This window comes from Thalassobaculum sp. (assembly GCF_040219615.1).
GTDB lineage: Bacteria > Pseudomonadota > Alphaproteobacteria > Thalassobaculales > Thalassobaculaceae > Thalassobaculum_A.
Genome location: NZ_JAVJSE010000041.1, coordinates 111,206 through 165,733 on the forward strand (window position 1 = coordinate 111,206; position 54,528 = coordinate 165,733).

Here is a 54,528-nt window from a genome sequence, read left to right on the forward strand (position 1 = left end):
CCCGCCCTGGTCGGTGCCGCCGCGCTGGGAGCGGCCGCTGTCGCCGCCGATGGGGCTTGCCACCGGGATCCTCACCGGCATGACCGGGTCGTTCGTGATCCCCGCGGTGCCCTATCTGCAGGCCCTCGGCCTGCCGCGCGACCGCCTGGTGCAGGCCATGGGCATGACCTTCCTGGTCGCGACCGTCTCGCTCGGCGTCGGACTCGGCGGCCACGGGCTGCTTCCGGGTAGCCTGGCATTGCTGTCGGCCGTTGCGGTGCTGCCGGCGCTGCTCGGCATGGAGATGGGGCGCCGGTTGCGCGGCCGTCTGTCGGAACGCCGCTTCCGGCAGGCGCTGTTCACGGCGCTGCTGCTGCTCGGCCTGTGGATCCTGGCGAAGCCCTGGATATGAGCGGCGCGAGGCGCTAGCCTCCGCCGCCATGGACGCATCGACCCCGCCTGCCGCCCCCCGGATCCCGCTGCCCGTCGAGCCCGCGAACGCGGTCGAGGAGGCGGTGTCCCAGCGTCGCTCGGTGCGCGCCTTCCTGGACACCCCGGTGCCGCGGGAAACCATCGAGCGGATCCTGGCGCTGGCGGCACGGGCGCCGTCCGGCACCAACATGCAGCCCTGGAAGGTGCATGTGCTGACCGGGGCGGCCCGCGACCGGCTGTGCGACGCCGTGGTCGCCGCCTTCGACGGGCCCGAGAAGCACGACAACGAATGGGCCTACTATCCCAAGGAGTTCCGCGAGCCGTATTTGGCGCGCCGCCGCAAGGTCGGCTGGGACCTGTACGGGCTGCTCGGCATCGCCCGCGGCGAGGCGGAACGCATGCACGCCCAGCACGGCCGCAACTTCCGGTTCTTCGACGCGTCGGTCGGGATGATCTTCACGATCGACCGGCACCTGGAGATCGGCTCCTGGCTGGACTACGGCATGTTCCTGCAGAACGTCATGATCCTGGCCCGCAGCCATGGCCTGGAGACCTGTCCGCAGGCCGCCTTCGCCGCCTACCACAAGGTGATCCGCGCCGAGTTGGCCCTCGACGACGAGCAGGTGGTGGTCGGCGGCCTTTCGCTCGGATACGCCGACTGGTCGGCGGTAGAGAACACCCTGGTCACCGAGCGCGTCCCGCTCGAGGACTTCGTGACGTTCCGGGAGTAGGGCCCGGCGTCTACATCAGTCCGGGTCGTTGCGCGCCAGGTCCTTCGCCAGCCGTTCCGCCGCCGCCTGCAGCGGTTCCAGCAGCGTCGCGACCGCGCGTTCCGGGGTCAGGGCGTTCAGCAGGTACAGGGTGTTCATGGCGGCGTAGACCCGGCCGTCGCGCATGATCGGCACGCCGATGCTGGAGATCATGTCGTCGTATTCCCGCGACGCGTAGCTCGGCGACATCTCGGCATAGCCGCGCTCGCGGATTCCGGCGAATGCCCGCTCCGCCTCGGCCGGGTTGCGGGCCAGGTCGTTCCATGGCGCCGGGTCGTCGGCCATGCGGGCCAGGAACGCCTCGCGCTCGGCCGTCCCGCAATGCGCCATGTAGGACAGCCCGAGGCTGGTGCCGAGCACCGGCGCCCGGTAGCCGGGCCGGCGGTTCAGGAACATCGGCCCGGGCTCGCGCGAGGTCTCCACCACCAGCATGGAATCGTGGTCGAACAGGGCCACGTCCGACGGCCAGCCGACCGTCGTGCGGAACGCCGCCAGCGCCGGCGCGACGATGGTCCCGACCGCCCGGTGGCGATCGTAGCCGGCGCTGAGCTGCAGGGTCTTGCCGGTGACCTGCCAGCTGCGGCGGTCGTCGTCGCGCACCACGAAGCCGGCATGCTCCAGGGTCTCCAGCATCCGCAGGATCGTGGACTTGTCGAAGCCGGTGAGGCGGTGGATCTCGGCCAGCGACGCGCGGCTGCCGAGCCGGCTGGTCGCCGCCAGCACCTCGAGGCCGCGCAGGGTGGCGGTGACCGGGCGATAGCTGGGCATGCGCGCACCGTGCCGTTGCCAGACAGGGTGGCTCTACGATATTTCAACAGATGAGAAAAGCTTTCATTTACTTGGATCGGTGCGGCGCTAAGGTGCGGGCGCATTCCGGCTCGGGAGGAGACCACCGTGGATTTCAGGCTGACCGACGACCAGCAGCGCCTGCGCGACACCGCGCGCGCCTTCGCGACCGGCGAGATGACCGAGGTCGCCAAGCGGTTGGAGGCCGAGGACGAGGCGCTGCCGAAGGAGTGGATCCAGCGCTACGCCGAAATGGGCTTCCTCGGCATCAACGTCGCCGAGCAGTATGGCGGGCTGGGCCTCGGCAACCTTGAGGCGCTGATCGTGCTCGAGGAGTTCGCCAAGGTGTCGCCGGCGGTGGCGTTCCCGATCTTCGAGAGCGCCGTCGGCCCGGTGCGGGCGGTCGAGCACTTCGCCGGGTCGGCGCTGGCGAAGCGGGTAGTCCCGCAGGTCTGTTCCGGCGACCTGGTGTGCGCCGTCGCGATGTCGGAGCCGGACGCCGGCACCGCGCTGACCGACCTGAAGACCAAGGCGGTCGAGGACGGCGACCACTTCGTCCTGAACGGCCAGAAGCGCTGGTGCTCGGGCGGCGGCCATGCCGACGCCTATGTGGTCTACACCAAGCTGTCGGACGCGCCGGGCGCAAAGGGCATCGGCGCGCTGTACGTAGAGAAGGGCATGGCCGGCGTGTCGTTCGGCGAGCGCGAGCGGCTGATGGGGTTCCGCGGTATCCCGTCGGCCGACATCTTCTTCGACGACGTGCGGGTCCCGAAGGACAACCTGATCGTCCCGGCCGGCGGCTTCCGCCAGCTGATGGAGGCGTTCGACCTGGAGCGCTGCGGCAACGCCACCATGTGCCTGGCGATCGCCCAGGCCGCCCTCGACCAGGCGCTGGCCTATGTCCAGGAGCGCAAGGCGTTCGGCAAGGCGCTGGTCGAGTTCCAGGCGGTGCAGATGAAGCTGGCCGAGATGGCGATGCGGGTCGAGGCCTCGCGGCTGCTGATCTGGCGGGCCGCCAAGAACGCCGAGGACGGCCTGCCGAGCGTTCTCGACAGCTCGCTCGCCAAGTGCTTCGCTAATGAGATGGTGCGCGACGTCGCCGGGGCCGGGCTGCAGGTGATGGGCGCCTACGGCTACGCGAAGGAGTACGGCATGGAGCAGAAACTTCGCGACGCCTGGGGCTGGGGCATCGCCGGCGGCGCCATCGACATCCAGAAGACCAACATCGCGGCGGCGCTGGTCGGCCGGCGCTTCGACCAGCGGCGGTGACCGGGAGCGCGTCCATGTTCCTGCCGCTGTCCGGGCTGCGGGTGATCGACATCACGTCGATCATCTACGGGCCCTATGCCACCCAGATCCTGGGCGACCTGGGCGCCGACGTGATCAAGGTCGAGCCACCCGAAGGCGACGCCACCCGGGTGCTCGGCCCGGCCCGCAACCCGGGCATGGCGGCGGTCTATCTCGGCTCCAACCGGAACAAGCGCAGCCTGGTGCTGGACCTGAAGAAGCCGGCTGCCAAGGAGGCGTTGTGGCGGCTGGTCGACGGCGCCGACGCCCTGGTCCACAACATGCGGCCGCAGAAGATGGCGGCGTTCGGCTTCGACCCGGACGCCGTGATGGCGCGCAACCCGAAGATCGTCTACGGCGGGCTGCACGGCTACCGAGAGGACGGACCCTATGCCGGGCGGCCGGCCTATGACGACGTGATCCAGGGCGAGTCCGGCTTCGCCGGCACCTTCACCGCCCGCGACGGCGCGCCGGTCCTGGCCCCGACCATCGTCGCCGACAAGAGCGCGGCGCTGCTGGCCAGCACCGGGCTGGTGGCGGCGCTGTTCCAGAAGTTCCGCACCGGCAAGGGCGTCTACGTCGAGATCTCGATGTTCGAGAGCATGGTCGGCTACACCCTGGTCGAGCACCAGTCCGGCGCCACCTTCTCGCCGCCCGAGGGGCCGATGGGCTACGCCCGCGCGCTGTCGCGGCAGCGCCGACCGCACGCCACCAGCGACGGCTTCATCTGCATGCTGCCCTACACCGACAAGCAGTGGGGCCGGTTCTGGGAGATGGTCGGGACGCCGGAGCGCTCGGCTGAACCGCGCTTCGAGAGCATCGCCGCCCGGTCGCGCAACATCGACGAGCTGTACGCCATCGCCGGCGCCGAGGTGATCAAGCGGACCACCGCGGAATGGCTCGACGCGCTGCGCGCCGCCGAGATCCCCTGCGGCCCGGTGAATACCCTGGAGGCCCTGCGCGACGACCCGCAGCTCCGGGCCATCGGGTTCTTCCGGCCGTTCCAGCACCCCAGCGAGGGCGCGCTGGAGATCCCGGACAGCGCGTTCCGCTTCGACCGCCAGTCGCTGCCGGTGCGGCACCACCAGCCGCGGCTCGGCGAGCAGAGCCGCGAGGTGCTGCGCGAGGCCGGGCTGAGCGAGGCCGAGATCGACGCGGCGTTGTAGGATCCAGGAAGAGACCTTCGGGAGAGAACGCATGAGCAAGGGACGCATCGCCGTCGTGACCGGTGGCGCCAGCGGGATCGGGCAGGCGACCGCCGAGAAGCTGGCGGCCGCCGGCGAGGTAGTGGTGATCGCCGACCGCAACGCCGAGGCCGCGGAGAAGGTGGCCGAGGACCTGCGGCGGACCGGTGCTGTCGCCCACGCCCGCGTCGTCGACGTGGCCGACGACAAGGCGGTCGAGGACCTGTTCGACGACGTCGAGCACGCGATCGGGCCGGTCGGCGCGGTGGTGCACTCCGCCGGCATCCTGCAGAACGCGGTGACCACCGAGCGCATGGACCGGGCCGAGGCCGACCGGGTGATGGACGTGAACTACCGCGGCACCTGGTCGGTCAACGTTGCCGCCGCCCGCCGCATGAAGGCGCGGCAGGCCGGCGCCATCGTCAATCTCGCCTCGATCAACAGCTTCGCGGTGATGCCGATCCCGGCCTACAACATCTCCAAGGTGGCGGTCCGGCACCTGACCGAGATCCTGGCCTGCGAGTACGGCATCCACGGCATCCGGGTGAACGCGGTGGCGCCGACCTACACCATCACCCCGGCGATCCAGGCGCGCATCGACAGCGGCCACCGCGACCCCGAGAAGATCAAGGATTCCGGGGCGCTCAAGATGCTGGTGTACCCGCGCCACATCGCCGACGGCATCGTCTTCCTGCTGTCCGACCAGGCCGCCGCGATCACCGGCGTCACGCTTCCGATCGACGCCGGCTGGACCGTCGCCCAGGCCTACAACGGCTATCCGGCGGCGATCGAGGGCTTCGGGCAGTAGGCGGCATCTCCCGGCGGCGAACGGTGTCGCCACGTCCCGGGCGGTTGCCGCGCCGGTCGCCGGGGCGCAGAATTCGGACGATCTTCGGGAGGATCCTGCCATGACCGACCTGCTGCCGAGCGTCGACGCCCTGGCCGCCCGGATTCCGGACGGTGCCAAGGTTGCGGTGCCGCCGGACTACACGCCCGGCGCCAACGCGCTGTGGCGCGCCGCGATCCGGCGTGGCGTGCGCGGCCTGCATCTGGTCGGCGTGCCGGTGTTCGGCTACCAGGGCGACCTGCTGATCGGCGCCGGCTGCGTGGCGGCCGCCGAGACCTCGGCGGTAACCCTCGGCGAGCACGGCCTGGCGCCGCGCTTCACCGCCGCCGTGAAGGCCGGGAGCATCAGGGTGCTCGACGCCACCTGCCCGGCGGTCCATGCCGGGCTGCAGGCGGCCGAGCGCGGCGCCCCGTTCAGCACCATGCGCGGCCTGATCGGCTCCGACATCCTGGCCCGTCGCGCCGACTGGAAGGTCATCGACAACCCGTTCGGCGAGAACGACCCGGTGGTCGCGATCCCGGCGCTGGCGCCCGACTTCGCGGTGTTCCACGCCCGCAAGGCCGACCGCCATGGCAACGTCTGGATCGGCGTGCGGCGCGAATGCATGCTGATGGCGCATGCCGCGCGCGACACCTTGGTGACGGTCGAGGAGATCGTCGACGGCGACCTGATCGCCGACGAGACCACGGCCGCCGGAACCATCCCGGCGCTGTACGTCACGGCGATGGCCGAGGCCAAGCAGGGGGCCTGGCCGCAGGCGGTGCCGGGCCACTACGGCGCCGACGACGATCATCTCGCGCATTACGCCGAGCTGGCGCGCACCGAGGAGGGGTTCCAGCGCTACCTCGCCGAGGTCGTACTCGGCCGGGAGGCGGCGGAATGACGGACGTCCGGCCCGAGGAGATCCTGATCGGGGCGATCGCCGGGATGCTGGCGGGGCTGCGCCATGTCGCGGTCGGCGCCTCGTCGCCGGTGCCGGGGGCGGCGGCGCTGCTCGCCAGTGCCAAGGGCGGCGGCGCGCCGCGTGTGTCGGTGCTGGGCTCGCGCGACAACAACTTCTTCACCGACGGCGGCAAGGAGCTGTTCGACTGCGCCGGGCAGGGGCGGATCGACGCGTTCTTCCTGAGCGGCGCCCAGATCGACGGCAGGGCCAACATCAACCTGGTGTCGATCGGCGACCCGGACCGCCCGAAGGCGCGGTTCCCTGGCTCTTTCGGCTCGGGTTATCTGTACTACGTGGTGCCGCGGGTGATCCTGTTCCGCCTCGAGCACACCGCGCGGACCCTGGTCGAGAAGGTCGACTTCGTGTCGGCGCCCGGCACCTCGGAGCCCAACGTCCATCGCCCGGGCGGCCCCTACAAGCTGATCACCGACCGCTGCCTGTTCGGCTTCGACAAGGCGCGCGCCCGCTTCACCCTGGAGAGCGTGCATCCCGGCCACAGCGTCGGGGAGATCGCCGAGAACACCGGCTTCGACTACGACGTGCCGGCCTCGGTGCCGGAGACCCCGGTGCCGGACGCCGCGACACTGGCGCTGATCCGCGGCCCCGTGGCCGAGCAGATCGCCGAGATCTACCCGGCCTTCGCGGAGCGGGTGTTCGGCGTCGCCAGGGCCGCATGACCTATCGGATCGCGTCGCGCTTGCCCGGCCCGGCCGCAGGCGCCACGATCCGCGTTCCGTAAGCCGTTCCTGCCTGCCAATCCACTCGGAGGACACCGTGGCCGACGCCACAGCATCCGGCGGCGCGCTCGCCGGTCTCAAGGTCATCGACTGCACCCGCGTGCTGGGCGGGCCGTACTGCACCCAGCTCCTGGGCGACCACGGGGCCGACATCGTGAAGATCGAGCCGCCGCAGGGCGACGAGGTGCGCGACTGGGGTCCGCCCTTCGACGACGGCGGCGACGCCAGCTACTTCCTGGGCGTCAACCGCAACAAGCGCTCGCTCGGCCTGGACCTCTCGACCGACAAGGGCAAGGAGGTGCTGCTGCGGCTGCTCGACGGCGCCGACGTGCTGATCGAGAACTACAAGCCGGGCTCGATGGAGCGCTGGGGGCTGGGCTACGAGGCGGTGCTGCGCGAGCGCTTCCCGAAGCTCGTCCACTGCCGGATCTCCGGCTTCGGCGAGGACGGGCCGTATGGTGGCTTTCCCGGCTACGACGGGATCATCCAGGCGATGGTCGGGCATTTCTCGGTGAACGGCGCGCCGGACGGCGGGCCGACCCGGCTGGGCCTCGCCATGGTCGACATCGGCACCGGCCTGTTCGCCTGCAACGCCATCATGATGGCGCTGTACGAGCGCCAGAAATCCGGCATCGGCCAGTATATCGACATGACCCTCTACGACTGCGGCTTGGCGCTGATGCACCCGCATGTCGCCAACTACTACCTGTCCGGCAAGGTGCCGAAGCAGACCGGCAACCAGCACCCGAACATCAGCCCCTACGACCTGTTCCCGACCAGGACCGTCGACGTGTTCGTCGCCGGCGGCAACGACCGGGCATTTCAGCGGCTGTGCAAGGAACTCGGCAAGCCCGAGCTGGGCGACGACCCGCGCTTCAGGTCGAACGGCGACCGGCTGACCAACCGCGACGAGCTGCGGGCCGAGCTCGAGGTGCTGCTGGCCGACGTCGACGGCAACGAGCTGACCGACCGGCTGCTGGCGGCCGGCCTGCCGATCGGGCCGGTGCGCAACACCGAGGAGGTGATGACGCACCCGCACACCATCCACCGGGAGATGGCGGTCGAGAAGGACGGCTACCGGTCCTGGGGCATCCCGATCAAGTTCCGGCGCACCCCGGGCTCGATCAAGAGCCGGCCGCCGCGCTTCGCCGAGCACGGCCGCAAGATCCTGGCCGAGCACGGTTTCTCGCCGGAGGAGATCGCCGGCCTGGCCGCCGAGGGTGTGGTGGTAGAGAAGCGTAGAAAGTAGCGTTAACAATAAAATATGGGGTTTCTTTAACCTCGATAGGGAGGCAGGTATGCCGAAGATCGCGATCCTGGACGACTATGCGAAGTCCGCGCTGGACATGGCCGACTGGGGCAGCCTGGCGGGGTTCCAGCCGGTTTCGTTCGACGACAACCTGGTCGAGCACGACGCCCTGGTCGACCGGCTCAAGGACTTCGAGGTGGTGTGCGCCATGCGCGAGCGCACGCCGTTCCCGGCGGCGGTGTTCGAGCGTCTGCCGAAGCTGAAGCTGTTCATCACCAGCGGCATGCGGAACAAGTCGGTCGACTTCGCGGCGGCCCGACGGCAGGGCGTGGTGTGCTGCGGCACCGAGACCTCCGGAACCAGCACCACGGAGCACACCTGGGCGCTGATCCTGGCGACCGCCCGGCACGTGCCGCACGACCACATGGTGATGCGCCAGGGCGGCTGGCAGACCCGCATGGCCTTCGACCTGGCCGGCAAGACCCTGGGCTGCGTCGGCCTCGGCCGGCTCGGCTCGGCGGTCGCGAAGATCGGCGCCAGCGCCTTCGGCATGAAGGTTATCGCCTGGAGCCAGAACCTGACCGCCGAGCGCTGCGCCGAGGTCGGGGCCGAACTGGTGTCCAAGGAGGAGCTGTTCGCGCGCTCCGACGTGGTGACCATCCACCTGCTGCTCTCGGACCGCACCACCGGCCTGGTCGGCGCCGGCGACCTGGCGCGGATGAAGCCTGGCGCGATCCTGGTCAACACCTCGCGCGGGCCGATCGTCGACGAGGCTGCGCTGCTGGAGACCCTGCGGGCCCGGCGGATCCGCGCCGCGGCCATCGACGTGTTCTCCAAGGAGCCGCTGCCGGCCGACGACCCGGTCCGCAGCCTCGACAACGTCGTCCTGACCCCGCACATCGGCTACGCCACCGAGGACACCTTCCGGCTGTTCTACGGCCAGATGGTCGAGGACATCGCGGCCTGGGCGAATGGCAGCCCGGTTCGTACAATCGACGGCTGAATAATCGCAACGCCGACCCGGAACCGGGCGGACAGTCGACCACGGGAGGCGACGATGGCTGAGCGCGTACTGGTGACCGGGGGCGCCCGCTCGATCGGGCGCGGCATCGTCGCCCGGCTGCTGCACGAGGAATACGAGGTGACGATCCTCGACCGCGAGGCCCCGGAGCCGTCGACCACCGCGCACTGGATCCAGGTCGACCTGATGGACGGCGAGGCGACCGACGCGGCGGTCCGCGAGGCGCTGGCCGACGGCCCGATCACCCGGGTGGTTCACAATGTCGGCCATGTCCGGCCGAACCAGGTGGACGAGACCCGGCTGGCGGATTTCGACGACGTCATGACCCTGAACGTCAAGACCGTGATCCGCATCACCCAGGCGCTGCTGCCCGGGATGCGGGCGGCGCATTCCGGGCGGGTCGTCGCGATCTCCTCGCGGGCGGCTCTCGGCAAGGAACTGCGATCCAGCTACGCGGCGTCCAAGGCGGCGCTGCACGGGCTGATGAAGACCTGGGCACTGGAACTGGCGCGCGACGGCATCACCGCCAACGCGGTCGCCCCCGGCAGCATCGAGACGCCGCTGTGGCACGCCGCCAACCCGTCGCAGGACCCGCGGACCCAGAAGATCCTGGAGTCGATCCCGGTCGGGCGGCTCGGGCAGCCCGAGGACATCGCCAATGCGGTGGCATTTTTTCTGGACCGCCGCTCGGGCTTCGTGACCGGGCAGGTTCTCTATGTCTGCGGCGGCCTGACGGTCGGCAGCGCCCGGGCATAGGCGGTCGCTATCGCTGTGATTGAAACTTTGGACTCATTCTAAAAGGCGCTTTCTGCCACCATATCGATCGTGCCCGGGATGGCACCCGGCAGTTGTCGATGGAGGCAGCCATGAATCTGCGCCCGAAGACTACCGCTTCCCCGAAGTCCCGCGAGGGCGAGGTCGTTCTGGACGCCGCGGACGGCCCGCGGGCGCCGTCGGGCACCCGCGGCTGGCAGGCTGTGGCCGCGCCGGACGGCTCGACGACCCTGTGGCGACGGCGTGGCCGGGTGGCGCGGGCACGCCTCGACCGGCTCGCCAATACATAGGCTGTCGTTATCGATCGCATAGAACGATCGGCATTCCTTTGACCGATCGGCTGTGCGACCAACGACAGGCCCGATCCCAGGCGCCGGCATCGGCCGCCTGCACGGACCCCAGTTCACTTGATCGCAACGGGAGGAAGACATGGACGGAAACGATCCTCGCAACGCCGGAAAATGCCCGGTGATGCATGCGCCCAACGTATCGGCGTGGGCGACCAACCGCGACTGGTGGCCGAACCAGCTGAACGTCAGGCTGCTGCGGCAGAACTCCCCGAAGTCGGATCCGATGGGCAAGGGCTTCAACTACGCCGAGGCGTTCAAGAAGCTCGACTATGCCGCCCTGAAGAAGGACCTCACCGCGCTGATGACGGAGTCGCAGGAGTGGTGGCCGGCCGACTACGGTCACTACGGCGGCCTGTTCATCCGCATGGCATGGCACGCGGCGGGAACCTACCGCACGGGCGACGGGCGCGGCGGTGCCGGCACCGGCCAGCAGCGCTACGCGCCGTTGAACAGCTGGCCCGACAACGGCAACCTGGACAAGGCGCGGCGGCTGCTCTGGCCGGTCAAGCAGAAGTACGGCAACAAGATCTCCTGGGCCGATCTCTACGTGCTGGCCGGCAACGTCGCGCTGGAGTCGATGGGCTTCAAGACCTTCGGGTTCGGCGGCGGCCGGGCCGACGTCTGGGAGCCGGAAGAGGACGTGTACTGGGGCGGCGAGAAGGAGTGGCTGGCGACCAGCGACAAGGCCGACAGCCGCTACTCCGGCGAACGTGATCTCGAGAACCCGCTTGCCGCCGTGCAGATGGGGCTGATCTACGTCAACCCCGAGGGCCCCGACGGCAAGCCGGATCCTCTGGCCTCGGCCAGGGATATCCGCGAGACCTTCGCGCGGATGGCCATGAACGACGAGGAGACCGTGGCGCTGACTGCCGGCGGCCACACCTTCGGCAAGGCCCATGGGGCCGGTCCGGCCTCGCATGTCGGCCCGGAGCCGGAGGGCGCGCCGATCGAGGCCCAGGGCTTCGGCTGGCTCAGCAGCTACAAGTCGGGCAAGCTCGACGACGCGATCACCAGCGGCATCGAGGGGGCGTGGACGCCGAACCCCACGAAGTGGGACAACGGCTACTTCGACATGCTGTTCGGCTACGAATGGGAGCTGGTGAAGAGCCCCGCCGGCGCCTGGCAGTGGCATCCGAAGGACGTCGACGAGGCGCACATGGCCCCGTCGGCCGGTGACCCCTCGAAGAAGGTCACCACCATGATGACCACCGCCGACATGGCGATGCGCATGGACCCGGCCTACGAGAAGATCTCGCGACGCTTCCATGCCAATCCGGACGAGTTCTCCGACGCCTTCGCCCGCGCCTGGTTCAAGCTGACCCACCGCGACATGGGGCCGGTCGCCCGCTACCTCGGCCCGGAGGTCCCGTCCGAGGAGCTGATCTGGCAGGATCCCGTGCCGGCGGTCGACCACAAGCTGGTCGACGCGAACGACGTCAAGAAGCTCAAGGCCGATATCCTGGCCTCGGGCCTGTCGGTAGCCGAGTTGGTCTCGACCGCCTGGTGCTCGGCCTCGACCTTCCGCGGCTCCGACATGCGGGGTGGCGCCAACGGCGCGCGTATCCGCCTGGCCCCGCAGAAGGACTGGGAGTCGAGCGAGCCCGAGCAGCTCCAGAAGGTGCTCGGCGTGCTCGACGGCATCCGGAAGTCGTTCAACGGCGCCCAGTCCGGCGGCAAGAAGGTCTCGCTCGCCGACCTGATCGTCCTGGCCGGCTCCGCCGGCATCGAGAAGGCCGCGACGGCCGCCGGGCACAGCGTGGAGGTTCCTTTCGCGCCCGGCCGCACCGACGCGACCCAGGAGCAGACCGACGTCGAGGCCTTCGGCGTGCTCGAGCCGATCGCCGATGCCTTCCGCAACTACGCGAAGGGCCAGTACACGGTGTCGCCCGAGGAACTGATGGTCGACAAGTCCCAGCTGCTGGGGCTGACCGCGCCCGAAATGACCGTACTGCTCGGCGGCATGCGGGCGCTGAACGCCAACTTCCAACGGTCGCAGGACGGGGTGTTCACCGACCGTCCGGAAAGCCTGACCAACGACTTCTTCGTCAATCTGCTCGACATGGGCACGGAGTGGTCGCCGGCACCGGGAAGCGAGGGCGTGTACCAGGGTCGCGACCGCAAGACCGGCGACGTCAAGTGGACCGGTACCCGCGTCGACCTGATCTTCGGCTCGAACTCGGAACTCCGGGCCCTGGCCGAGGTCTACGCCGCGGCCGACGCGAAGGACAAGTTCGTTGCCGACTTCGTGGCGGCCTGGACCAAGGTGATGAACGCCGACCGATTCGATCTCGCCTGAACGTCGGATCCTGAGACTGTCGCGAAGGGCCGCCCATCCGGGCGGCCCTTCGTCGTTCGGGCGCGTTGACAACCGGTGCGCGGCGATATTGAATTCAGAATTCCACAGGAGAGGCCTTTTGGAACTTCGCGCCCTCGACTCCCGGCCCGTGCTGATCGACCAGGTATACGAACGGCTGGTCGACGCGATCTCGGTCGGCTCGCTGCCGCCCGGTCATCGGTTGCGGCAGGAGCATCTGGCGGCGGATCTGGGCGTGTCGCGTCAGCCGGTAAGCCACGCACTGGCCATGCTGAAGAATGCCGGCCTCGCTGTCGAGCGCGGTGTGCGCGGCCTGGTGGTCGCCCCCGTCGATCCGGAGCGTCTGAACCAGCTGTTCCAGGTCCGTGCGGCGCTCGACGGCCTCGCCGCCGGGCTGGCGGCCGGACGGGTCGCCGCCGACCCGAGCCTGGACACCGCCGAGCTGCGGACCTGCATCGAGCATGGCCTGAGGGCCGAACTGGAGCGCGACATCGCCACCGCGGTCGACTGGGACATGCGGTTCCATAGCGCGGTCAACGCGCTGTCGGGCAACCCCGTGCTGTCGGAGGTCACGGAAGCCCAGCGGCCGCAGATCCGCCGGGTGATGGTGGTCATCAAGTTCGACCCGGCGATCGCCGAGCGGATCTGGCAGGAACATGCGGCGATCGCCGACGCGATCTGCCGCGGCGACTCCGAACGGGCCGGGATCCTGGCCCGCGACCATGCCTTGAAGGCGGGCGAAGAGACCCGCCAACGGCTCATCGACCAGGCGCGCGCGAACGCCGCCAAGGTCAAGCGAGGGACGAAACGCGATGAAACTCGATCAAAGCCAGCTCGAACGGTTTCATAAGGAAGGCTATCTCTTCCTGCCGAACACCTTCACCGCCGACGAGGTCGCGGTGCTGCGCCGGCGCGCCGATGCGATCTTCAGGATGGACCGCGAGGAGGTCTGGCGCGAGACCAGCGGCGTCGCCCGCACGGCGTTCGCCGCCCATACCTACGACGACGGCTTCCGCAGGCTGGGCGCGCATCCGCGGCTGGTCGAGCCGGTCATGCAGCTGCTGGACGGCCCGGTCTACATGCACCAGTTCAAGATCAACGCCAAGGCGGCGTTCGACGGCGAGGTCTGGCAGTGGCACCAGGACTTCGGCACCTGGCACCGCGACGACGAGATGCCGGAGCCGCGCGCCATGAACATCGCGCTGTTCCTGGACGAGGTCTCGGCGGTCAACGGCCCGCTGATGTTCATTCCCGGCAGCCATTCCGCCGGCACGCTGGCCGCCGGCCACGACCTGGAAAGCACCAGCTATCCGCTGTGGACCCTGTCGCGCGATGAGGTCACCCGGCTGGCGAACGAGGGCGGCTGCGTGGCGCCGACCGGAGCGCCCGGGTCGGTCATCATGTTCCACGGCAACCTGGTGCATGCCAGCCCGCCGAACATCAGCCCGTTCCCGCGCACGATCGTCTATCTGAGCCTGTGCCACGTGGACAACCACATCCGCGCCTTCAAGCGCAAGGAGTGGATCGCCCACCGCGACTTCACGCCGATCGAGCCGCTGCCGGACGACTGCCTGGCCGAACTCGCCGCCAAGGAACGCCAGGCCGCCTGAGCCGGGTACGGAGGAAGACATGAACCTGTCCCGCATGCTCGCCAAGCGGGCCGAGGACGGCAATCCGGTCCGGGTCGGGATCATCGGGGCCGGCAAGTTCGGCGCCATGTACCTGTCCCAGGCCCGGCTGACCAAGGGCACCCACATCCTCGGCATTGCCGACCTGGACGTCGCCCGGGCCAGGGACCAGCTGCGCCACATCGGCTGGGAGGCCGAGCGTTATGCCGCCACCGGTTTCGACGACGCCCGCCGGAACGGCAGCACCTTCGTCACCGACAATGCCGAGGCGCTGATCCGGGCCGACGGACTGGAGGTGCTGATCGACGCCACCGGCGACCCGGCGGTCGGCATCAAGCACTGCCTGCTGGCGATCGAGAACGGCCGCCACGTGGTGATGGTCAACGTCGAGGCCGACGTGGTGGCGGGGCCGCTGCTGGCCGCCGAGGCCGAGGCCGCCGGCGTGGTCTACTCCATGGCCTGGGGCGACCAGCCGGCGCTGATCAGCGAGCATGTCGACTGGGCGCGTTCGGTCGGCTTCAAGGTGGTGTGCGCCGGCAAGGGCACGCGCTACCTGCCGCGCTACCACCAGTCGACGCCGGACACGGTGTGGGAGAATTTCGGCTTCGACCTGGAGATGGTGAAGCGCGGCCGGATGAACCCGAAGATGTTCAACAGTTTCATCGACGGCACCAAGTCCGGCATCGAGATGGCGGCGGTCTGCAACGCCACCGGCCTGCGGCCGCAGGCCGACGGCCTGCACTTCCCGCCGTCGTCGCGGCTCGAACTGGCCGAGGTCTGCAAGCCGCGGTCGGCGGGCGGCCAGGTCGACTTCGCGGGCACCACCGAGGTGGTGTCGTCGCTGTACCGCGACGGCTCGGAGGTCCCGGTGCACCTGCAGTTCGGCACCTATGTGGTGATCGAGGCCGAGACCGACTACGCGACCTACTGTTTCGAGGAGTACCGGATGCTCCACGACAGCTCGTACCGCTACGCCGCCCTGTATCGCCCGACCCACATGATCGGGCTGGAACTCGGCGTGTCGGTGGCGTCGGCGGCGCTGCGCAACGAGCCGACCGGCAGCCCGATCGGGTTCTTCGCGGACGTGGTGGCGACCGCCAAGCGCGACCTGAAGGCCGGCGAGATGCTGGACGGCGAGGGCGGCTACTGCGTGTGGGGCCGGCAGACCCCGGCCGACACCTCGCTGCAGAACGGCTACCTGCCGCTCGGCCTGGCCCACAACGTCAAGCTGCTGCGCGACATCAGGCAGGGCGAGCCGCTGGCCTGGGCCGACGTGGTGGTCGACGAGACCAGCCAGGCGGTCAGGGTCCGGCGCGCGATGGAGGCCCGCTTCGCCCGCCCGAACGCGCGGGCGGCGGAGTAGGGGCAGGCGCGTGGCTCCGTGGGTTCCGGATCTGCCGCGCCGAGGCGGCGCGCCCGTCCGGAATGACGAAGTTGGAGAACATGCAGACCATACCCCGTCATTCCGGACCGGATCGCCGCAGGCGAGACGGAGCCGGAACCCACCCACCGTCTTGATGCTAAAGGATGTGCAGCACCGCCTCCGGCGGGCGGCCGAGGGCGACCCGGTCGCCGTTCACGACGATCGGCCGCTCGATCAGGATCGGGTGCTCGACCATCGCCATGACCAGTTCGCCGCGGGTGAGCGCCGGATCGTCCAGGTTCAGTTCCTTGAACGGCGCCTCCTTTCGGCGCATCAGGTCGCGCGGTTGCATGCCCATGGCGCGCAGCAGCCCGTCGAGCACGACCGCCGACGGCGGGTGCTTCAGGTATTCGACGATCTCCGGGTCGAGCCCGCGGTCGCGCAGCAGCTGCAGGGTCTGGCGCGATTTCGAGCAGCGCGGGTTGTGGTAGATGCGGAGGGTCATCGGTGGCGCTCCCGGCAACGGTTTCGGTCAATCTAGCAAGGCCGGCGCCGCCGGCCTATGGTCGGCTCGCCATGACCGAGGTCATTCCCATCCAGACCGACCGGCTGGTCCTGCGCGCCTGGCGCGACGAGGACCGGGCCCCGTTCGCAGCGCTGAATGCCGACCCGGAAGTGATGCGCTACTTCCCGAAGCCGCTTAGCCGTGCGGAGAGCGACGACCTGGTCGACCGGATCGCCGCGCGGATGTCGGAGAACGGCTGGGGCTGGTACGCGGTCGAGGTCAAGGGCGGGCCGGCCTGCATCGGCATGGTCGGCCTGAACGTGCCGCATTACCCGGTCCCGGGCGGCCCCAGCGTGGAGGTCGGATGGCGGCTATCGCGCGAGAGTTGGGGCAAGGGCTATGCCACCGAGGCGGCGGCGGGCTGCCTCGACTACGGGTTCGGCCGGCTCGGCCTGCCGGAGATCGTCGCCTTCACCGCGGTCGCCAATACCCCGTCGCGCGCCGTGATGGAACGGCTCGGCATGGTCCGGGACCCGGATGCCGACTTCGACCACCCGCTGCTGGCGGAAGGCCATCCGCTGCGCCGGCACGTGCTGTACCGGCAGACGGCCGAGCGCTGGGCGGGACTCAGCGCCCGGTGAACTTCGCCGGCCGCTTCTCCAGGAAGGCGTTCACGCCCTCGCCGTAGTCCTGCGAGAACCCGCATTCGCGCTGCAGGTCGCGCTCCATGGCGAGCTGCGTGTTCAGGTCGTTGCCGAGGGCCGAGCGCATCAGCCGGCGGGTGCCGACCACCGCCTTCGGCGGCAGCGCTGCCAGCCGCTCGGCCAGGGCCAGGCTGGCTGCCGGCAGCTCGGCGAATTCCACCACCTGCCAGGCCACGCCCCAGGCCTGCAGCTTCTCGGCGTCGATCGGCTCCATGGTCAGGGCGGCGGCCAGCGCGCGGCCCTCGCCGATCAGGCGCGGCAGGTGGTGGGTGACGCCGGCGTCCGGCACCAGGCCGATGCGCGCGAACGAGATCACCATCGAGGCCGAGCGGGCCGCCACCATGACGTCGCCGGCCAGCGCCAGGCCGGCCCCGGCGCCGGCCGCCACGCCGTTCAGGGCGGTAACGATCGGCATCGGCAGGTCGCGCAGCCGGCGGACCAGCGCGTTGTAGCTCTTCTCCAGGCCGGCGCCGAGATCGCGCACCGGCCGGCCGTCCTTCGGCGGCGTGCGCGCCGACAGGTCCTGGCCGGAGCAGAACGCGCGGTCGCCGGTCCCGGTCAGGATCAGACCGCGGGCGCCGTCGTCGCGCTCCAGGGCGGCCAGGGCCTCGCGCAGCTCGGCATGCACCTGGTCGTTGACGGCGTTGCGCTTCTCCGGCCGGTCGAGCGCGATCCGGGTGATCGCGCCGATCCGCTCGACGGTGATGGTCTCGTAGCTCATGGCTGCCTCGGGTTCGGTTACCGGTCGAGCGTAGCCCGCCGGAAGTTCAGACGCACGAAGGTGACGCCGGGGGTCGCCTGGTCGGCGTCGTGGGTGCTGCGGGCGATCTCCTCGAAGCCGTGACGTGCCATCTCGGCGCTGACCCGGTCCGGATCGCAGTCGTGCATCGGCCGGTCGGCCGGTGACGGGCCCTGGCGCAACGCCATCGACACCGCGGCACCGGGGGCGGCCAGTTCTCCCAGCGCGGCACAGGCGCGGTCGCGATCGGCCGGCGGCACGTGCATCCAGACCGCGTTCACCAGGATGAAGGCGAAGCGCTCATCGCGGGCCCGCACCGCCGCCAGATCCGGCAGCCGGTCGTCGACCCACTCCACCGGTGCGTCCGGGAACAGCCGGGCCGCCTCGGCCCGCATCCCGGCGGACGGCTCGACCGCCACGACCCGGTAGCCGCGCTCGGCCAGGCCGGCCGCATGCACGCCACTGCCGGCCCCGACGTCGAGCACCGGGCCGGGCGGCGCCGGCAGGATGTCGGCATGCCGCCTTATGAATCGCTCGGCCCCGAGGCTGGCATAGCGGGGCGCCAGCACCGCGGCGGCGCGGTCGTAGTCGGCGATCGCATCCTCGACGGTCGGCCCGCTCATGCGTCGATCCCTTCGGTCCATGTTGCTTCCGAGCCACGGTGGCAGCGTGCTACGAATTCCGGCATGAGGGGAGCCTAGCCGAAGTGGCGTCGATGCCCATTACCGAAGCGGACCTCGCGCATGTCGAGGACGACCGGTTCCGCCGGTTGGCGGCCTACTGGCTGGCGGCGCGCGACGGTGCCCTGCTGCCGACGGTCGAGGCGATCGATCCGAGCCGGTTTGCCAACCTGCTGGAGCAGGTCTGGCTGTGCGCGGTCGAGGACAATCCGCGCGCGTTCCGCTATCGAATCGCCGGCGACCACATCCGTGCCGCCTATTCGGGCCCTCTGGTCGGCCGTACCCTGGCCGAGATCACCGAGGCGGCCGTCATCGACCGGGTGATGGCGTATTTCAACCGGGTGGCCGACCTGCCGGCGATCGCCCACATCGTCGGCCGGATCTACACCGAGGACACCCGCCCGGCGCGCGGCGAGCGGCTTATGCTGCCGTTCGCCGACTCGCAGACCGGCCGCGTCACCAGGATCCTCGGGGCCACCGTGCATTCCTGGGAGTCGCGCGGCATCGGGCCGGGCGAGGTGCCGATCCGCCAGGTGCGGACCTTCACCCCGGTCGACGGTTCCCCGGCCTGGTGCGAAAGCTGGCTGTAGCGCGGCCTCGGCGGTTCGTGACCGGGACGCGTCGGGGCGGCGGGTGGATTCCGGAGCCGGACGCTCACGCGTCCCCTCCGGAATGACGGAAGGAAGGAGAACCGGGCCGATCACCCCACTCTTCGTCATCCCGGAGAGTCCCGGACTTGATCCGGGGCGGCTCCGGGAGCCACGAAGCGACGGGCGCTCCGGAGTCCCGACACACGCCCAGACCGCCTACCGTGTCTTGCGCCATTCCTCGTAGCGGGCCCTGGTCTCGGCATCCGGGGGATAGGTGCCGCGCAGCGGCTTGCCGGCCCGCACCTCGCCGATGATGAACTCCTCGAGGATCTCCTGCTCGAAGGCGTCCTGTGCCACCTCGTCGGCCAGGTGGCGGGGGATCACCACCACCCCCTCCAGGTCTCCGACCATGATGTCGCCCGGATAGACCGCGACCCCGCCGCAGGCGACCGGCTGGTTCAGGGTCTCGACGGCGTGGTGCTTGATCAGGTTGGTCGGCGCCGACGGCGCGCCGATATAGGCCGGGATCTCGAAGTCGCCGATCTCCGGCGAGTCCCGAAGGCCGCCGTCGGTGACGATTCCGGCGGCGCCGCGCTGCATCAGCCGGGTGACCAGGATCGAGCCGGCGGAGGCCGCGCTGGCGTCGCCGCGGCAGTCCATCACCAGCACGTGGCCTTCCGGGCAGGTCTCGATCGCCTTGCGCTGCGGGTGGTCGTAGTCCTGGAACACGTCGAGGGTGTCGATGTCCTCGCGCGCCGGGATGTAGCGAAGCGTGAAGGCCGGGCCGACCATCGAGCGGTCGTGCGCGGCGGTCAGCCGGCTGACGCTTTGCAGGAACACGTTGCGCAGGCCGCGTTTGAACAGCTGGGTCGTCAGGGTGGCGGTGCTGACCGAGGCGAGCTTCTCGCGGGTCTCGGTCGAGAGGGGTTCGGTCATGACGGCGGTTCGCTCCCGGCTTGCATCGGTGTTTTGGTTGTATGATGACTCGATCCGAGCATGAGGATGGGCAGGATACAAGCGCCAACGGGTCCCGGGAGGACAACTAGATGGATTACCGCACGCTGGGTCGTTCCGGCCTGAAGGTCTCGCCGCTCTGCCTCGGCGCCATGATGTTCGGCGGGCCGACCTCGGAGGCCGACAGCCGGGAGATCGTCGCCGCCGCCCGCGACGTCGGGCTCAACTTCATCGACACCGCCGACGCCTACAATGGCGGCGAATCCGAGCGGGTGGTCGGCCGCGCCATCGCCCCGGAGCGCGACCGCTGGGTGCTGGCCACCAAGCTCGCCAACAAGCTCGGCGACGACCCGAATTCCGGCGGCCTGTCGCGGCGCTGGGTGCAGATGGCCTGCGACGCCAGCCTGCAGCGGCTCGGCACCGACGTCATCGACATCTACTACCTTCACAAGGAGGACCACTCGACGGCGCTGCCGGAGACCGTCATGGCCCTTGGCGACCTGATGAGGGCCGGCAAGATCCGGTACTTCGGGGTGTCGAACTACCGGTCCTGGCGGGTCGCGGAGATCTGCAACATCTGCGACCGGCTGGGCATCGACCGGCCGATCGTCAGCCAGCCCTACTACAACGCCATGAACCGGATGCCGGAGGTCGAGCACCTGCCGGCTTGCGGCTACTACGGTCTCGGCGTGGTGCCCTACAGTCCGCTGGCACGTGGCATCCTGACCGGGAAATACGCGCCGAACGTGGCCCCGGAGGAGGGCAGCCGGGCGGCCCGCCAGGACAAGCGCATGATGCAGACCGAATGGCGGCACGAGAGCCTGGTAATCGCCCGGACGATCAAGGAGCACGCCGAGGCCAAGGGCGCGACGCCGATCGACCTGGCGGTGCAGTGGGTGCTGAACAACCGCCTGGTCACCGCCAGCATCGTCGGGCCGCGCACGATGGAGCAGTGGCAGAGCTATGCCAGGGCGCTGGACTACGGCTTCACCGCCGAGGACGAGGCGCTGATCGATGGCCTGGTGGTGACCGGCCATCCCTCGACGCCCGGCTACAACGATCCGCAGTATCCGATCGAGGGGCGCAGGCCGCGAATCGGTGGATAGCACTGCGATCCGGCGGGCCGGCGCCGACGACGTGCCGGCGATGGTGCGGATCCGGGCGGCGGTCCGCGAGAACGTGCTGAGCGACCCTGCCAGGGTGCCGGCGGAGGCCTATCACGGCTTCATCGACCACGCCGGCATCTGGCTGTGGGAGGAGGCGGGGCGGGTCCTGGGCTTCACCGCCGCCGATCCGGCCGACGGCACGGTGTGGGCGTTGTTCGTCGACCCGGAAGCCGAGGGGCGGGGGATCGGCCGGGCGCTGCTGCCGCGGGCCCTGGACGACCTGCGCGCCGCCGGCTGGGAGCGCGCCCGGCTGACGACGCAGCCGGGATCGCGGGCCGAGCGGTTCTACCGCCTCGGCGGCTGGAAGGACGCCGGCACGGCGCCGAACGGCGACCTGGTCCTCGAGAAGCTGCTATGACCGGGCGCGGATGCGGAATCGGCGCTCACAACGAGGGAGCACGGATGCCGTTTCAGATCCACGTCGGACCGAACATCAGGAAGTCGCCCTATTTCGACGCCACGGTGGCGGACGGCGTCCGGTCGTTCTCGGTCTACAACCACATGTACATCCCGGGGAATTTCGGTGACCCGGAGGGCGAGTACCGCCGGCTGCTGAACGGGGTCGCCATGTGGGACGTCGGCGCCCAGCGGCAGGTCGAGATCGCCGGCCCGGACGCCGAGGTGCTGGTTCGCTACCTGACTACGCGCGACCTGTCGAGGACCCGGGCCGGTCAGGGCCGGTATGTGCCGATCTGCAACCACGACGGCATCCTGATCAATGACCCGGTGTTGCTGAAGCTGTCGCCGACCCGGTACTGGCTGTCGATCGCGGACAGCGACATCGCGCTGTGGGCCGAGGGCATCGCCCGCGAGCGCGGCCTGGACCTACGGGTGTTCGAGCCTGACGTCTCGCCGATGGCGATCCAAGGGCCGAAGGCCCGGGACCTGGCGCGTGATTTGTTCGGCGACTGGATTCTGGACCTCAAGCATTTCTGGTTCCGGGAGGTCGAATTCGACGGCATCCCGCTGGTGGTCGCACGGTCCGGCTGGTCGAAGCAGGGCGGGTTCGAGCTGTACCTGATGGACGGAACCCGCGGCAGCGAGTTGTGGGGCCGGGTCAAGCGGGCGGGCAGGGCATACGGCATCGGCCCCGGCGCCCCCAACGACCAGGAACGGCTGGAGAGCGGCCTGCTGTCCTACGGTGCGGATGCCCGATACCAGCAGTTTCCCGCCAACCCGTTCGAGCTGGGCCTCGGCGCCATGGTGAATCTCGACCGACCGGACGAGTTCGTCGGCCGGGCCGCCCTGCGGCAGATCCTGGAGCGGGGCGTCAGGCGCCGCCGGGTCGGACTGTTCATCGACGGCGAGCCGGTGGCGTCGAACGGCCATCCGCTCGACCTGACCCTGGCGGGCGAGGCGGTCGGAGTGGTCTGCGAGGTCGGCTTTTCGCCGCGCCTCCGTCGGAGCATCGCGATAGCGCTTCTGGACAACGCCGTCGGCGACGACGAGGCCGGCCTCTCGGTCGATCTCGGACATGACCGGCGGCGCGCGTCGGTCGCCAGGCTGCCGTTCGCCTGACGGTCGGCAGCCGCGGGATTCAGCGCTCCCAGACGACCGTGCCGCCCAGGATCGTCGCGTCGACCTGGATCTCGCGGATCTCCTGCGGCGGGACCGTGAAGTAGTCCCGGTCCAACACCGCCACGTCGGCCAGCTTGCCGACCTCGAGCGAGCCCTTGAGGTGCTCCTCGCGGCCGGAATGGGCGCCGAGCCAGGTGTAGGCCCTGAGCGCCTCGGTGGCGGTGATCGTCTGGCTGGCGTCGAGATCTCCGCCGGTGTCGGACCTGCGGTTCACCATCGACCACAGGGCCAGGAACGGGTTGGCCTGGCAGACCATGGCGTCGGAATGGCCGGGTGCGGGGATGCCGGCGTCGATCAGCGAGCGGTGCGGCCACATCCGGGCCATCGCCGCCTGGCCGCGGTTCGCGGCATAGGCGTCGCCCAGGTCGTACATGAAGCCCGTGGCCGAGCTGTCGATCGCCCCGATCCGCTTCAACCTGGCTTCGATCTCAGGTGTCACGTAGCAGCAGTGCTCGACCCGCATCCGGTGGTCGTCGACCGGATGCTGCGCCAGACAGTGCTCGATCGCGTCCAGCGCGAAGTCGATGCCGCGGTCGCCGACCCCCTCGATCATCACCTGCAGTCCAGCCTCGTGCGCGGCCAGGGCGCGGGCCTTCAGGTCCTCCAGCTCGTACAGCAGCACGCCGGTGTTCGGCTCCGGCTCGCCTTCGACCTGCCGGCCGACATAGGGCTCGTAGTAGGCGGCGGTGCGCCCGGAGGTCGAGCAGTCCGGGCACCATTCGACGCCGATCACCCGCACCATGTCGTCGCCGAAGCCGGAGCGGATGCCGGCCCTGACATGGGCCTCGACCAGCCCGTCCTCGCGGCCCGAGACGATGATGCCGACCCGCATGCCGAGCCGGCCCTGGTCCTTCAGCATCTGGTATGCCCGGATGGCGTTCGAGGAGGTCAGGGAGTTGTAGACCGAGGTGATGCCGAAGGCGGTCCACTCGGCGAACACCCGCTCCAGGCCGTCGGCGATGCGGTCCGCGGTGTCGCCGGCGTGGATCCGCTCCAGGAACAGATGCGCCGCGGTCTCGCGCACCACGCCGGTCAGCCGGCCGGTCGACGGGTGCCTGTCGAAGGCGCCGAACTCCGGCGGCGGCGTGCGCTCGTCGATCCCAAGTTCCGCGAACGCCCGGCTGTTGGCGAGTCCGATATGGCCGTCGGTGCGAAGGATGAACAACGGCCGACCGCCGGCGGCGGCGTCCATCTCCTCCATCGTCGGATAGCCGCCGGACTTGTTCTCGTTCAGCCGGTAGGCGGCGATCCAGTCGTCGGGCCCCCGGCTCCCGGCCACCTGGGCGATGCGGGCCAAGAGCGCCTCGCGGCTCTGGATGCGGTCCGGGCTGACCAACTCCCAGGATGACAGCCGGGCGGCGTAGGAGTCCGGGTGGCAGTGGCTGTCGACGATGCCGGGGATGGCGGTCCGGCCGGCCAGGTCGATCACCCGGGTTCCGGGGCCGGCGAGGTCCGCCACGTCGCCGTCGGAGCCGAGCGCCACGATCTTTCCGTCACGGGCGGCAAGGGCGGTGACGAAGCGGTCCAGGCCGTTGCCGACGGCGATCTTGCCCGACTTCAGGATCAGGTCGGCGGTCAGGGCAGGCATCGGGGAGGCTCCGGGCGGGAAGACGGGCACACAGCGTGGCACAGCCTTCCCGGCGAAGTCTCGCGGTCAGTCGTCTCAGGCGCTCTCGGCGGCCGCGCGCTTGGCCATGCGCTTGCGCTCGTGCGGGTCCAGGTAGCGCTTGCGCAGGCGAACCGACTTCGGCGTCACCTCGACCAGCTCGTCGTCCTCGATATACGGGATCGCCTTCTCCAGGGTCATCCGAATGGGCGGCGTCAGGACCACGTTCTCGTCCTTGCCGGCAGCCCGGAAGTTGGTGAGCTGCTTGGCCTTCAGGGGGTTGACGTCGAGGTCGTTGCCCTTGTTGTGCTCGCCCAGGATCATGCCGGAGTAGACCTTGTCGCCCGGCCCGACCATCAGCGGCCCGCGATCCTCGAGGTTGATCAGCGCGTAGGCCTGGGCCTCGCCCTGCTCGGTCGAGATCAGCACGCCGACGCGGCGGCCGGGAATCGTGCCCTTGTACGGCGCATAGGCGTGGAACACCCGGTTCATGATGCCGGTGCCGCGGGTCGCGGTCAGGAACTCGCCGTGATAGCCGATCAGGCCGCGCGCCGGTGCATGGAACACCAGGCGGGTCTTGCCGGCACCGGCGGGCTTCATCTCCAGCAGATCGCCCTTGCGCTGGGTGATCGCCTCGATCACCGCGCCTGTGTAGTCGTCGTCGACGTCGACCACGACCTCGTCGATCGGCTCCTGGCGCTGGCCGGTCTCGGGATCGGAGCGCATCAGCACCCGCGGCCGGCTGATCGACATCTCGAAGCCTTCGCGCCGCATCTGCTCGATCAGCACCGCGAGCTGCAGCTCGCCGCGGCCGGCCACCTCGTAGGCGTCCTTGTCGTCGGTCTCACGCACCCGGACGGCGACGTTGCCCTCGGCCTCGCGGAACAGCCGGTCGTGGATCATGCGCGAAGTGACCTTGTCGCCCTCGCGGCCGGCCAGCGGGCTGTCGTTCACCGAGAAGGTGACGGCGATGGTCGAGGGGTCGATCGGCGACGACGCGATCGCGTCCAGGGCTTCCGGCGCGCACAGAGTATCGGCGACCGTGGCATCGGAGAAGCCGGCGATCGCGACGATGTCGCCGGCATGCGCCTCTTCGAGCGGAGTCCGCTCCAGGCCGCGATAGGCCAGCAGCTTCGAGACGCGACCGCGCTCGATCTCCTTGCCATCTCGATTCAGGGCCTTGAGGTTGGTGCCGGGTTTGATCGACCCGCTCATGATCCGCCCGGTCAGCAGGCGGCCGAGATACGGGTCGGCCTCCAGCGTGGTCGCCAGCATGCGGAACGGCTTGTTCTCCTCGACCGTCGGCGGCGGCACATGCGCCACGATGCGCTCGAACAACACCGCCATATCGGTGCCGGTCGCGTCGGGGGTTTCCGACGCCCAGCCCTGCTTGGCGGACGCGAAGATGGTCGGAAAGTCGAGCTGCCGATCGTCGGCGCCGAGGGCCCCGAACAGGTCGAACACCTCGTTCTGGACCTCGTAGGCGCGCTGCTCGGGCTTGTCGACCTTGTTGATCACGACGATCGGGCGCAGTCCGAGCGCCAGCGCCTTGCCGAGCACGAACTTGGTCTGCGGCATCGGGCCTTCAGATGCGTCGACCAGCAGGAGGGCCCCGTCGACCATCGACAGGATGCGCTCGACCTCGCCGCCGAAATCAGCGTGGCCGGGGGTGTCGACGATGTTGATCCGCGTGTCCTTCCACTGCACCGAGGTGCACTTGGCGAGGATGGTGATCCCGCGCTCGCGCTCGATGTCGTTGGAATCCATCGCGCGTTCCGCCACCTGCTGGTTGGCGCGGAAGGTGCCGGACTGGCGGAGGAGGACGTCGACCAGGGTGGTCTTGCCATGGTCGACGTGCGCGATGATCGCGACGTTGCGCAGCTGCATCTAAGTTTCCGATCGGGAAATTCGCGCGGAATGTACTCACGTTTTGCTGCATTGCAAGATCCGTCCTGCGCAAGAGCTTCGGATCCGGTCGATTTTCGGTGCTAAAGTTCAAGTATCGGAAGGAACGGCACCACTTTCTCGGGAGCGAAGCATGTTGCGTGCGGCTTGGTTCGCCTCGGCTTTCTTGCTGGCGTCGCTGCCGGCCCAAGCCCGCGACACGCTGACGATCGGACTGAACGACCGCGGAGCCTACCCCTACGTGGCCGGCGAGGGGGCCGCGATCGCCGAGCCGCCGGGCCTGGCGATCGACCTCATGCGGGCGGTCGGCGAGCGTCTGCGGATCGACCTCCGGTTCGTGCGGATGCCGGGGTTGCGTGTGCTCTCGGAACTGCAGGACGGCGACCTCGATGCCGCATTGCTGTACTCGCACTCGACCGATCGCGAGGCGTTCGGTGCCTATCCGATGCGCGACGGCCGGCCGGATCCGGCGCGCCGGATCGCGACACTGTCCTATGTGCTGTACCGCCCGGTGGGCAGCAGGCTGGAGTGGACCGGCGAGCGCTTCCTGAACCTGGACGGCCGCATCGGGGCGAACCTGAACTACTCGATCGTCGAGGACCTGCGGAATCTGGGGGCGCCGGTCGTGGAGGTGCGCTCGACCGCGGACAGTTTTCGAATGCTGCTTGCCGGCCGTATCGCCGGTGTCGCCGACCATGCCGTGGTGGCGGACGCCTACCTGGCCGCGGCCGGCCTGACCGGAATCGAAAAGGCGCGGCCACCGCTGCGGGAGAAGGCCTACTACCTGATGCTGAGCCGGCAGTATGCGGCGGCGCATGCCGAGCGCGCCGCGGCGATCTGGGAGGCGATCGGGGAACTGCGCGACCCGACCACCGACCGGTTGCTGCCGCGCTACCTCGGTCCGCCCTGACCGGGCCCCGTGCGATCCGGCCGCCGGTTCAGTCCTTGACCACCAGCGGGCGGGGGAAGTCGCACAGGCACTCGGCGCCGGACTCGGTGATCAGGAAGCATTCCGAGATCTCGATCCCGCAGTCGTCCAGCATCAGGCCGGGGATCATGTGGAACGCCATGTTGGCCTGGATGACGGTCCGGTCGCCGGCCCGCAGGCTCATGGTGTGCTCGCCCCAGTCCGGCGGGTAGTTGAGGCCGACCGAATAGCCGATCCGGCTGTCCTTGACGAAGCCGGACTTCGCGAGCTCGCGGCGCCAGGCCTGCTCGACCTCCTCGCAGGTCGCACCCGGCCTGGCCGCCTCCAGCGCCGCGGCGATGCCGTCGCAGATCACGCTGCTGGCGTCGGCCAGCTTCTGCGGCGGCTTGCCGAGCGATACCGTGCGGGCCATCGGGCAGTGGTAGCGCCGCCGGGTGCCGGCCAGTTCCAGGATGGTCGCCTCGCCGGTCCTGAACGGCTCGTCCGACCAGGTCAGGTGCGGGGTCGATGCGCCGACGCCGGTCGGCAGCATCGGCACGATTGCCGGATAGTCGCCGCCGACGCCGCCGGCACCGCGGATCTGGGCGTCGTAGATGGCGGCGACCGCGTCGCACTGCCGGGTGCCAGGGCTGACGTGCTCGATGCCGACCGCCATCGACTTCTCGACGATACGGGCGGCCTGGCGCATGTAGGCGATCTCGGCCGGCGACTTGATGCTGCGGCACCAGTTGACCAGGTTGTTGGCGTTCGCCGCCCGGCAGTTCGGCAGCGCCTTCTTCAGGTGCTCGTAGGCCATCGGCGAGAAGTAGTAGCTGTCCATCTCCAGGCCGAGCGCACCCCTGGCGATGCCGCGCCGGCCCATCTCCTCGGCCACCCAGTCCATCGGGTGGCGGTCCGGCTGCTGCACGTAGTGGTCCGGGTAGCCCAGGATGTTGCAATGGTCGAGATAGGTGGTGACCTTGCCGGCGTTGGCGTCCATGCCGCGCACGATCAGCACCGGCTCGGTCAGCGACTGGGCGACGAGCAGGCATTGCGGGGTGTAGAACGACCAGCCGTCATAGCCGGTCAGCCAGCACATGTTGGCCGGCTCGGTAACCACCAGCACGTCGATGCCGGCAGCCGCCATCCGGGCCTTGGCGGCGGCGACCCGTGCCTCGTACTCGGACTTCTCGAAAGCGGGCCCGGTCATCGGATCAGGCCAGTCCGAGGTCGGGCAGCGGCACCACCGACACGCCGGCGGCCTCCAGCCCGCGGCGGACGGCGGTGGCGACCTCGACCGCCGTCGGGCCGTCGCCGTGCACGCAGATGCTGTGGACGCCGGCCGGGATCCGCTTGCCGCTGGTCGACACCACCTCCTGGTCCTCGACCATGCGCAGCACCCGCTCGACCGCCTCTGCCGGGTCGTGGACCATGGCGTTCGGCAGCCGCCGCGGCGTCAGCTCGCCGTCGTCGGTGTAGGTGCGGTCGGCGAACACCTCGGAGGCGTAGGTCATGCCGGCCTTCTCGGCGGCCTTCAGCAGCTCCGAGCCGGTCGGGACCAGCAGGATCAGCGAGGGATCGACCGCCTTGGTGCCGCGCACGACCGCCGCCGCCAGCTCGGGATCGACCGCCGCCATGTTGCCGAGCGCGCCGTGGGTCTTCATGTGGGTGACCTTCATGCCGTTGGCGGCGGCGATGCCCTGCAGCGCGCCGATCTGGTAGATCACCATGCGCTCGACGTCGCCGGCCGGCATCGGGATCGCCCGCCGGCCGAAGCCCCACAGGTCGTTGAAGCCGGGATGCGCGCCGATCGACACGCCCTTGGCCTTGGCCTGCTTGCAGACCCGGTCCATCACGTTCGGATCGCCGGCGTGGAAGCCGCAGGCGACGTTGGCCGAGGTGACGATGTCGAGCAGGGCGGTGTCGTTGCCGATGTCGTAGGCACCGAAGCCCTCCGCCATGTCCGCGTTCAGATTGACCTTGCGTGCCATGCGTTGCTCAGCCTAGGGATCGTGGAGCCGGTGCCGCGTCGCGACCGGACAAGTTAACACCCAACCCCCGGCCCAGGTCCATGACCGAGGATACCGCAGACACCGATCGGCCCCCGCGCTTCCTGTCGGCCGGCGACACCGCCCTGGTGGTCGAGTTCGGCGAGACCGTCGATCCGGCCCTGAACCGCCGGGTGATGCGGCTCGGCGAGGCCGCCCGTCGGGCCGGGGTCGCCGGCGTGGTCGACCTGGTCCCGACCTTCCGGTCGCTGATGGTGCACTACGACCCGACCGCGACCACCCGGCACGCGCTGGAGGAGACCCTTCGGGGCCTGCTCGGCGAGGCCGGCACGGCGAGCGCCGCCGGCCGGGTCTGGGAGTTCCCGACGCTGTACGGCGGCGAGGCCGGCCCCGACCTCGAGGACGTGGCGAAGCGGACGGGTCTGACCCCCGAGCGGGTGGTCGAGCTGCACGCCGGCACCGAGTACGAGGCCTACATGATGGGCTTCATGCCGGGCCTCGCCTATCTCGGCATCATCCCGCCGGAGCTGGAGCTGCCGCGCCGCAGCGAGCCGCGGGTCCGGGTGCCGTCCGGATCGGTCGCGATCGCCACCAACCTGACCAACGTCTACTCGCTGGAATCGCCGGGCGGCTGGCACCTGCTGGGGCGCACGCCGGTGGCGCTGTTCGACCTGCACCGCGACCCGCCGGTGCTGCTGCAGGCCGGCGACAAGGTGCGGTTCAAGCCGGTCGACCGGGCCGCCTACGACGACCTGAAGCGCCGGGTCGACGCCGGCGACACCGGCTTCGCCCCGATCCAGGGGCCGGTCCAGGGGGAGGCCGGGCGATGAGCGGGCTGCGGATCGTCTCGGCCGGCTTCGCGCCGACCCTGCAGGATTTCGGGCGCCCGCATGTCCAGCATCTGGGGGTGCCGCCGGCCGGCGCCCTCGACCCGGTGGCCCTGCGGATCGCCAACGCCCTGGTCGGCAACCCGCCGGACAGCGCGGCGATCGAGCTCCGGGTGATGGGCCCGACCCTCGAGATCGCGGCCGAGGCGACGCGCGTGGCCCTGGTCGGCACCGGCGCGCCGGTCGAGATCGTCGGCGACCGCAAGGTCGAGGCGCCGTCGCACCAGTCGATCCGCCTGACCCGCGGGCGGCGGCTGCGCATCGGCAGCCTGGCCGACACCGGTGTCGCCTATCTGGCGGTCGAGGGCGGCTTCGCGCTCGACCCGGTCTACGACAGCCTGTCGACCTACACCAGAGCCCGGATCGGCGGGCTGGACGGCCGGGCGCTGCGCGACGGCGACCTGCTGCCGCTGCGTGTCGACGAGGCGGGAGAACGCGCCGAGCGGCGCTGCGCCGACCGTTCCTGGGCGCGCGAGGCCGGACCGGCACGGGTGATGCTGGGCCCGCAGGACGACTATTTCACCGCCGACAGCATCGCCGCATTCTTCGATACCGAGTACCGCATCACCCGCGAGGCCGACCGCATGGGCATGCGGCTCGACGGCCCGGCGCTGACCCACGCGCGCGGCCACGACATCGTGTCCGACGGCATCGCCACCGGCGCCATCCAGGTGCCCGGCAACGGCCGCCCGATCGTGCTGCTGGCCGACCACCAGACCACCGGCGGCTATCCGAAGCTCGGCACCGTGATCTCGGCCGACGTGCCGCGGCTCGGCCGGCTGCGGCCGGGCGATGCCCTGCGGTTCGCCCGGGTCGAGGTCGAGGAGGCGGAGGCGGCGCGGCGGGCGCTGGAGGAGCGGATCGCGCGGGTGGTCGACCGGTTCGTCCCGGCCGAGCCCTGGCTCGACGAGGACGCGCTGTACCGCCGAAACCTGGTCAGCGGCCTGGCCGAGCCGGACTGACCCTTCGTGGCCCGGCGCCGACCGGGCCTCAACCCCCCGGGTCGTCATTCCGGCCGTAGCGACGAAGTCGCGAAGAGCCGGAACCTACCGGCCGCTTCGGCTTTGCCGTGGCGACTGCGGCGGCGGGTGGGTTCCGGATGCATGCCGCCTGCGGCGACCCGCTCCGGAATGACGGCAAGGAGGCATGACGGCCGTGTGGAAACGTCGTTGCCGCTTTCGACTTGAGGCGCCTCGCTTCAATGGAGCCGCGAAGGGCGTGCCTACGCCGCGACGTAGCGCCAGGCGCCGTCGTCGCCGAGATGCCGGATCACCCGCCCCTGGTCGATCAGCAGGTTCAGGTGGGCGAGCGACTCGCCGACCGCGAAGCGGACCTGGTGGGCGTCCATCTTGCGCTGGAACATGGCGTTCATGACGTCGATCGCGGTCGACGGCACGGCGCAGACCTGGGCCGCCAGGTCGAGCCGCTTGTCGTGGTGCTCGGACAGGTCGACGGCGCGCGGCTTCACGCCGCGGTAGGGCCGATCGTGCGACGGCAGGATCAGGGTGTCGTCGGCGATCGGGTCCAGCGAGTCGAGGAACCGCAGATAGTCCTGCAGCGGGTTGCCGTCCGGCTCGTTCCACCACACCGAGATGTTCGGCGAGATTCGCGGCAGCAGGAAGTCGCCGCCGATCATCAGCTCGGCCTCCGGGCAGTACAGGCAGGCATGCTCCGGCGAGTGGCCGGAGGCGATCACCACGACCCAGCGGCGGCCGCCGATCTCCAGCACCGTGTCCGGCGCCAGCCGGTTGAAGGTCAGCGGGATCGGCCCGACCATCCGGCGGTAGGAGTTGCCGAGCTTGCGCATGTCGGCGACGTCGCCGTCGCCGAGGCCGGCGCGCTTGTAGAAGGCGACGATGCCGTCCAGCAGTTCCTCGGTGTCGTCCAGGCGGATGGCGCGCGCCGACAGCCACTCGGAGCGGGTCATCCAGAGCTGCGCCGGGGTGCGCTCCAGCAGCCAGCTGCATCCGCCCATGTGGTCGGGATGGTAGTGGGTGACGATGATCTGGGTGATCGGCCGGCCGTCGAGATGGTTCTCCAGGACCCTGGTCCAGAGCTCCTGGGTGACGGTGTCGCCAAGCCCGCAGTCGACCAGGACCCAGCCGTCGCCGTCGTCGATCAGGAACAGGTTCACATGGTTCAGGGCGAAGGGCAGGGGCATCCGCACCCAGCGCACGCCGTCAGCCACCTCGATGGCCGTTCCCGGCTCCGGCAGCACGTCTCCGAGGACGTAGTCGATCTGGTTCGTCATGGCCGGCGAACTTAAACGGTTCGACCCGCCGCGCAAGCCTCAATGAAACGCCGGTTCAACGACTGAGCCCGGATGCCGCCCGGTCTCAGAGCGTGCGCGTGCCGATGATGTTCATGCGGATCCACTTCGAGGCGGTGTCGATGAGCCCGACGGTCACCAGGATCAGCAGGATGATGAAGCAGGCCTGGTCCCAGTACTGCACCTTCATCCGCTCGGACAACTGCATGCCGATGCCGCCGGCGCCGACGATGCCCAGGATCGTGGCCGAGCGGGTGTTGCTCTCGAACCAGTACAGCGAGGTCGACAGGAATACCGGAAGCACCTGCGGCAGGTAGCCGAAGCGGTAGGTCTTCAGCCGGCCCGCGCCGGTCGAGCGGACGCCCTCGATCGGCCGGCGGTCGACGTTCTCGACCGCTTCCGAGTAGAGCTTCGACAGGGTGCCGGTGTCGCTGACCATGATCGACAGCACGCCGGCCAGCGGGCCGAGGCCGACCGCGCGCACGAAGACCAGCGCCCAGATCAGGGTGTCGACCCCGCGCAGCAGGTCCAGGAAGCGCCGCAGCAGGTGGTGCAGGATCCGGTTCGGCATCACGTTGCGGGCGGCGGCGAAGCCGATGACGACGGCGAACAGCGAGGCGACCAGGGTGCCCAGGAACGCCATGCCGAGGGTCTCGGCCAGGCCCTGGAGGATCCCGAGGTAGTCCCAGCTCGCCATGTCCTTCCAGACCAGCATCGAGCGCAGGACGATCCACATCTTGCCGAGGCCGCCGAACAGGCGCTCGAAGGTGATCTCGAACACCCAGCAGCAGAACGCCAGATAGCCGACGACTCCGGCGACGATCGCGCGCTGCAGCCAGATCCGGCGCAGGTCTACCGACAGGACCTGCGGGAAGCGCGCCCGCAGGGCGGCCATCTCGCTCTCGGTCATGGTTGCGACGGTCGCACTCATGCCAGGTGCTCCTTGCCGATGAAGCGGTGTCGGACCCGGGCCGACAGCAGGTCGACGCAGGTCACCGTGGCGACGATCAGCAGCACCAGCGCGCTGACCTCTTCGTAGAAGTTGAAGTTGATGACGTAGTACAGCTCCTGCCCGATGCCGCCGGCCCCGACGAAGCCGATGATCGACGACGCCCGGATGTTGATCTCGAAGCGCAGCAGGGCATAGCTGACGAAGTTCGGCAGCACCTGCGGCACCACGCCGAAGCGGATCTCGTCGAACCAGGTGCCGCCGGCGGACCGGATGCCGTCCATCGGCTTGTGGTCGACGTTCTCGTTGACCTCGGAGAACAGCTTGCCGAGTGCGCCCGTGGAGTGGATGGCGATGGCCGCGACGCCCGCCAGCGGCCCGATCCCGACCGCCCACACGAACAGGATCGCGAAGATCACCTCGGGCACCGCCCGGCAGAACTCCATGACCCGGCGGAAGCCGAAGTAGATCCAGCTGTTCGGCATCAGGTTGCGGCTGGCCGGGAAGCACATGAGGAAGCCGCCGAAGGTCCCCAGGATCGTCGCGAACAGCGCCATGTTCACGGTCTCGAGCAGCAGCTGCAGATACTTCGGCAGGTTGAAGTACCAGTAGGCGATCGAGCCTTCGGTCTTGGTGCCGGCGAACAGGTGCTCGGCGCTCAGCACCGGCAGGATGTCGTAGAGGTAGTCGCCGACCTTCGGCGCCCCGGCCGCCAGCCGGTCCGGGAAGAAGTTGCTGATGTAGACCGAGCCGGCCAACGCCGCCAGGAACAGCGCCCCGTAGACCAGGGTCGCGCGCTGCCGGCCGCGCTGCAGTTCGGCGCGATGGCGCTCGAAGCGGTCCACCGGCGAGGTCGCCGCGCCGCCGTCGGCGGTCGACATGGTCTGGCTGCTCACGCGGCCCTCCGGGAATGTTGGGGAGAATGGCGACGGGCCGGTTTGCCCGACCCGTCGCCGTTCGGATCAGCCGCGGCGCGCCTTCAGGAGCTCGCGGCGCATGTCGATGATGGTCTTGTAGAACTCGTGGTTGATCGGCTGGAACGAGTTGAACTCGCCGCCGGCGATCGCTTCCGCACACTGCCGGTTCTCGATCGGCATGTTCACCAGGATGCCGCGGACCAGGTCCTTGAGCTCCTGCGGGACGTCCTTGCGGATCACCCGCGGGCCGTTGGTGATCAGGTTGGACTTCCAGACGACCCGGATGTCCTTCATGTCCAGGCCGCCCTTGTCGACCATCTTGCGCAGGTTGCCGCGCGAGTAGCCTTCCGCGTATTCGCCGACCCCGGAGGTCCAGGTGACGCCGGCGTCGTACTGCTTGTTGAGGACCGCGACCACGGCCTGCTCATGCCCGCCGCCGAAGCCGGTCTGCGAGAAGAAGGTCTTCGGGTCGTAGCCCTGGGCCTTCAGCTCGTGGGCCGGTACCAGGTAGCCGGAGGTCGAGTTCGGGTCGGCGAAGGCAAGGGTCTTGCCCTTGAGGTCGTCGAGCGTCTTGTAGGGGCTGTCGGCGCGGACGTAGAGCACCGAGTAGTAGCCGAGAGAGCCGTCGACCTGCTCGGTGGTCACGAGCGGCTCGACCGCCTCCGGGTCCTGGATGTGAATGCCGGCATAGCCCGCCGAGCCGAGCCCGGCATACTCCAGGTTCTTGGAGATCAGCCCCTGCATCACGCCGGCATAGTCGGAGGCCGGATAGAGTTCGACCGGCACGCCGAGACGGGTTTCCAGCAACTCCTTGAAGCAGGCGTTGTCCTTCAGCCGGTCGGCCTCGTTCTCGCCGCCGAGGATGCCGACGCGGAACACCGGCACCTGCTTGCGCCAGTCCTCGGCGGCCTGCGCGACGGTGGTGAGGGCCGCAAACGCCGTAATGCCGGCGAGGGCGACGCCAAGTGTGCGACGTCCGATCATGAGGTCATCTCCCTGAGTGGGGCGGTGGGTCCGCGGCGCGCTCAGGCGGCCGCGGTTCGGGACAGTCCGGCGGCCCCCGTTGCCGGACCGATCGAGGTGGACGTGACGCTCTCGCTGAGCGCCTCGTCGAGGCCGTCGACGCCGTAGATCCCGCGGGCCGCCTCGGCGGACAGCTGCTCCGGCGTGCCGTCGAACACCACGGCGCCGGCCGCCATCCCGATGATGCGGTCGCAGTAGCTGCGGGCGGTGTCGAGGGTGTGCAGGTTGCAGACGACGGTGATGCCTTCCTCGCGGTTGATGGCGCGCAGCGCGTCCATCACCACGGTGGCGTTGCGCGGGTCGAGCGAGGCGATGGGTTCGTCGGCGAGGAGGATCCGCGGCTCCTGCATCAGGGCGCGGGCGATCGCCACGCGCTGCTGCTGGCCGCCGGACAGGGTGTCGGCGCGCTGCAGGGCGGCCTGCGCCATGTCCAGTCGATCGAGGGCCCGGATCGCGAAGGCGCGTTCGGCCGGCGTGAACCGCTTCAGCATCGCGGCCGCGAAGCCGTGGTAGTTCAGCCGGCCGAGCAGCACGTTGGTGATGACGTCGAGCCGGTTCACCAGGTTGAACTGCTGGAAGATCATTGCGCAACGGGCCCGCCAGGCCATCAGCTCGCGGCCGCGCAGCGCCGAGACGTCGTCGCCGGCGAACAGGATCTGGCCACTGGTCGGCTCGGCCAGCCGGTTGATCAGCCGCAACAGGGTCGACTTGCCGGCGCCGGAGCGGCCGATGATGCCGACCATCTGGCCGTCGGGGATCTTCAGCGACACCTGGTCGACGGCGACCACGGCGCCGAACCGCTTCTCCAGGCTTTGGATTTCCAGCATCGCCGCGTTCCGCAGTTGGGCGCGCGACCTTCGGGAGCCGGCCCCCGGGGCCGCTCGACGCGCGCGTTTTGCACTGCGGTAGGTATCGACGGAGGGTAACGATGCGGTGACGGTGCGGTGAAGTTTCGGCGACGGCCGAATGTCAGTTCGATGACTCGGCCGGCCTGCCTGGGTCCGTGCGGATTGCGTCGAGGATCCGCGCCAGGGCGGCATCGACCGACCCGTCGTTCACGACCGTCACGACGTCGCGGCCGGTCACCGAAAACGCCTCGGCGCGGGCGACTCGGGCCTCGATGTCGGCGGCGGCCTCCCGGCCGCGCGCCGCCAGCCGCCGCAGCAGCACGTCGGCCGGGACGGTCAGGCTGAGGACCCGGACCCGGGCCAGCCTGCGGGCCTCGTCGAGCATCCCGCGCGAGACGTTCACCACCACGGTACGGCCCTGGGCCAGGTCGTCGAGCACGCCGGCCGGGACGCCGTAGCCGAGGCCGTGGGCCTCCCAGCTCAGGGCGTAGGCGCCGGCCGCCCGGCGCGCCCGGAACTCGTCGGGGGCGACCGGGGCGTGGTCCTCGCCGCCGGCCTCCGCCGGCCGGGTGATGTCGCGGCGCGGGAATATCACGCCCGGATCGTCCGCCAGCGCCCGGCGCGCGGCGTCGATCAGGGTGTCCTTGCCCGACCCGGACGGCCCGACGACCAGGACGAGCAGGCCCGGGCCGGTGGCGACGGTCATGCGTATTTGGCCGCGAAGGCGTCGGCGTCGAGGCCGCGGAAGTCGGCCATGCGCTCGCGCAGCGTGTCGTGGCTCCAGTCCCACCAGGCGATTGCCATCAGCCTGGTCTCGGTCGCCGGCGAGACCCGTCGGCGGATCACCTTGGCCGGGACCCCGCCGACGATGGTGTAGGGCTCCACGTCCCTGGTGACCACCGCGCCGGAACCGACTATCGCGCCGGTACCGACGGTCACACCCGGCATCACCACCGCGCCGTGGCCGATCCAGACGTCGTGCCCCATCGCCACCGGCGTCGACCGCCGCCAGTCGAAGAAAGTGTCGTCGTCCGGTCCCAGGGCGTAGTTCTCGGATCGGTACTGGAAGTGATGCAGGCAGGCCCGCCAGTGCGGGTGGTTGCCGGGGTTGATCCGGGTGTGGGCGGCGATGTTCGCGAACTTGCCGATGGTCGCGTAGATGATCTGGCTGTCGTTCACCACGTAGCTGTAGTCGCCCATGGTGGTCTCGACCACCGAGCTGCGGGCGCCGACCTCGGTCCAGGCCCCGAAGGTCGAGGCCACCACATGGGCTTCCGGGTGGATCCAGGGCCCGTCCGGCGACAGCTGCTTGGTGATCGTCGCGCTCGCCGACATCACAGCACCTGTTCGCCCTGGCGCCAGGCCCGCCGGACCACCGGCACCCCGTCGTCCAGGCGCTTCACGCGGATCAGGTCGGCCCGGGCGCCGGCCTCGATTCGGCCGCGGTCGTCCAGGCCGACCATGGCGGCCGGGTTGCGGGTGACCGTGGCGATCGCGCCGGGCAGGGTCATGCCGTGGCGCTCGTGCAGCAGCAGGGCGCCGTGCAGGAGGCTGGCCGGCACATAGTCCGACGACAGCGCGTCGAGCACGTCGGCCTCGGCCAGGTCGGCGGCCGAGACGTTGCCGGAATGCGAGCCGCCGCGCACCACGTTCGGCCCGCCCATGATGGTGCGCAGGCCCTTGGCGCGGGCCGCCCGGGCCGCCGTCATGGTGGTCGGGAACTCGCTGATGGTCAGCCCGAGTCCGGCGGCCTCGTCGACATGCTCCTCGGTGGCGTCGTCGTGGCTGGCCAGGACATGGCCGGCCTCGCGCGCCAGCTCGACCAGGATCCGGCGATGCCGGTCGGAGTACAGCTTCTGCGACTCCTTGCGGTCGAGGATCAGCTGCTGGAACGCCGCCTCGCTCATGGCGTGCTTGCCTTGGTAGTAGATCCGCAGCTTGTCGATGTCGACGAACTGCCGCTGCCCGGGCGTGTGGTCCATCAGCGAGACCAGCCGGACCAGGGGATCGTCCTTGAACGGCTCGAACAGCCGCAGCACGTCCTTGTTCGCGACCTCGCAGCGCATGTGCAGGTGGTGGTCGGCGCGCAGCAGGCCGGCGGCGCGGAAGCTGCGGATCGCCTCGGCCGACTCGCGCACGATGTGGTCGCGGATGTCGTCGTTCAGCGTGCCGCCCACCGCGATCGCGTCCAGCACCGTGGTGATGCCGGCGGCCACCACCTGGGTGTCGTGCGCCAGCAGGGCCGACGAGGTCGGCCAGTGCACCTTGGGGCGCGGCTGGATGTGCTTCTCCAGGTTGTCGGTATGCAGTTCCACCAGGCCCGGCATCAGGTAGTCGCCGCCGAAGTCCTGGGCCGACGGCACCGCCGTGCCGCCGGTGTCGACCGCGGCGATCCGCCCGTCCGCGACATGCACCGTCCCGAGCACCACCTCGTCGGCCAGCACCATGCGGGCGTTGCTGAGGATCAAGTCGGCGGTCATGCGGCCTGCCTTTCGGTGAGATCGTAGGAACGGGTGCCGACGGCGGCGCGCACCTCGGCGTCGTGGAAGATCCCGACCACGGCGGCGCCGCGGCCCCGGGCCTCGGCGATCAGGTCGGTGACGGTGCGGCGGTTGTCCAGGTCGAGCGACGCCGTCGGCTCGTCCAGCAGCAGGATCGGATAGTCCTGCACGAAGGTCATGGCGATGTTCACGCGCTGCTGCTCGCCGCCGGAGAAGGTGGCGGGCGGCAGGCCCCACAGCGCCTCGGGGATGCGCAGCCGGGCCAGCAGGTCGCCGGCCCGCCGGCGCGCCTCGGCCGGATCGACGCCGCGGGTCGCCAGCGGCTCGACCACCAGGTCGAGGGTCGGCACCCGCGGGATCACCCGCAGGAACTGGCTGACATAGCCGAGGGTGCGGCGCCGGACCTCCAGGATCTCGTAGGGCTCGGCCGTGCACAGGTCGACCACGGCGTCGCCGTGGCGGACCAGCACCGAGCCGGCCTGCGGCTTGTAGTTGGCGTACAGCGAGCGCAGCAGGCTGGACTTCCCGGCGCCGGACGGGCCGGCCAGGATCAGGCACTCGCCGCGCCGAACCTCCAGCGCCAGGTCGGCGAACACGTCCAGGCGCACGCCGCCCTGGTTGTGCAGCACGAAGGACTTGGCCAGGCCCTCGGCCTTCAGCATCACGTCCGGTTCGAGGCTCATGGTCATGGGATCACACCGGCAGGATCGAGGAGACGAGGAGCTGGGTGTAGGGGTGCTGCGGGTCGTCCAGCACCTGGTCGGTCAGGCCCTGCTCGACGACCTCGCCGCCCTTCATCACCATCAGCCGGTGCGACAGCAGCCGCACCACGCCGAGGTCGTGGGTCACCACGACGCAGGCGATGCCGAGCGAGCCGACGAGCCCGCGGATCAGGTCGAGCAGTCGGGCCTGCACCGAGACGTCCAGCCCGCTGGTCGGCTCGTCCATGAACACCAGCCGCGGCTTGGTCACCAGGTTGCGGGCGATCTGCAGGCGCTGCTGCATGCCGCCGGAGAAGGTGCCCGGCAGGTCGTCGATCCGGCCGATGTCCATCTCGACGCGCTCCAGCCAGTCGACAGCCTCGGACCGGATGTTGCCGTAGTGCCGGTCGCCGATCGCCATCAGCCGCTCGCCGACATTGGCGCCGGCCGACACCTTCATGCGCAGGCCGTCGCGGGCGTTCTGGTAGACGATGCCCCAGTCGGTCCGCATCAGCAGGCGGCGCCGGGCCTCGGACATGGCGTAGATGTCGACCGCGCCGATGTCGCGGGTCCGGTAGCTGACCTCGCCCTCGCTCGGCTGCAGCTGGCCGGACACGCATTTCAGCAGCGTGGTCTTGCCGGAGCCCGATTCGCCGACGATGCCCAGGACCTCGCCCGGATGCAGGTCGAAGGACACGTCGCGGCAACCGAGGTGGCGGCCGTAGCGGTGGGTCAGGCCGCGGACCTGTAGGAGCGCCTGCCGGCCGGTCATCGCGGCCCCCCGCTGTTCGGTCCGCCGTCACCCTGAAAGCCTGCTTCCCGCCGTTCCCGGCAGTGGTCGCTGTCCGAGCACACGTACATCTTGGTCCCCTGGTCGTCGACGATCACCTCGTCGAGGTAGCTGTCCTCGGCCCCGCACAGCGCGCAGTTCTCTTCCCAGGTCTCGATCTCGAAGGGATGGTCCTCGAAATCGAGCGACTTCACCTCGGTGTAGGGCGGCACCGCGTAGATTCGCTTCTCGCGGCCGGCGCCGAACAGCTGCAGGGCCGGCATGCGGTCCATCTTCGGGTTGTCGAACTTCGGGATCGGGCTCGGGGCCATGACGTAGCGGCCGTTGACCCGGACCGGGTAGTTGTAGGACCGGGTGATGCGGCCGTACCGGGCGATGTCCTCGTACAGGCTGACATGCATCACGCCGTATTCCTGGAGCGCGTGCATCTTGCGGGTCTCGGCCTCGCGCGGCTCGAGCTGGCGCAGCGGCTCGGGGATCGGCACCTGGTAGACCAGGATCTGCTGCTCGGTGAGCGGCTTCTCCGGGATCCGGTGGCGGGTCTGGATGATGCTGGCGTCGACCGTGCGGTCGGTGGTCGCGACCCCAGCGGTCTTGGCGAAGAACCGGCGGATGTTGACCGCGTTGGTGGTGTCGTCGGCGCCCTGGTCGATCACCTTCAGGGTGTCGTCCGGGCCGATCACCGCGGCGGTGACCTGGATGCCGCCGGTGCCCCAGCCATAGGGCAGCGGCATCTCGCGCGAGCCGAACGGCACCTGGTAGCCCGGCACCGCCACCCCCTTCAGGATGGCGCGTCGGATCATCCGCTTGGTCTGCTCGTCCAGGTAGGCGAAGTTGTAGCCTTCGAGCCGGGTCGGTGCGGCCGTGGTGGCGGCGCTGGCGGTCGGGTGCGGGATCACGGTGGTCATCGGGGGCTCACTCGGCGGCGTCGGATATGGCGGAATCGGCGGCGTAGCCGGCCTTGCGCCGCAGCGCCCGGACGGTGACCAACTCGGCCTGGAAGTCGACGTAGTGCGGCAGCTTGAGGTGCTGGACGAAGCCCGACGCCTCGACGTTGTCGGAGTGCGCCATGACGAATTCCTCGTCCTGGGCCGGCGCCTCGATCGGCTCCTCGAACTCGCGGGCCCTGAGCGCCCGGTCGACCAGGGCCATCGCCATCGCCTTGCGCTCGCAGTGCCCGAAGGTCAGGCCATAGCCGCGGGTGAACTGCGGCGGCACGCTGGCCGAGCCCTTGAACTGGTTGACCATCTGGCACTCGGTGACGGTGATCTCGCCGATCTCGATCGGGAAGCCGAGCTCCTCCGGCGCGAACTCGACCGCGACCTCGCCGACCCGGATCTCGCCGGCGAACGGGTGGTTGTTGCCGTAGCCGCGCTGGGTCGAGTAGCCGAGGGCCAGCAGCCAGCCCTCGTCGCCGCGCGCCAGGTTCTGCAGCCGGGCCGCCCGGTCCGCCGGATAGCGTGGCGATTCCCGGGTCAGGTCGAATACCGGGGCGTCGTCGTCGCCCGGCTCCTCGCGCTCGATCAGGCCCTCGTGGTCGAGGATGTCCGCGATCCGCGGCATGCCCGGCTCCACGCCCTCCGGGGCGATCTCCGCGACCGGGCGGTCGTCGCCGGCGGCCAGCGCGAAGTCGAGCAGGCGATGGGTGTAGTCGAAGCTGGCGCCCAGCAGCTGGCCGCCCGGCAGGTCCTTGTAGGTCGCCGAGATCCGTCGCCGCACCGCCATCGTGGCAGTGTCCACCGGCTCGCCGGCGCCGAAGCGCGGCAGGGTGGTGCGGTAGGCGCGAAGCAGGAAGATCGCCTCCACGAGGTCGCCGCGCGCCTGCTTGATCGCCAGGGCCGCCAGCTCGGGGTCGTAGAGCGAGCCCTCGGTCATCACTCGGTCGACCGCCAGCGACATCTGCTCGCGGATCTGGTCGAGCGACAGCTCCGGCACCCGCGGGTCGCCGCGGCGCTCCTCGTCCAGCAGCTTCTGGGAGTTCTCGATGGCCTGGTCGCCACCCTTGACGGCAACGTACATGGCTCAGTCCTCCGGGCGGGTGCGGACGGCGGTGGTACGGGGCAGGGCGGCGAGGCGGCTGCCGGCGACCAGGACCAGGTCGATGCCGCACGGGAACAGCGCCCGGTTGGCCTCCCACTCGTCCCAGATCCCCTCGCGCAGGCCGGCGGCCGCCAGCCGGTGCTCGGTTTCGATGCCGGGACCGGCCAGGCGAAGGCCGTCGCCGGCGGCCAGGTCGTCGACCTGGACGATCAGCGTGGTCGAGGTCTCCGGCCAGGCGTCGTCGCCGATAGCGAACCGGTCGAGGGCCGGGACACCCGCCGCGCCGGCGATCGCGAAGGCTGCCTGCGCCGGGTCGTCGACGATCGGGCTGCCGCAGTGGAACCGCAGGAACGCCGCGGTGGCCGGGTTGCGGATCTCGGGGGCCAGCCAGAGCGGGGTGTCGTGGTCGGCGAGTGCCAGGCAGAGCGCCGCGGTGCCGACCGCCAGCGGGGCCGGCGGGTCGAGGGTCTCGGCGACACTGCCGATCCGCCCGGGGCGCGCCATGGCGTCGAGGATCACCCGGAAAACCCGCTGCGCGCCGATCACCGGGTCGCCGAAGCCGGGGCGGATGTCGATCGTGTCGGCCATCGTTCAGCTCCCCCTGACCATCGCGAAGAACTCGACCTTGGTGGCGGCCGCCTTGCGGCTGCGATTCAGCCGCTTTTCCTCGATCCGCAGGGTCAGGGGCGCGATGATCGCCCGTTCCAGGGCGTCGCGGCGCGACGGGGTCTGCAGCATCGCGTCGACCGCGGCGGCCAGTTCGGCATGGCGCCGGTTCCGCCCCATCACGTAGCCGAAGCCGACGGCGCCGTATTCGAGCTGCACGGCGCAGCGTGTCACCGCGACCTCGCCGAGGTTGAAGCGCTGGCCGTCGCCGCCGGCGCGGCCCCGGGTCATGACCATGCCGACCTCCGGCGCGCGCACCACGGTCCAGGCCGGCTTGGCCGGCAGGTTGTTCCACAGTGTGTCGAGATCGTCGAAGTCGGCCTTGGCGAGAACCGACATCCAGCGCTGGCGGGCCCGTTGTTCGGCAGACTGCTCGGAGGTCGGGGCAGAGGAGCGTCTTGTGGACATGGACGACTTCCAAAGTTGTCTAGACATCCATACGAATTTCCGGCAATATGCCGCGTAATCACTGGGCTGTAAAGCGCGGCAGCGTGAAGCTTTGATGACGGGGAGGGCGTCGTGGCGGTAATCGACCGGGACTCCGGCGTGGCGGTCTGGCGACAGATCGAGGAGACCCTGGCGGGGGAAATCCGGAGCGGCCACTGGGCCGAGGGCGTGCGGCTTCCGACCGAGGCGGACCTGGCGTCGCGTTTCCGGGTCAATCGGCACACCCTGCGCCGGGCGATCGGCGGGCTGGTGGACCGTGGCCTGGTGCGGGTCGAGCAGGGGCGCGGGATCTTCGTGCGCGAGAACGTGCTGGAATACCTGATCGGCCGGCGGACGCGGTTCACCGAGAACGTCCGCCGGGTCAACCGGGCCCCGGGGGGCCACGCCATCGCGGTCGACCGGCAGCGGGCCGGCCGCGAGATCGCCGGCGCGCTCGGGATCCGGACCGGCACCCAGGTCGTCTATCTCCAGACCGTCGGCAAGGTCGACGATCGGCCGGTGTCGTTCGGCGAGCACTGGTTCCCGGCCCGGCTGTTCCCGCGATTCGATTCGGAGTACCGAACGATCGGCAACGGCTCGATCACCCGGCTGATGGAGGCGCATGGATTCGGCGACTACGAACGGGCGGTGACCAAGGTCACGGCGCGGATGCCCGACGCGACCGAGGCGGAACTGCTTGAGCAGCCGCGGGCACGGCCGATTCTCTATGTCGAATCGCTCAACGTCGCCGCCGACGGAACGCCGCTGCAGGCCTCGCATGTCCGCCATGCGGCGGATCGCTTTCAGATGGTGTTCGAGACCCGCCCGGCGGCCACGGGCGGTTTTGGAGAGACGGGCTGATATCTGCTATGCTCGGATGTCACGATTTGTCACGAATCGGTCGCCGCGCGTCTCGCCGGAGCTGAAGGGGTGAGAGAGTGTCCTTCGACCCGAACAACGTCGACTGGAAGACGGCGGATCTGATCCGCAAGCATGGCAATTTCCTGAACAACTACCCGGGCGGCCAACGCGCCGACATGCGCGGCGGCCGCTACAACGGTTCGTTGCTGAACGGTGTCGACCTGCGGCGTGCGCTGATGTCGGCCGCCGATTTCCGGGGCGCGCAGTTCGTCGGGGCGAACCTGTCGGAGGCGACGCTCGCCGGTTCCCAGCTGCGCGCCGCCGACCTGAGCGGGGCCAAGCTGGTAAAGGCCGACCTGCGGGGCGCCGACCTGGAGCAGGCCAAGCTGTCCTCGGCCGACATCACCGATGCCGACTTCCGCTCGACCACGGTCGGCTCGACCGACGGCAACGACATTGCCACCAAGCTGGACGGCGCCGACCTCGACAACGTCAAGGCGGTCCGGACCAACCTGCAGCGCGCCAGCCTGATGGGCGCGACCGCCCGCGGCTCGCATTTCGACGGCGCCAACCTCGACCGCGCCAACCTGAAGGGCGCCAATCTCCAGAACGCGACCTTCTCCAGTTCCAGCCTGCGGGGCGCCAACCTGCAGGAGGTGAACTTCGCCGATGCGCGGCTCGCCAATACCGACCTGACCGGCGCCGATCTGCGATCCTGCCATCTCGACGGCGCGGACATGTCCGGCGCCACCCTGACCGACTGCGTGATCGCCTCGGGCATGGACGAGTTGGAGCCGGACATCCGGGCCTTGGTGATCGAGCATTTCACCTGGATCAGTTCCGGCGGCCGCAAGGGGACGCCGGCCAGCTTCGCCGGGCTGGACCTGAGCGGCGTGAACCTGTCGGGCGCCGACCTGTCGGCCGCCGACTTCACGGGCACCAATCTGTCGGGCGCGAACCTGAGGCGGTGCTCGTTCCGGTTCGCCAAGTTCGGCGGCGCGACGCTGGTCTCGGTGCAGATGGGACGCTGCGATCTCAGGGGCGCCAGTTTCCGCGGCGCCGTGATGGACAATGCCGACCTGCAGGGAAGTTCGCTGGTTGCCATGCAGCTGGTCGATCCGCGTACCGGCGACAGCAAGGGGGATTGGCCCGCCGACCTGTCGGGTGTGCACGCGGCCGGTGCCAGCTTCAGCCGTGTCGACTTCGGCGGCGCCAACCTGGCCGACGCGGTGTTCGACGGCGCCGATCTCAGCCATGCCCGCCTGGTCGACTGCGCCGTGCGCGGCGCCAGCTTCGCCGACGCCAAGATGGAAAAGGCCCGCCTCCCCGAGGGCATGCCGAGCAACGGGGAGGCGGCCTGATCCGGTCTACGGACCCTCAGCCGGTCACGGCTGGGTGTAGGCGGTCTTCACGACGGTGTAGAACTCGGCGGCGTAGCGGCCCTGCTCGCGCGGGCCGTAGCTGGAGCCCTTCCGGCCACCGAACGGCACGTGGTAGTCGACGCCCGCCGTCGGCAGGTTGACCATCACCATCCCGGCCTCGGCGTTGCGCTTGAAGTCGCTGGCGTATTTCAGCGAGGTGGTGGCGATGCCGGCCGACAGCCCGAAGCTGGTGTCGTTGGCCACCGCCAGGGCCTCGTCATAGCCCTTCACGCGGATCACCGACGCCACCGGGCCGAAGATCTCCTCGCGGTTGATGCGCATGTCGTTGGTGGTCTCGGTGAACAGCGCCGGCTGCAGGTAGAAGCCCTCCTTGCCGCGGTTCAGCCGCTCGCCGCCGACCGCAAGCTTGGCGCCTTCGCCCTTGCCGATCTCCAGGTACTTCATGTCCTGGGCGAGCTGCGACTCGTCGACCACCGGGCCGATCTCGGTGCCGGCGGCCAGCGCGTCGTCGACCTTGAGGGTCTTGATCCGCTCGACCATGGCCTCGACGAACCGGTCGTGGATGCCCTCGGTCACGATCAGGCGGGAGGACGCGGTGCAGCGCTGACCGGTCGAGAAGAACGCGCTGTTCACCGCGGCGCCGACGGCGACGCCCAGGTCGGCGTCGTCCAGCACCACCATCGGGTTCTTGCCGCCCATCTCGAGCTGGACCTTGGCGAGGCGTGCGGCGCAGGTCGCCGCCACGTGCTTGCCGGTGTCGACCGAGCCGGTGAACGACACCGCGCCGATCGCCGGGTTGGTCAGGATCGCCTCGCCGACCACCGAGCCGCGGCCCATCACCAGGTTGAAGGCGCCGGCCGGCAGGCCGGAGCGCGACAGGATCTCGGCGATCGCCCAGGCACAGCCCGGCACCAGGTCGGCCGGCTTGAACACCACGCAGTTGCCGTAGGCCAGCGCCGGCGCGATCTTCCAGGCCGGGATCGCGATCGGGAAGTTCCACGGGGTGATGATGCCGACGATGCCGACCGGCTCGCGGGTGATCTCGACGTCGATCCCGGGGCGCACGCTCTGCAGCTTCTCGCCCTGGATCCGCAGGGCCTCGCCGGCGAAGAACTTGAAGATCTGCGCGGCCCGGGTGGCCTCGCCGATGCCCTCGGGCAGGGTCTTGCCCTCCTCGCGCGACAGCAGCCGGCCGAGTTCCTCGCGGCGCGCCATGATCTCGTTGCCGACGAATTCGAGCGCGTCGTAGCGCTGCTGCGGGGTCGAGCGGTTCCAGGCCGGGGCCGCCGCCCGGGCGGCGTCGACCGCGCTGGCCACCGCCGCCGCGTCGGCGTGCGCGTAGGTGCCGACCACGTCGGACAGATCCGACGGGTTGATGTTGTCGCGCTCGGCCGCACCGTCGACCCATTCGCCGCCGATATAGTTCTTCTGCACACCCATGGCGCGTCTCCCTCGGTTAATTCATGTGACTTTGGAAACTGAGTAACCCCCGCCTACCGCCCTGGCAAGCGGTCCCCCGCGTTGCATGTTCCCCCCGGTCATGGTTCCATTCCGGCCCGCATTCAAGCGGGCAAGTCGGGCGGATCAACCGTCCAGGCGAACAGGGCAAGATTTCGCGGTACCGGACCACGGGAAAGGGGACGGAGATGACGACGAAGACTTGGATGGGACTGGCCGGCGTGTCGGTCGCGGCGGCGATGGCCGTGGCCGCGCCGGCAACGGCGAAGGACAGCGTGACGATCGCCGTGCCGGCGTTCCTGTCGGGACCGGCGGCCGGGCCGTTCGGCGTGCCGGCGCGGAATGGCGCCGAGATGGTGATCGACGCGATCAACGCCGGCAAGCTGCCGGCTCCGTATGATTCGAAGGGTTTCGCGGGCGCGACCGTGACCGCCGACTTCATCGACGAGAGCGGCGGCAACACCAAGCAGGTCGCCGAGTACCGCAACCTGGTGCAGAAGCGCGGCGTCGATGCCGTCGTCGGCTACATCTCGTCCGGCTCCTGCGCGGCGCTGGCGCCGGTGGTCGAGGAACTCAAGACGCTGACGGTGTTCGCGGTCTGCGGCACGCCGCGCGTGTTCGAGGACGGCGCACGCCAGTACATCTTCCGGACCATGAGCCACGCGACCGCGGACAACGTGGCGGCGGCGCACTACATCAAGGACATGTTCCCGGACATCAAGACCTACACCGGGATCAATCAGAACTACGCCTGGGGCCAGGACAGCTGGCGCGACTTCGAGCTGTCGATGAAGGTCCTGATGCCCGGGTCCAAGCAGTCGGACAAGATCCAGTTCCCGAAGATCTTCGCCGGCCAGTACGGCTCCGAGATCTCGGCGCTGTCGCTCGACGAGGCGGAACTGGTGCATTCGTCGTTCTGGGACGGCGACCTCGAGGGCTTCATCTTCCAGGCGACGCCGCGCGGGCTGTTCAAGCAGAAGAAGGTCGTGTTCACGGTCGGCGGCACGGCGGCCTACCGGCTCGGCAAGAAGATGCCCGACGGGCTGATCCTCGGGGCCCGCGGCCCCTACGGCATCCTGGTCCGCGACCGCAAGACGGCGCTGAACGAGTGGTTCATCAACACCTATTTCGACCGCTACGGCACCTATCCGTCGGGCCCGGCCTACCAGTACGCCCAGGCGGTGCTGGCGACCAAGATCGCCTATGACAAGGCGGGCGCGGCGGCCGGCGGGTTCCCGACCCAGGACCAGGTGATCGCGTCGTTCAAGGGCATGGAGTTCGAGAGCTTCTCCACCACGGTGAAGCTGGCTCTGGCCGGCGGCCATCAGGCCGTCACCGAGAACGTTTACGGGATCACCAAGTGGAACGCCGAAGCGGCGGAGCCGGGCGTGACCGACGTCAAGTTCTACCCGGCCGAGTGCGTCATGCCGCCGGACGGCCAGACCAGCGTCGAATGGATCGAGAAGGGCATGCCGGGCGCCAAGTGCTGATCTGAGCACTCGGACCACGCGTCGGGGTGACGGCGCGCGACGCCGTCACCCTCTTCCCTGTGCCCGGCGGCCCGCCGGGCACACACGGCCGGGAATGACCGAATGAATCTCGCTCTGACGATCCTGGTCGAGGGACTGGGGTATGCCTCGTATCTCTTCATCGTCTCGCTCGGCCTGACGATCATCTTCGGGGTGCTGAAGATCCTGAACGTCGCGCACGGGGCGTTCTATGCCTGGGGCGCCTATCTCTGCGCCTTCCTGATTGGCCAGTTCTCGGTCATGGGTGTCTCGGACATCGGGACGATGATCGCCATTCCGATCGCCGCGCTGGTCGTGGGGGTGGTGCTCGGCTCGGCGATCGAGCGCACCATCATCGCCAACCTCTACGGGCGCGACGAGGTGCTGATCGTGCTCGCCACATTCGGCCTGTTCCTGGTGCTCGAGGACATCATCCTCCTGGTGTTCGGCGTCGACCCGTACTTCGCCTACCAGCCGACCTACGCCATGCCGGGCGTGCAGATCGGCGGTATCCACCAGGACGGCTACAAGCTCTCGATGATCGCGCTGAGCATCGTGGTCGGCGCGACCTCCTGGGCCGTCCTCAACCTGACCCACTGGGGAAAGCTGGTCACCGCCATCATCTTCGACAGCGAACTCGCGGTCGCCATGGGCATCAACGTACGCCGGGTGTTCTACGCGGTGTTCGTCGCCGGCGCGGTGCTCGGCGCGCTCGGCGGCGCCTATGTGGCGCCGACGATCTCGGTGGCGCCGGGCTTCGGCGTCGAGGTGATCGTGCTGTCGTTCGCGGTCGTCGTGATCGGCGGCATGGGCAGCATCGCCGGGGCGGCCATAGGCGCGCTGCTGGTCGGCACGCTGCGCGCCTATGCGGTGCTGCAGTGGCCGGAGATCGAGCTCTTCGTGGTCTACGCGGTCATGGCGGCGGTGCTGATCTTCCGGCCGGAGGGCCTGTTCGCGCCCACCAAGGCCCGCAGGATCTGAGGGGCGGACGATGGAGAACAGGAAAGACCACACCGTCCTCGCCCTGACGATCGGCTTCGCGGCGGTCATGCTGCTGGGGGTCTTCGTCCTGCCGGACTGGCTGCTGAACCAGTTTCTGATTGCGTTCTCGCGCGCGCTGGCTGTGCTGGGGCTGCTGGTGCTGTGGCGCACCGGCCTCGTCTCGTTCGGCCATGCGCTGTATTTCGGCCTCGGCGCCTACACGGTGGCGCTGCTCGGCAAGGACTTCGGCATCTCCGAGGCGCTGATCACGCTGCCGGCGGCGGCGCTGGTCGCGGCCGTGATCGGCTTCGGGCTCGGCTTCATCGTCCGCCGGTACCGCGAGATCTTCTTCGCCATGCTGAACCTGGCGTTCTCGATGGTGCTGTTCGGCATCCTGGTCAAGACCGAGGCGCTGGGCTCGACGGACGGGTTCAACGTTGAGCCGCCGACCTTGTTCGGCGTCGGCACTGACGAGGCCGGCACCAAGCTGATCACCCTGTTCCTGGGGGTCTGCACGATCGGCTGGCTGGCGGCGATCCTGGTGCACAGGTATCTCGGATCGGTCCTCGGCAGCCTGACGACGGCCGTGCGCGACAACGAGATCCGGGTGGAGTTCCTCGGCTACTCGGTGGCCGAGGCGATCCACGGCAAGTACGTCATGTCGGCGGCCCTGACGGGGCTCGGCGGCGGGTTCATGGCGATCTCGCTCGGCCAGGTCGATCCGGAGTCCATGGTGAACTGGACGGTCTCGGGGGAACTGGTGTTCGTCACCATCCTGTCCGGACCCGGCAGCGTCGCGGCGCCGTTCATCGGGTCGCTGATCTTCGAGTTGCTTCGCACCTACGCCTTCGAGCTGGCGCCGCATGCCTGGCAACTGATCGTCGGCGGCACGCTGCTGCTGATCATCTTCTTCCTGCCCGGCGGCGTATGGTCGGTGATCAGCCGGCTCGCGGGACGGCGGGAGGCCCGGCCATGACCGCGATCCTGGAGGCGGTTCGCGTCAACAAGACCTTCGGGGCGGTAACCGCGGCCAAGGACATCAACGTCGCGATCGAGAAGGACGAGATCGTCGGCATCATCGGCGCCAACGGGGCCGGCAAGACGACCTTCGTGAACATGGTCACCGGCTGGCTGCAGCCGAGTTCGGGCGCCATCCGGTTCGACGGCCGCGACATCACCGGGATGGCCCCGCGCAGGCTCACGCGGATGGGGATCTGCCGCTCGTTCCAGGTGGCCCAGGTGTTCATGACCGCTACCGTGTTCGACAATCTCATGATCGCGCTCGGCATCGCCGACTCCCGCGGGCTCGGGGCGCTGCTGCCGCTCCGGTCGAGATCGCGCGAGGCGCGGGCCGACGCGATCCTGGCGCGCTACCAGATGCAGGCCTACCGCGACCAGGCGGCCAGCACGCTGCCGCAGGGCGTCCGCAAGCTGCTGGACATCGCCATGGCGATGGTCGCCGGGCCGCAGGTGCTCCTGCTCGACGAGCCGACCAGCGGCATCTCCAGCGAGGAGAAGTTCGAGCTCATGGACATCGTGATGGGGGTCCTCAGGGAGGAGGGCGTCACGGTGCTGTTCGTCGAGCACGACATGGAGATCGTCAGCCGCTACGTCAGCCGCGTCCTGGCGTTCTACCAGGGCGAGATCATCTGCGACGCGCCGCCGGCCGAGGCGCTGGCCGACGCGAAGGTGAAGGAGTTCGTGATCGGCGAGGATCTCCACAACCAGTCGCTCTCGCGGACCGGCGCGCTCGGGGCGACTGTCGTGCAGGCCGGCGTGCCGGAGGGGGTAGGCGATGCTCGCGGTTGAAGGGCTCGAGGTGGCGATCGGCGCGGTGCCGATCCTGCGCGGCGTCGGCCTGCAGGTGCCGACCGGCGCGATGTGCGGGCTGATCGGCCGGAACGGCGCCGGCAAGACCACCCTGATGCGGGCCGTCATGGGGTTGCTGAAGGCGCATGCCGGCAAGGCGGATTTCGACGGCGCCGACGTGCTTCGGCAGCCCGGCTACGAGCGGGCCAGGCTCGGCTTCGGTTACATGCCCGAGGACCGCAAGCTGGTGCCGGCGCTGACCGCCGAGGAGAACATCATGCTGCCGGTGTGGTCGACCGGCATCGCCGACCCGGCCGAGCGCCTGGCGTGGATCTATCGGCTGATGCCCGAGGTGCAGGAGTTCCGCGGCCGGCCGTCGACCAGCCTTTCCGGCGGGCAGCAGAAGCTGGTGGCCCTGGCCAGGGCCCTGATGGCCGGCCGCCGCCTGCTGCTGCTGGACGAGCCGACCGAGGGCATCGCGCCGGTCCTGGCGCGGCGTATCGTCGACGTGCTCGCCGACCTCAAGCGCGAGGGCCTGTCGGTGCTGGTGGCGGAGTCGAATGACACGCACCTGCAGGGATTGCTCGACCGGACCTATGTGATCGAGCGGGGCAGCGTCCAACTTCGAGGGGAGGCTGCCGCCGCCTGAAACGCCGCCGGCTCCCGCCTCGGTGGGAGAACGGCGGGACAAGAACGAAGAATCGGGAGGTGCTGACATGTCCGCAACGGGGTACCTGCTCCGGCAGATGGTGGACCGACTGGAGCCGGGGGCCACCCTGGCAGAGCCGCTGCCGGCCCTGAACCGTGTATTGTACTGCCATCGCGGCAGCTTCGAGACCGACGACGGAGCCCGCTGCGCCGAGGACGCCGCCTGGTACGGCGCCGGCGAGGTGACGGTTACCGCCGGTCCCGAAGGTGCCGTGATCTGGCGCTGGGAGCTTTCGCCGGCCGAGAGCGAGGCGGTCAGGGTCCAGGGCGACGGCGTGACCTCGACCGAGAACCTGTCGGCCCCGCTGGACGGCCCGGACCCGGGCGCCGAGTGGATCATGCGCTGCGACAGCGTGAAGTTCCCGATCGGCGGCTGCGCCCTGACCCATACCCACCAGGGTCCGGGAATCCGCTGTCTGCGGCAGGGCCAGATCCGCATCGACACGCGCGGCAAGTCGACCCATTATCTCCCCGGCCAGGCTTGGTTCGAGCCGGGTGCCGATCCCGTCTTTGCGCAGGCCAGCGAGCTGGAGTGCACCCGTTTCGTGCGGGTCATGATCCTGCCCGCCGAACTGCGCGGAAAGTCCTCCATCCAGTACGTGAATCCCGAAGACCTCGAGAAGCCCAAGTCCCAACGGTATACAGGCTATGTCGACGAACCCATCGAGCACTGACCGCACCAACGCCGGCCGCATCGGCGGCCATATCCTGGTCGACTGCCTGCGCGCGCACGGCGTCGACCTGGCCTTCGCCGTGCCGGGGGAGAGCTATCTGGCCGTGCTCGACGGCCTGGTCGATGCGCCGGAGATCCGGACCGTCGTGTGCCGCCAGGAGGGCGGTGCGGCGATGATGGCCGAGGCCTACGGCAAGCTGACCGGCAAGCCCGGGATCTGCATGGTGACCCGCGGCCCGGGCGCGACCAACGCCAGCGCCGGGGTGCACATCGCCTACCAGGACTCCACGCCGATGATCCTGCTGGTCGGACAGGTCGGCCGCGACATGTTCGACCGCGAGGCGTTCCAGGAGATCGACTACCGCCGGATGTTCGGCCAGATGGCCAAGTGGGTCGCCCAGATCGACGATCCGGCCCGCATCCCGGAATATGTCAGCCGGGCGTTCCACACCGCGACCTCGGGCCGGCCCGGACCGGTGGTGCTGGCGCTGCCCGAGGACATGCTGGTCGAGCGCGCCGCGGTCGTCGACTTCGACCCCTACAAGCGCACCGAGCCGCATCCGGGCCCGGCCGACCTCGCCCGGTTCCGAGAGATCCTGGCGGCCGCCAAGCGGCCGCTGGTGATCGTCGGCGGCGGCGGCTGGGATGCCGGGACCTCGGCCTCGCTGGCCAGATTCGCCGAGACCAACAAGCTGCCGGTCGGCGCCTCGTTCCGCTGCCAGGACTACCTGGACAACCGGCACCCGAACTATGTCGGCCATGTCGGCATCGGGATCGACCCGAAGCTGGCGACCCGGGTGCGCGACAGCGACCTGCTGATCGTGGTCGGCGCGCGGCTCGGCGAGATGACCACCAGCGGCTATTCGCTGCTCGACATCCCGCGCCCGCGCCAGGGGCTGGTGCATGTGCATGCCGGCGCCGAGGAACTCGGCCGGGTGTATCAGGCCGACCTGCCGATCCACGCCAGCCAGCGCGCCTTCCTGCAGGCGGTGGCGGCGATGGAGCCGGTGGACTCCGCGGCCTGGGCGGCCGAGACGCCGCTGGCGCGCCGCGAATACGAGGCGCTGCTGACCCCGTTGACGACCCCGGGCAACGTCCAGATGGCGGAGATCGTCAACTGGCTGGACGCCAACCTGCCGGCCGACGCGATCGTCACCAACGGCGCCGGCAACTACGCCACCTGGGTGCATCGCTTCTACCGCTACAAGGGCTTCCGCGGCTGCCTGGCGCCGACCTGCGGGTCGATGGGCTACGGCGTGCCGTCGGGGGTCGCCGCCAAGCTGGTGCACCCGGACCGCACGGTGGTCTCGGTCAACGGCGACGGCTGCTACATGATGCACGGCCAGGAACTGGCGACCGCGGTGCAGTACGGCGCCAACACCATCTTCCTGGTGGTGAACAACGGCATGTTCGGCACCATCCGGATGCACCAGGAGCGCGAGTACCCGAACCGGATCAGCGCCACCGAGCTGCACAACCCGGACTTCGCGGCGCTCGCCAAGGCCTACGGCGCCCATGGCGAGGTGGTGACGAAGACCGCCGAGTTCGCGGGGGCGTTCGAGCGCGCCCAGGCCTCCGGCAGGCCGGCCGTGATCGAGATCCGGGTCGACCCGGAGGCGCTGACCCCGGCGCGGTCCCTGACCCAGATCCGCGAGGCGGCGCTGGCGAGCGGGCGCTGACGAGAGCGGGGCGTCGCCCTTCCGAAAGTTCTTTATACCGCACAGTATCCGGTATAGTGGATGGGGCGGCCGCAGGGCCGCCCCATCTGTCGTTACACCGAAGGCCGAGACCCTATGACCGACCGATCCGACTGGCGTCCCGCCACCCGTCTGGTGCGCGGCGGCCAGCGCCGCTCCGAGTTCCGCGAGACCAGCGAGGCGCTGTTCCTGAACTCGGGCTTCGTCTACGACGACGCGGCCCAGGCCGAGGCGGCGTTCAACGGCGAGGCCGACGTCTTCATCTACTCGCGCTACGGCAACCCCACGGTCGCGACCTTCGAGGAGCGGCTGGCGCTGCTGGAGGGCGCCGACCAGTGCCGCGCCACCGCCACCGGGATGGCCGCGGTGTTCGCTGCCATGCTCTGCCAGGTCAAGGCCGGCGACCGGGTGGTGGCGGCCAGCGAGC

Annotated in this window: 57 protein-coding genes (2 of these 57 only partly in view); 33 read left to right on the plus strand and 24 right to left on the minus strand. The window is 69.8% G+C overall.

Going from position 1 to position 54,528, the window contains the following annotated elements; genetic code table 11:
• Positions 1–391, plus strand: partial view of a sulfite exporter TauE/SafE family protein gene (locus RIC31_RS23415; protein ID WP_350113785.1) — the 3' portion only. 368 nt of this gene lie to the left of the window's left edge; 391 of the gene's 759 nt are visible here — the last part of the coding sequence; its start codon lies off the left edge, out of view; it ends in the stop codon at positions 389–391.
• A 28-nt stretch (positions 392–419) separates the two neighbouring features.
• The gene (locus tag RIC31_RS23420; protein WP_350113788.1) at positions 420–1,142 is read left to right on the plus strand and encodes a nitroreductase; all 723 of its coding nucleotides are present in this window, start codon (positions 420–422) and stop codon (positions 1,140–1,142) included.
• A gap of 15 nt (positions 1,143–1,157) precedes the next feature.
• Here RIC31_RS23420 and RIC31_RS23425 read toward each other — a convergent pair whose 3' ends face one another.
• On the minus strand, positions 1,158–1,949 hold the full coding sequence (locus RIC31_RS23425; protein ID WP_350113791.1) for a helix-turn-helix domain-containing protein: 792 nt from the start codon (positions 1,947–1,949) through the stop codon (positions 1,158–1,160).
• Positions 1,950–2,075: 126 nt separating this feature from the next.
• On the opposite strand from RIC31_RS23425, the gene RIC31_RS23430 reads away from it, so the two are divergent.
• The 13 genes from RIC31_RS23430 to RIC31_RS23490 all read left to right on the plus strand — a co-directional run bounded on the left by RIC31_RS23430 (position 2,076) and on the right by RIC31_RS23490 (position 15,664).
• Positions 2,076–3,236 (plus strand): acyl-CoA dehydrogenase family protein, encoded by a 1,161-nt coding sequence (locus tag RIC31_RS23430; RefSeq protein WP_350113794.1) that lies wholly within the window; start codon positions 2,076–2,078, stop codon positions 3,234–3,236.
• 14 nt (positions 3,237–3,250) lie between these two features.
• Positions 3,251–4,420, plus strand: a complete 1,170-nt coding sequence (locus RIC31_RS23435) for a CaiB/BaiF CoA transferase family protein (protein ID WP_350113797.1) — start codon at positions 3,251–3,253, stop codon at positions 4,418–4,420.
• Between the two features lie 31 nt (positions 4,421–4,451).
• Positions 4,452–5,246, plus strand: a complete 795-nt coding sequence (locus RIC31_RS23440; protein WP_350113800.1) for an SDR family NAD(P)-dependent oxidoreductase — start codon at positions 4,452–4,454, stop codon at positions 5,244–5,246.
• A 100-nt stretch (positions 5,247–5,346) separates the two neighbouring features.
• The gene (locus RIC31_RS23445; RefSeq protein ID WP_350113802.1) at positions 5,347–6,168 is read left to right on the plus strand and encodes a CoA transferase subunit A; all 822 of its coding nucleotides are present in this window, start codon (positions 5,347–5,349) and stop codon (positions 6,166–6,168) included.
• Positions 6,165–6,905 carry a CoA-transferase gene (locus RIC31_RS23450; protein WP_350113805.1) on the plus strand — a complete coding sequence of 247 codons (741 nt, stop codon included), beginning with the start codon at positions 6,165–6,167 and terminating at the stop codon, positions 6,903–6,905. Before RIC31_RS23445 ends, RIC31_RS23450 begins: the two co-directional genes overlap by 4 nt.
• A 97-nt stretch (positions 6,906–7,002) precedes the next feature.
• On the plus strand, positions 7,003–8,214 hold the full coding sequence (locus RIC31_RS23455; protein WP_350113809.1) for a CaiB/BaiF CoA transferase family protein: 1,212 nt from the start codon (positions 7,003–7,005) through the stop codon (positions 8,212–8,214).
• 49 nt (positions 8,215–8,263) lie between these two features.
• Positions 8,264–9,217, plus strand: a complete 954-nt coding sequence (locus RIC31_RS23460; RefSeq protein WP_350113812.1) for a D-2-hydroxyacid dehydrogenase family protein — start codon at positions 8,264–8,266, stop codon at positions 9,215–9,217.
• A gap of 54 nt (positions 9,218–9,271) precedes the next feature.
• A complete protein-coding gene (locus RIC31_RS23465; RefSeq protein ID WP_350113815.1) occupies positions 9,272–9,991 on the plus strand; it encodes an SDR family NAD(P)-dependent oxidoreductase in 720 nt (239 codons plus the stop codon).
• Between the two features lie 110 nt (positions 9,992–10,101).
• Positions 10,102–10,299, plus strand: coding sequence for a hypothetical protein (locus RIC31_RS23470; RefSeq protein WP_350113818.1), 198 nt, complete (start codon positions 10,102–10,104; stop codon positions 10,297–10,299).
• A gap of 139 nt (positions 10,300–10,438) precedes the next feature.
• Positions 10,439–12,655, plus strand: a complete 2,217-nt coding sequence (gene katG, locus RIC31_RS23475) for a catalase/peroxidase HPI (protein ID WP_350113821.1) — start codon at positions 10,439–10,441, stop codon at positions 12,653–12,655.
• Between the two features lie 118 nt (positions 12,656–12,773).
• The gene (locus tag RIC31_RS23480) at positions 12,774–13,523 is read left to right on the plus strand and encodes a GntR family transcriptional regulator (RefSeq protein ID WP_350113823.1); all 750 of its coding nucleotides are present in this window, start codon (positions 12,774–12,776) and stop codon (positions 13,521–13,523) included.
• Positions 13,486–14,283: a phytanoyl-CoA dioxygenase family protein gene (locus tag RIC31_RS23485; protein ID WP_350113826.1), complete on the plus strand. Its 798-nt coding sequence runs from the start codon at positions 13,486–13,488 to the stop codon at positions 14,281–14,283. Before RIC31_RS23480 ends, RIC31_RS23485 begins: the two co-directional genes overlap by 38 nt.
• Before the next feature lie 19 nt (positions 14,284–14,302).
• Positions 14,303–15,664, plus strand: a complete 1,362-nt coding sequence (locus tag RIC31_RS23490; RefSeq protein ID WP_350113829.1) for an NAD(P)H-dependent oxidoreductase — start codon at positions 14,303–14,305, stop codon at positions 15,662–15,664.
• Positions 15,665–15,821: 157 nt separating this feature from the next.
• On the opposite strand, the gene arsC is transcribed toward RIC31_RS23490, so the two are convergent.
• Positions 15,822–16,169, minus strand: coding sequence for an arsenate reductase (glutaredoxin) (gene arsC / locus RIC31_RS23495; protein ID WP_350113832.1), 348 nt, complete (start codon positions 16,167–16,169; stop codon positions 15,822–15,824).
• A gap of 2 nt (positions 16,170–16,171) precedes the next feature.
• Between arsC and RIC31_RS23500 the strand changes: the two genes are divergently transcribed.
• Positions 16,172–16,810, plus strand: coding sequence for a GNAT family N-acetyltransferase (locus RIC31_RS23500; RefSeq protein WP_350113835.1), 639 nt, complete (start codon positions 16,172–16,174; stop codon positions 16,808–16,810).
• Here the strand turns inward: RIC31_RS23500 and RIC31_RS23505 are convergent.
• Together RIC31_RS23505 and RIC31_RS23510 are read right to left on the minus strand one after the other, a co-directional pair.
• Entirely contained in the window at positions 16,797–17,594 is a 798-nt protein-coding gene (locus tag RIC31_RS23505; protein WP_350113838.1) for an enoyl-CoA hydratase-related protein, read from the minus strand. The two genes, RIC31_RS23500 and RIC31_RS23505, sit on opposite strands and share 14 nt — an antisense overlap.
• A gap of 17 nt (positions 17,595–17,611) precedes the next feature.
• Complete coding sequence (locus RIC31_RS23510; protein ID WP_350113841.1) at positions 17,612–18,235, minus strand: class I SAM-dependent methyltransferase; 624 nt, start codon at positions 18,233–18,235, stop codon at positions 17,612–17,614.
• 92 nt (positions 18,236–18,327) lie between these two features.
• Here RIC31_RS23510 and RIC31_RS23515 point away from each other — a divergent pair, with 92 nt between their 5' ends.
• Positions 18,328–18,882 carry a PAS domain-containing protein gene (locus RIC31_RS23515; RefSeq protein ID WP_350113844.1) on the plus strand — a complete coding sequence of 185 codons (555 nt, stop codon included), beginning with the start codon at positions 18,328–18,330 and terminating at the stop codon, positions 18,880–18,882.
• Between the two features lie 216 nt (positions 18,883–19,098).
• Here the strand turns inward: RIC31_RS23515 and RIC31_RS23520 are convergent, their stop codons facing one another.
• On the minus strand, positions 19,099–19,818 hold the full coding sequence (locus RIC31_RS23520) for a ribonuclease activity regulator RraA (protein ID WP_350113847.1): 720 nt from the start codon (positions 19,816–19,818) through the stop codon (positions 19,099–19,101).
• A gap of 110 nt (positions 19,819–19,928) precedes the next feature.
• Here RIC31_RS23520 and RIC31_RS23525 point away from each other — a divergent pair, with 110 nt between their 5' ends.
• Genes RIC31_RS23525 through RIC31_RS23535 form a run of 3 tightly spaced genes read left to right on the plus strand, consistent with a single transcriptional unit; the run spans position 19,929 to position 22,520 of the window.
• Positions 19,929–20,942 carry an aldo/keto reductase gene (locus RIC31_RS23525; RefSeq protein WP_350113850.1) on the plus strand — a complete coding sequence of 338 codons (1,014 nt, stop codon included), beginning with the start codon at positions 19,929–19,931 and terminating at the stop codon, positions 20,940–20,942.
• Positions 20,935–21,360: a GNAT family N-acetyltransferase gene (locus RIC31_RS23530; RefSeq protein WP_350113853.1), complete on the plus strand. Its 426-nt coding sequence runs from the start codon at positions 20,935–20,937 to the stop codon at positions 21,358–21,360. The genes RIC31_RS23525 and RIC31_RS23530 overlap by 8 nt, the downstream gene beginning before the upstream one ends.
• Positions 21,361–21,404: 44 nt before the next feature.
• On the plus strand, positions 21,405–22,520 hold the full coding sequence (locus tag RIC31_RS23535; RefSeq protein WP_350113855.1) for a glycine cleavage T C-terminal barrel domain-containing protein: 1,116 nt from the start codon (positions 21,405–21,407) through the stop codon (positions 22,518–22,520).
• 19 nt (positions 22,521–22,539) lie between these two features.
• Here the strand turns inward: RIC31_RS23535 and RIC31_RS23540 are convergent, their stop codons facing one another.
• Complete coding sequence (locus tag RIC31_RS23540; protein WP_350113858.1) at positions 22,540–24,168, minus strand: amidohydrolase; 1,629 nt, start codon at positions 24,166–24,168, stop codon at positions 22,540–22,542.
• Between the two features lie 75 nt (positions 24,169–24,243).
• Positions 24,244–26,073: a translational GTPase TypA gene (typA, locus tag RIC31_RS23545; protein ID WP_350113861.1), complete on the minus strand. Its 1,830-nt coding sequence runs from the start codon at positions 26,071–26,073 to the stop codon at positions 24,244–24,246.
• A gap of 151 nt (positions 26,074–26,224) precedes the next feature.
• Here typA and RIC31_RS23550 point away from each other — a divergent pair, with 151 nt between their 5' ends.
• Positions 26,225–27,001, plus strand: coding sequence for a substrate-binding periplasmic protein (locus RIC31_RS23550; protein ID WP_350113864.1), 777 nt, complete (start codon positions 26,225–26,227; stop codon positions 26,999–27,001).
• Between the two features lie 28 nt (positions 27,002–27,029).
• On the opposite strand, the gene RIC31_RS23555 is transcribed toward RIC31_RS23550, so the two are convergent.
• Both RIC31_RS23555 and RIC31_RS23560 read right to left on the minus strand, forming a co-directional pair.
• Positions 27,030–28,208: a M24 family metallopeptidase gene (locus RIC31_RS23555; RefSeq protein ID WP_350113867.1), complete on the minus strand. Its 1,179-nt coding sequence runs from the start codon at positions 28,206–28,208 to the stop codon at positions 27,030–27,032.
• Between the two features lie 4 nt (positions 28,209–28,212).
• Positions 28,213–28,989 carry a LamB/YcsF family protein gene (locus RIC31_RS23560; protein ID WP_350113870.1) on the minus strand — a complete coding sequence of 259 codons (777 nt, stop codon included), beginning with the start codon at positions 28,987–28,989 and terminating at the stop codon, positions 28,213–28,215.
• An 80-nt stretch (positions 28,990–29,069) separates the two neighbouring features.
• Between RIC31_RS23560 and pxpB the strand changes: the two genes are divergently transcribed.
• Together pxpB and RIC31_RS23570 are read left to right on the plus strand one after the other, a co-directional pair.
• Positions 29,070–29,837 carry a 5-oxoprolinase subunit PxpB gene (gene pxpB, locus RIC31_RS23565; RefSeq protein ID WP_350113873.1) on the plus strand — a complete coding sequence of 256 codons (768 nt, stop codon included), beginning with the start codon at positions 29,070–29,072 and terminating at the stop codon, positions 29,835–29,837.
• Complete coding sequence (locus tag RIC31_RS23570) at positions 29,834–30,856, plus strand: 5-oxoprolinase subunit C family protein (RefSeq protein WP_350113876.1); 1,023 nt, start codon at positions 29,834–29,836, stop codon at positions 30,854–30,856. The genes pxpB and RIC31_RS23570 overlap by 4 nt, the downstream gene beginning before the upstream one ends.
• Positions 30,857–31,116: 260 nt before the next feature.
• Here RIC31_RS23570 and RIC31_RS23575 read toward each other — a convergent pair whose 3' ends face one another.
• From RIC31_RS23575 to phnG, 14 genes are all read right to left on the minus strand, one after another.
• Positions 31,117–32,145: an MBL fold metallo-hydrolase gene (locus RIC31_RS23575; RefSeq protein WP_350113879.1), complete on the minus strand. Its 1,029-nt coding sequence runs from the start codon at positions 32,143–32,145 to the stop codon at positions 31,117–31,119.
• Between the two features lie 85 nt (positions 32,146–32,230).
• On the minus strand, positions 32,231–33,094 hold the full coding sequence (gene phnE, locus RIC31_RS23580) for a phosphonate ABC transporter, permease protein PhnE (protein WP_350113882.1): 864 nt from the start codon (positions 33,092–33,094) through the stop codon (positions 32,231–32,233).
• Positions 33,091–34,008: a phosphonate ABC transporter, permease protein PhnE gene (gene phnE, locus RIC31_RS23585; protein ID WP_350113885.1), complete on the minus strand. Its 918-nt coding sequence runs from the start codon at positions 34,006–34,008 to the stop codon at positions 33,091–33,093. Before phnE (RIC31_RS23585) ends, phnE (RIC31_RS23580) begins: the two co-directional genes overlap by 4 nt.
• A 66-nt stretch (positions 34,009–34,074) precedes the next feature.
• Positions 34,075–35,013: a phosphonate ABC transporter substrate-binding protein gene (gene phnD, locus RIC31_RS23590; protein WP_350113889.1), complete on the minus strand. Its 939-nt coding sequence runs from the start codon at positions 35,011–35,013 to the stop codon at positions 34,075–34,077.
• Positions 35,014–35,054: 41 nt separating this feature from the next.
• Positions 35,055–35,879 (minus strand): phosphonate ABC transporter ATP-binding protein, encoded by an 825-nt coding sequence (gene phnC, locus RIC31_RS23595; protein ID WP_350113892.1) that lies wholly within the window; start codon positions 35,877–35,879, stop codon positions 35,055–35,057.
• Between the two features lie 142 nt (positions 35,880–36,021).
• Positions 36,022–36,606 (minus strand): phosphonate metabolism protein/1,5-bisphosphokinase (PRPP-forming) PhnN, encoded by a 585-nt coding sequence (gene phnN / locus RIC31_RS23600; protein ID WP_350113895.1) that lies wholly within the window; start codon positions 36,604–36,606, stop codon positions 36,022–36,024.
• Entirely contained in the window at positions 36,603–37,235 is a 633-nt protein-coding gene (locus RIC31_RS23605) for an LbetaH domain-containing protein (protein WP_350113897.1), read from the minus strand. Before RIC31_RS23605 ends, phnN begins: the two co-directional genes overlap by 4 nt.
• A complete protein-coding gene (locus RIC31_RS23610; protein ID WP_350113900.1) occupies positions 37,235–38,380 on the minus strand; it encodes an alpha-D-ribose 1-methylphosphonate 5-triphosphate diphosphatase in 1,146 nt (381 codons plus the stop codon). The genes RIC31_RS23605 and RIC31_RS23610 overlap by 1 nt, the downstream gene beginning before the upstream one ends.
• Positions 38,377–39,084: a phosphonate C-P lyase system protein PhnL gene (phnL, locus tag RIC31_RS23615; RefSeq protein ID WP_502990144.1), complete on the minus strand. Its 708-nt coding sequence runs from the start codon at positions 39,082–39,084 to the stop codon at positions 38,377–38,379. The genes RIC31_RS23610 and phnL overlap by 4 nt, the downstream gene beginning before the upstream one ends.
• A 10-nt stretch (positions 39,085–39,094) precedes the next feature.
• Positions 39,095–39,874 carry a phosphonate C-P lyase system protein PhnK gene (gene phnK / locus RIC31_RS23620; protein WP_350113905.1) on the minus strand — a complete coding sequence of 260 codons (780 nt, stop codon included), beginning with the start codon at positions 39,872–39,874 and terminating at the stop codon, positions 39,095–39,097.
• Positions 39,871–40,800: an alpha-D-ribose 1-methylphosphonate 5-phosphate C-P-lyase PhnJ gene (locus RIC31_RS23625; RefSeq protein ID WP_350113909.1), complete on the minus strand. Its 930-nt coding sequence runs from the start codon at positions 40,798–40,800 to the stop codon at positions 39,871–39,873. The genes phnK and RIC31_RS23625 overlap by 4 nt, the downstream gene beginning before the upstream one ends.
• A 7-nt stretch (positions 40,801–40,807) precedes the next feature.
• On the minus strand, positions 40,808–41,911 hold the full coding sequence (locus RIC31_RS23630) for a carbon-phosphorus lyase complex subunit (RefSeq protein ID WP_350113912.1): 1,104 nt from the start codon (positions 41,909–41,911) through the stop codon (positions 40,808–40,810).
• Between the two features lie 3 nt (positions 41,912–41,914).
• Positions 41,915–42,520 carry a phosphonate C-P lyase system protein PhnH gene (gene phnH / locus RIC31_RS23635; RefSeq protein ID WP_350113915.1) on the minus strand — a complete coding sequence of 202 codons (606 nt, stop codon included), beginning with the start codon at positions 42,518–42,520 and terminating at the stop codon, positions 41,915–41,917.
• Between the two features lie 3 nt (positions 42,521–42,523).
• The gene (gene phnG, locus RIC31_RS23640; protein ID WP_350113918.1) at positions 42,524–43,006 is read right to left on the minus strand and encodes a phosphonate C-P lyase system protein PhnG; all 483 of its coding nucleotides are present in this window, start codon (positions 43,004–43,006) and stop codon (positions 42,524–42,526) included.
• Between the two features lie 111 nt (positions 43,007–43,117).
• Between phnG and phnF the strand changes: the two genes are divergently transcribed.
• Positions 43,118–43,885 carry a phosphonate metabolism transcriptional regulator PhnF gene (phnF, locus tag RIC31_RS23645; RefSeq protein ID WP_350113921.1) on the plus strand — a complete coding sequence of 256 codons (768 nt, stop codon included), beginning with the start codon at positions 43,118–43,120 and terminating at the stop codon, positions 43,883–43,885.
• Between the two features lie 77 nt (positions 43,886–43,962).
• Positions 43,963–45,246 carry a pentapeptide repeat-containing protein gene (locus RIC31_RS23650; RefSeq protein ID WP_350113924.1) on the plus strand — a complete coding sequence of 428 codons (1,284 nt, stop codon included), beginning with the start codon at positions 43,963–43,965 and terminating at the stop codon, positions 45,244–45,246.
• Positions 45,247–45,270: 24 nt separating this feature from the next.
• Here RIC31_RS23650 and RIC31_RS23655 read toward each other — a convergent pair whose 3' ends face one another.
• A complete protein-coding gene (locus tag RIC31_RS23655; protein ID WP_350113927.1) occupies positions 45,271–46,707 on the minus strand; it encodes an aldehyde dehydrogenase family protein in 1,437 nt (478 codons plus the stop codon).
• 206 nt (positions 46,708–46,913) lie between these two features.
• On the opposite strand from RIC31_RS23655, the gene RIC31_RS23660 reads away from it, so the two are divergent.
• From RIC31_RS23660 to metZ, 8 genes are all read left to right on the plus strand, one after another.
• Complete coding sequence (locus RIC31_RS23660) at positions 46,914–48,215, plus strand: ABC transporter substrate-binding protein (RefSeq protein ID WP_350113930.1); 1,302 nt, start codon at positions 46,914–46,916, stop codon at positions 48,213–48,215.
• 102 nt (positions 48,216–48,317) lie between these two features.
• Positions 48,318–49,214 carry a branched-chain amino acid ABC transporter permease gene (locus RIC31_RS23665; protein WP_350113933.1) on the plus strand — a complete coding sequence of 299 codons (897 nt, stop codon included), beginning with the start codon at positions 48,318–48,320 and terminating at the stop codon, positions 49,212–49,214.
• A 10-nt stretch (positions 49,215–49,224) separates the two neighbouring features.
• Positions 49,225–50,190, plus strand: a complete 966-nt coding sequence (locus RIC31_RS23670; protein ID WP_350113936.1) for a branched-chain amino acid ABC transporter permease — start codon at positions 49,225–49,227, stop codon at positions 50,188–50,190.
• On the plus strand, positions 50,187–51,023 hold the full coding sequence (locus tag RIC31_RS23675) for an ABC transporter ATP-binding protein (protein WP_350113939.1): 837 nt from the start codon (positions 50,187–50,189) through the stop codon (positions 51,021–51,023). The genes RIC31_RS23670 and RIC31_RS23675 overlap by 4 nt, the downstream gene beginning before the upstream one ends.
• A complete protein-coding gene (locus RIC31_RS23680; RefSeq protein WP_350113942.1) occupies positions 51,010–51,672 on the plus strand; it encodes an ABC transporter ATP-binding protein in 663 nt (220 codons plus the stop codon). The genes RIC31_RS23675 and RIC31_RS23680 overlap by 14 nt, the downstream gene beginning before the upstream one ends.
• 67 nt (positions 51,673–51,739) lie before the next feature.
• The gene (locus RIC31_RS23685; protein ID WP_350113945.1) at positions 51,740–52,405 is read left to right on the plus strand and encodes a cupin domain-containing protein; all 666 of its coding nucleotides are present in this window, start codon (positions 51,740–51,742) and stop codon (positions 52,403–52,405) included.
• The gene (locus tag RIC31_RS23690) at positions 52,380–54,083 is read left to right on the plus strand and encodes a thiamine pyrophosphate-binding protein (RefSeq protein WP_350113948.1); all 1,704 of its coding nucleotides are present in this window, start codon (positions 52,380–52,382) and stop codon (positions 54,081–54,083) included. Before RIC31_RS23685 ends, RIC31_RS23690 begins: the two co-directional genes overlap by 26 nt.
• Positions 54,084–54,197: 114 nt before the next feature.
• Positions 54,198–54,528 carry the 5' portion of an O-succinylhomoserine sulfhydrylase gene (gene metZ / locus RIC31_RS23695; protein WP_350113951.1) on the plus strand. It continues 860 nt past the right edge of the window, so 331 of the gene's 1,191 nt are visible here — the first part of the coding sequence; it begins with the start codon at positions 54,198–54,200; its stop codon lies beyond the right edge, outside the window.

Coding starts and splice junctions, on each gene's coding strand:
- RIC31_RS23420 (WP_350113788.1), top strand. CDS start 420: ATGGACGCATCGACCCCGCCTGCCGCCCCCCGGATCCCGCTGCCCGTC.
- RIC31_RS23425 (WP_350113791.1), bottom strand. CDS start 1,949: ATGCCCAGCTATCGCCCGGTCACCGCCACCCTGCGCGGCCTCGAGGTG.
- RIC31_RS23435 (WP_350113797.1), top strand. CDS start 3,251: ATGTTCCTGCCGCTGTCCGGGCTGCGGGTGATCGACATCACGTCGATC.
- RIC31_RS23440 (WP_350113800.1), top strand. CDS start 4,452: ATGAGCAAGGGACGCATCGCCGTCGTGACCGGTGGCGCCAGCGGGATC.
- RIC31_RS23445 (WP_350113802.1), top strand. CDS start 5,347: ATGACCGACCTGCTGCCGAGCGTCGACGCCCTGGCCGCCCGGATTCCG.
- RIC31_RS23450 (WP_350113805.1), top strand. CDS start 6,165: ATGACGGACGTCCGGCCCGAGGAGATCCTGATCGGGGCGATCGCCGGG.
- RIC31_RS23460 (WP_350113812.1), top strand. CDS start 8,264: ATGCCGAAGATCGCGATCCTGGACGACTATGCGAAGTCCGCGCTGGAC.
- RIC31_RS23465 (WP_350113815.1), top strand. CDS start 9,272: ATGGCTGAGCGCGTACTGGTGACCGGGGGCGCCCGCTCGATCGGGCGC.
- RIC31_RS23470 (WP_350113818.1), top strand. CDS start 10,102: ATGAATCTGCGCCCGAAGACTACCGCTTCCCCGAAGTCCCGCGAGGGC.
- katG (WP_350113821.1), top strand. CDS start 10,439: ATGGACGGAAACGATCCTCGCAACGCCGGAAAATGCCCGGTGATGCAT.
- RIC31_RS23485 (WP_350113826.1), top strand. CDS start 13,486: ATGAAACTCGATCAAAGCCAGCTCGAACGGTTTCATAAGGAAGGCTAT.
- RIC31_RS23490 (WP_350113829.1), top strand. CDS start 14,303: ATGAACCTGTCCCGCATGCTCGCCAAGCGGGCCGAGGACGGCAATCCG.
- arsC (WP_350113832.1), bottom strand. CDS start 16,169: ATGACCCTCCGCATCTACCACAACCCGCGCTGCTCGAAATCGCGCCAG.
- RIC31_RS23505 (WP_350113838.1), bottom strand. CDS start 17,594: ATGAGCTACGAGACCATCACCGTCGAGCGGATCGGCGCGATCACCCGG.
- RIC31_RS23510 (WP_350113841.1), bottom strand. CDS start 18,235: ATGAGCGGGCCGACCGTCGAGGATGCGATCGCCGACTACGACCGCGCC.
- RIC31_RS23515 (WP_350113844.1), top strand. CDS start 18,328: ATGCCCATTACCGAAGCGGACCTCGCGCATGTCGAGGACGACCGGTTC.
- RIC31_RS23520 (WP_350113847.1), bottom strand. CDS start 19,818: ATGACCGAACCCCTCTCGACCGAGACCCGCGAGAAGCTCGCCTCGGTC.
- RIC31_RS23525 (WP_350113850.1), top strand. CDS start 19,929: ATGGATTACCGCACGCTGGGTCGTTCCGGCCTGAAGGTCTCGCCGCTC.
- RIC31_RS23535 (WP_350113855.1), top strand. CDS start 21,405: ATGCCGTTTCAGATCCACGTCGGACCGAACATCAGGAAGTCGCCCTAT.
- RIC31_RS23540 (WP_350113858.1), bottom strand. CDS start 24,168: ATGCCTGCCCTGACCGCCGACCTGATCCTGAAGTCGGGCAAGATCGCC.
- typA (WP_350113861.1), bottom strand. CDS start 26,073: ATGCAGCTGCGCAACGTCGCGATCATCGCGCACGTCGACCATGGCAAG.
- RIC31_RS23550 (WP_350113864.1), top strand. CDS start 26,225: ATGTTGCGTGCGGCTTGGTTCGCCTCGGCTTTCTTGCTGGCGTCGCTG.
- RIC31_RS23555 (WP_350113867.1), bottom strand. CDS start 28,208: ATGACCGGGCCCGCTTTCGAGAAGTCCGAGTACGAGGCACGGGTCGCC.
- RIC31_RS23560 (WP_350113870.1), bottom strand. CDS start 28,989: ATGGCACGCAAGGTCAATCTGAACGCGGACATGGCGGAGGGCTTCGGT.
- pxpB (WP_350113873.1), top strand. CDS start 29,070: ATGACCGAGGATACCGCAGACACCGATCGGCCCCCGCGCTTCCTGTCG.
- RIC31_RS23570 (WP_350113876.1), top strand. CDS start 29,834: ATGAGCGGGCTGCGGATCGTCTCGGCCGGCTTCGCGCCGACCCTGCAG.
- RIC31_RS23575 (WP_350113879.1), bottom strand. CDS start 32,145: ATGACGAACCAGATCGACTACGTCCTCGGAGACGTGCTGCCGGAGCCG.
- phnE (WP_350113882.1), bottom strand. CDS start 33,094: ATGAGTGCGACCGTCGCAACCATGACCGAGAGCGAGATGGCCGCCCTG.
- phnD (WP_350113889.1), bottom strand. CDS start 35,013: ATGATCGGACGTCGCACACTTGGCGTCGCCCTCGCCGGCATTACGGCG.
- phnC (WP_350113892.1), bottom strand. CDS start 35,879: ATGCTGGAAATCCAAAGCCTGGAGAAGCGGTTCGGCGCCGTGGTCGCC.
- phnN (WP_350113895.1), bottom strand. CDS start 36,606: ATGACCGTCGCCACCGGCCCGGGCCTGCTCGTCCTGGTCGTCGGGCCG.
- RIC31_RS23605 (WP_350113897.1), bottom strand. CDS start 37,235: ATGTCGGCGAGCGCGACGATCACCAAGCAGCTGTCGCCGGACGGGCCC.
- RIC31_RS23610 (WP_350113900.1), bottom strand. CDS start 38,380: ATGACCGCCGACTTGATCCTCAGCAACGCCCGCATGGTGCTGGCCGAC.
- phnL (WP_502990144.1), bottom strand. CDS start 39,084: ATGAGCCTCGAACCGGACGTGATGCTGAAGGCCGAGGGCCTGGCCAAG.
- phnK (WP_350113905.1), bottom strand. CDS start 39,874: ATGACCGGCCGGCAGGCGCTCCTACAGGTCCGCGGCCTGACCCACCGC.
- RIC31_RS23625 (WP_350113909.1), bottom strand. CDS start 40,800: ATGACCACCGTGATCCCGCACCCGACCGCCAGCGCCGCCACCACGGCC.
- RIC31_RS23630 (WP_350113912.1), bottom strand. CDS start 41,911: ATGTACGTTGCCGTCAAGGGTGGCGACCAGGCCATCGAGAACTCCCAG.
- phnH (WP_350113915.1), bottom strand. CDS start 42,520: ATGGCCGACACGATCGACATCCGCCCCGGCTTCGGCGACCCGGTGATC.
- phnG (WP_350113918.1), bottom strand. CDS start 43,006: ATGTCCACAAGACGCTCCTCTGCCCCGACCTCCGAGCAGTCTGCCGAA.
- RIC31_RS23655 (WP_350113927.1), bottom strand. CDS start 46,707: ATGGGTGTGCAGAAGAACTATATCGGCGGCGAATGGGTCGACGGTGCG.
- RIC31_RS23660 (WP_350113930.1), top strand. CDS start 46,914: ATGACGACGAAGACTTGGATGGGACTGGCCGGCGTGTCGGTCGCGGCG.
- RIC31_RS23665 (WP_350113933.1), top strand. CDS start 48,318: ATGAATCTCGCTCTGACGATCCTGGTCGAGGGACTGGGGTATGCCTCG.
- RIC31_RS23670 (WP_350113936.1), top strand. CDS start 49,225: ATGGAGAACAGGAAAGACCACACCGTCCTCGCCCTGACGATCGGCTTC.
- RIC31_RS23675 (WP_350113939.1), top strand. CDS start 50,187: ATGACCGCGATCCTGGAGGCGGTTCGCGTCAACAAGACCTTCGGGGCG.
- RIC31_RS23680 (WP_350113942.1), top strand. CDS start 51,010: ATGCTCGCGGTTGAAGGGCTCGAGGTGGCGATCGGCGCGGTGCCGATC.
- RIC31_RS23685 (WP_350113945.1), top strand. CDS start 51,740: ATGTCCGCAACGGGGTACCTGCTCCGGCAGATGGTGGACCGACTGGAG.
- RIC31_RS23690 (WP_350113948.1), top strand. CDS start 52,380: ATGTCGACGAACCCATCGAGCACTGACCGCACCAACGCCGGCCGCATC.